Annotated in this window: 58 protein-coding genes and 1 tRNA gene (1 of these 59 only partly in view); 33 read left to right on the forward strand and 26 right to left on the reverse strand. The window is 40.8% G+C overall.

What is annotated here, in order from left to right:
- Window position 1: 1 nt before the first annotated feature.
- Window positions 2-73 (reverse strand) — tRNA-Arg (locus ACR2F3_RS03600).
- Window positions 74-572: 499 nt separating this feature from the next.
- On the opposite strand from ACR2F3_RS03600, the gene mgtE reads away from it, so the two are divergent.
- Complete coding sequence (gene mgtE / locus ACR2F3_RS03605) at window positions 573-1,946, forward strand: magnesium transporter (protein ID WP_432708611.1); 1,374 nt, start codon at window positions 573-575, stop codon at window positions 1,944-1,946.
- Window positions 1,947-2,072: 126 nt separating this feature from the next.
- Here the strand turns inward: mgtE and ychF are convergent, their stop codons facing one another.
- Window positions 2,073-3,167, reverse strand: a complete 1,095-nt coding sequence (gene ychF, locus ACR2F3_RS03610; RefSeq protein ID WP_432708612.1) for a redox-regulated ATPase YchF — start codon at window positions 3,165-3,167, stop codon at window positions 2,073-2,075.
- Between the two features lie 88 nt (window positions 3,168-3,255).
- Between ychF and ACR2F3_RS03615 the strand changes: the two genes are divergently transcribed.
- Entirely contained in the window at window positions 3,256-3,786 is a 531-nt protein-coding gene (locus tag ACR2F3_RS03615) for a DUF5362 family protein (protein WP_432708613.1), read from the forward strand.
- Window positions 3,787-3,860: 74 nt separating this feature from the next.
- Here the strand turns inward: ACR2F3_RS03615 and ACR2F3_RS03620 are convergent, their stop codons facing one another.
- Both ACR2F3_RS03620 and ACR2F3_RS03625 read right to left on the reverse strand, forming a co-directional pair.
- The gene (locus ACR2F3_RS03620) at window positions 3,861-4,556 is read right to left on the reverse strand and encodes an SRPBCC family protein (RefSeq protein WP_432708614.1); all 696 of its coding nucleotides are present in this window, start codon (window positions 4,554-4,556) and stop codon (window positions 3,861-3,863) included.
- Entirely contained in the window at window positions 4,546-4,800 is a 255-nt protein-coding gene (locus tag ACR2F3_RS03625) for a hypothetical protein (RefSeq protein WP_432708615.1), read from the reverse strand. Before ACR2F3_RS03625 ends, ACR2F3_RS03620 begins: the two co-directional genes overlap by 11 nt.
- Window positions 4,801-4,990: 190 nt before the next feature.
- Between ACR2F3_RS03625 and ACR2F3_RS03630 the strand changes: the two genes are divergently transcribed.
- Window positions 4,991-5,437: a KTSC domain-containing protein gene (locus ACR2F3_RS03630; protein WP_432708616.1), complete on the forward strand. Its 447-nt coding sequence runs from the start codon at window positions 4,991-4,993 to the stop codon at window positions 5,435-5,437.
- 44 nt (window positions 5,438-5,481) lie between these two features.
- Here ACR2F3_RS03630 and ACR2F3_RS03635 read toward each other — a convergent pair whose 3' ends face one another.
- Window positions 5,482-6,432 (reverse strand): YihY/virulence factor BrkB family protein, encoded by a 951-nt coding sequence (locus ACR2F3_RS03635; RefSeq protein ID WP_432708617.1) that lies wholly within the window; start codon window positions 6,430-6,432, stop codon window positions 5,482-5,484.
- Window positions 6,433-6,559: 127 nt separating this feature from the next.
- On the opposite strand from ACR2F3_RS03635, the gene ACR2F3_RS03640 reads away from it, so the two are divergent.
- The 6 genes from ACR2F3_RS03640 (at window position 6,560) to ACR2F3_RS03665 (ending at window position 12,831) form a co-directional block, all read left to right on the forward strand.
- Window positions 6,560-6,997, forward strand: coding sequence for a DoxX family protein (locus ACR2F3_RS03640; protein ID WP_432708618.1), 438 nt, complete (start codon window positions 6,560-6,562; stop codon window positions 6,995-6,997).
- A gap of 61 nt (window positions 6,998-7,058) precedes the next feature.
- The gene (locus ACR2F3_RS03645) at window positions 7,059-7,223 is read left to right on the forward strand and encodes a hypothetical protein (protein ID WP_432708619.1); all 165 of its coding nucleotides are present in this window, start codon (window positions 7,059-7,061) and stop codon (window positions 7,221-7,223) included.
- Between the two features lie 28 nt (window positions 7,224-7,251).
- Entirely contained in the window at window positions 7,252-7,851 is a 600-nt protein-coding gene (locus tag ACR2F3_RS03650) for a hypothetical protein (RefSeq protein WP_432708620.1), read from the forward strand.
- Between the two features lie 65 nt (window positions 7,852-7,916).
- Entirely contained in the window at window positions 7,917-10,358 is a 2,442-nt protein-coding gene (locus ACR2F3_RS03655; RefSeq protein ID WP_432708621.1) for a PIG-L family deacetylase, read from the forward strand.
- Window positions 10,359-10,456: 98 nt separating this feature from the next.
- Window positions 10,457-12,166, forward strand: a complete 1,710-nt coding sequence (locus ACR2F3_RS03660) for a sodium:solute symporter (protein WP_432708622.1) — start codon at window positions 10,457-10,459, stop codon at window positions 12,164-12,166.
- Between the two features lie 56 nt (window positions 12,167-12,222).
- Window positions 12,223-12,831, forward strand: coding sequence for a DUF4142 domain-containing protein (locus ACR2F3_RS03665; RefSeq protein WP_432708623.1), 609 nt, complete (start codon window positions 12,223-12,225; stop codon window positions 12,829-12,831).
- Window positions 12,832-12,899: 68 nt separating this feature from the next.
- Here the strand turns inward: ACR2F3_RS03665 and ACR2F3_RS03670 are convergent, their stop codons facing one another.
- Window positions 12,900-15,539: a PAS domain S-box protein gene (locus ACR2F3_RS03670; RefSeq protein WP_432708624.1), complete on the reverse strand. Its 2,640-nt coding sequence runs from the start codon at window positions 15,537-15,539 to the stop codon at window positions 12,900-12,902.
- Between the two features lie 109 nt (window positions 15,540-15,648).
- Here ACR2F3_RS03670 and ACR2F3_RS03675 point away from each other — a divergent pair, with 109 nt between their 5' ends.
- Complete coding sequence (locus tag ACR2F3_RS03675) at window positions 15,649-16,869, forward strand: MFS transporter (protein WP_432708625.1); 1,221 nt, start codon at window positions 15,649-15,651, stop codon at window positions 16,867-16,869.
- Between the two features lie 123 nt (window positions 16,870-16,992).
- On the opposite strand, the gene ACR2F3_RS03680 is transcribed toward ACR2F3_RS03675, so the two are convergent.
- The 3 genes from ACR2F3_RS03680 to ACR2F3_RS03690 form a co-directional block, all read right to left on the reverse strand.
- On the reverse strand, window positions 16,993-17,472 hold the full coding sequence (locus tag ACR2F3_RS03680) for a hypothetical protein (protein ID WP_432708626.1): 480 nt from the start codon (window positions 17,470-17,472) through the stop codon (window positions 16,993-16,995).
- Window positions 17,473-17,494: 22 nt separating this feature from the next.
- Entirely contained in the window at window positions 17,495-17,899 is a 405-nt protein-coding gene (locus tag ACR2F3_RS03685; protein WP_432708627.1) for a hypothetical protein, read from the reverse strand.
- A gap of 124 nt (window positions 17,900-18,023) precedes the next feature.
- Window positions 18,024-19,082 (reverse strand): 2Fe-2S iron-sulfur cluster-binding protein, encoded by a 1,059-nt coding sequence (locus tag ACR2F3_RS03690; protein ID WP_432708628.1) that lies wholly within the window; start codon window positions 19,080-19,082, stop codon window positions 18,024-18,026.
- 179 nt (window positions 19,083-19,261) lie between these two features.
- Between ACR2F3_RS03690 and ACR2F3_RS03695 the strand changes: the two genes are divergently transcribed.
- From ACR2F3_RS03695 to ACR2F3_RS03705, 3 genes are all read left to right on the forward strand, one after another.
- Entirely contained in the window at window positions 19,262-22,051 is a 2,790-nt protein-coding gene (locus ACR2F3_RS03695; RefSeq protein ID WP_432708629.1) for an outer membrane beta-barrel family protein, read from the forward strand.
- A gap of 5 nt (window positions 22,052-22,056) precedes the next feature.
- Window positions 22,057-22,836, forward strand: a complete 780-nt coding sequence (locus ACR2F3_RS03700) for a GLPGLI family protein (protein WP_432708630.1) — start codon at window positions 22,057-22,059, stop codon at window positions 22,834-22,836.
- 167 nt (window positions 22,837-23,003) lie between these two features.
- On the forward strand, window positions 23,004-24,149 hold the full coding sequence (locus ACR2F3_RS03705; RefSeq protein ID WP_432708631.1) for a metallophosphoesterase family protein: 1,146 nt from the start codon (window positions 23,004-23,006) through the stop codon (window positions 24,147-24,149).
- Here ACR2F3_RS03705 and ACR2F3_RS03710 read toward each other — a convergent pair.
- Window positions 24,126-24,407, reverse strand: a complete 282-nt coding sequence (locus ACR2F3_RS03710) for a hypothetical protein (RefSeq protein ID WP_432708632.1) — start codon at window positions 24,405-24,407, stop codon at window positions 24,126-24,128. The two genes, ACR2F3_RS03705 and ACR2F3_RS03710, sit on opposite strands and share 24 nt — an antisense overlap.
- Window positions 24,408-24,479: 72 nt before the next feature.
- Between ACR2F3_RS03710 and ACR2F3_RS03715 the strand changes: the two genes are divergently transcribed.
- The gene (locus tag ACR2F3_RS03715) at window positions 24,480-25,172 is read left to right on the forward strand and encodes a pseudouridine synthase (RefSeq protein ID WP_432708633.1); all 693 of its coding nucleotides are present in this window, start codon (window positions 24,480-24,482) and stop codon (window positions 25,170-25,172) included.
- Here the strand turns inward: ACR2F3_RS03715 and ACR2F3_RS03720 are convergent.
- Window positions 25,162-26,940, reverse strand: a complete 1,779-nt coding sequence (locus tag ACR2F3_RS03720) for a hypothetical protein (RefSeq protein ID WP_432708634.1) — start codon at window positions 26,938-26,940, stop codon at window positions 25,162-25,164. The two genes, ACR2F3_RS03715 and ACR2F3_RS03720, sit on opposite strands and share 11 nt — an antisense overlap.
- Before the next feature lie 343 nt (window positions 26,941-27,283).
- Between ACR2F3_RS03720 and ACR2F3_RS03725 the strand changes: the two genes are divergently transcribed.
- From ACR2F3_RS03725 to hemN, 4 genes are all read left to right on the forward strand, one after another.
- The gene (locus tag ACR2F3_RS03725; protein ID WP_432708635.1) at window positions 27,284-28,468 is read left to right on the forward strand and encodes a PAS domain-containing sensor histidine kinase; all 1,185 of its coding nucleotides are present in this window, start codon (window positions 27,284-27,286) and stop codon (window positions 28,466-28,468) included.
- On the forward strand, window positions 28,469-29,524 hold the full coding sequence (locus ACR2F3_RS03730) for a response regulator (protein ID WP_432708636.1): 1,056 nt from the start codon (window positions 28,469-28,471) through the stop codon (window positions 29,522-29,524). It begins immediately after the preceding gene.
- 81 nt (window positions 29,525-29,605) lie between these two features.
- A complete protein-coding gene (locus tag ACR2F3_RS03735; RefSeq protein ID WP_432708637.1) occupies window positions 29,606-30,058 on the forward strand; it encodes a lactate dehydrogenase in 453 nt (150 codons plus the stop codon).
- Window positions 30,048-31,412 (forward strand): oxygen-independent coproporphyrinogen III oxidase, encoded by a 1,365-nt coding sequence (hemN, locus tag ACR2F3_RS03740; protein WP_432708638.1) that lies wholly within the window; start codon window positions 30,048-30,050, stop codon window positions 31,410-31,412. The genes ACR2F3_RS03735 and hemN overlap by 11 nt, the downstream gene beginning before the upstream one ends.
- A gap of 6 nt (window positions 31,413-31,418) precedes the next feature.
- On the opposite strand, the gene ACR2F3_RS03745 is transcribed toward hemN, so the two are convergent.
- The 10 genes from ACR2F3_RS03745 to ACR2F3_RS03790 form a co-directional block, all read right to left on the reverse strand.
- Window positions 31,419-32,102 (reverse strand): sulfite exporter TauE/SafE family protein, encoded by a 684-nt coding sequence (locus ACR2F3_RS03745; RefSeq protein WP_432708639.1) that lies wholly within the window; start codon window positions 32,100-32,102, stop codon window positions 31,419-31,421.
- A complete protein-coding gene (locus ACR2F3_RS03750; RefSeq protein WP_432708640.1) occupies window positions 32,102-32,524 on the reverse strand; it encodes a FixH family protein in 423 nt (140 codons plus the stop codon). Before ACR2F3_RS03750 ends, ACR2F3_RS03745 begins: the two co-directional genes overlap by 1 nt.
- Before the next feature lie 4 nt (window positions 32,525-32,528).
- Window positions 32,529-33,893, reverse strand: a complete 1,365-nt coding sequence (gene ccoG, locus ACR2F3_RS03755; RefSeq protein WP_432708641.1) for a cytochrome c oxidase accessory protein CcoG — start codon at window positions 33,891-33,893, stop codon at window positions 32,529-32,531.
- 2 nt (window positions 33,894-33,895) lie between these two features.
- A complete protein-coding gene (locus ACR2F3_RS03760) occupies window positions 33,896-34,699 on the reverse strand; it encodes a cbb3-type cytochrome c oxidase N-terminal domain-containing protein (RefSeq protein ID WP_432708642.1) in 804 nt (267 codons plus the stop codon).
- A 3-nt stretch (window positions 34,700-34,702) separates the two neighbouring features.
- Window positions 34,703-34,867, reverse strand: coding sequence for a hypothetical protein (locus tag ACR2F3_RS03765; protein ID WP_432708643.1), 165 nt, complete (start codon window positions 34,865-34,867; stop codon window positions 34,703-34,705).
- A gap of 18 nt (window positions 34,868-34,885) precedes the next feature.
- Complete coding sequence (ccoN, locus tag ACR2F3_RS03770; RefSeq protein ID WP_432708644.1) at window positions 34,886-36,997, reverse strand: cytochrome-c oxidase, cbb3-type subunit I; 2,112 nt, start codon at window positions 36,995-36,997, stop codon at window positions 34,886-34,888.
- A gap of 69 nt (window positions 36,998-37,066) precedes the next feature.
- Entirely contained in the window at window positions 37,067-37,255 is a 189-nt protein-coding gene (ccoS, locus tag ACR2F3_RS03775) for a cbb3-type cytochrome oxidase assembly protein CcoS (RefSeq protein WP_432708645.1), read from the reverse strand.
- On the reverse strand, window positions 37,252-39,648 hold the full coding sequence (locus tag ACR2F3_RS03780; RefSeq protein WP_432708646.1) for a heavy metal translocating P-type ATPase: 2,397 nt from the start codon (window positions 39,646-39,648) through the stop codon (window positions 37,252-37,254). The genes ccoS and ACR2F3_RS03780 overlap by 4 nt, the downstream gene beginning before the upstream one ends.
- A gap of 80 nt (window positions 39,649-39,728) precedes the next feature.
- Window positions 39,729-40,469, reverse strand: a complete 741-nt coding sequence (locus ACR2F3_RS03785; protein WP_432708647.1) for a DNA-formamidopyrimidine glycosylase family protein — start codon at window positions 40,467-40,469, stop codon at window positions 39,729-39,731.
- Between the two features lie 4 nt (window positions 40,470-40,473).
- Complete coding sequence (locus tag ACR2F3_RS03790; protein WP_432708648.1) at window positions 40,474-41,520, reverse strand: NAD(P)-dependent alcohol dehydrogenase; 1,047 nt, start codon at window positions 41,518-41,520, stop codon at window positions 40,474-40,476.
- Window positions 41,521-41,833: 313 nt separating this feature from the next.
- Between ACR2F3_RS03790 and ACR2F3_RS03795 the strand changes: the two genes are divergently transcribed.
- The gene (locus ACR2F3_RS03795) at window positions 41,834-42,322 is read left to right on the forward strand and encodes a CinA family protein (protein ID WP_432708649.1); all 489 of its coding nucleotides are present in this window, start codon (window positions 41,834-41,836) and stop codon (window positions 42,320-42,322) included.
- Window positions 42,323-42,479: 157 nt separating this feature from the next.
- Window positions 42,480-43,085 carry a hypothetical protein gene (locus tag ACR2F3_RS03800; protein ID WP_432708650.1) on the forward strand — a complete coding sequence of 202 codons (606 nt, stop codon included), beginning with the start codon at window positions 42,480-42,482 and terminating at the stop codon, window positions 43,083-43,085.
- A gap of 53 nt (window positions 43,086-43,138) precedes the next feature.
- Here the strand turns inward: ACR2F3_RS03800 and ACR2F3_RS03805 are convergent, their stop codons facing one another.
- Together ACR2F3_RS03805 and ACR2F3_RS03810 are read right to left on the reverse strand one after the other, a co-directional pair.
- The gene (locus tag ACR2F3_RS03805) at window positions 43,139-43,465 is read right to left on the reverse strand and encodes a DUF3276 family protein (protein WP_432708651.1); all 327 of its coding nucleotides are present in this window, start codon (window positions 43,463-43,465) and stop codon (window positions 43,139-43,141) included.
- A 68-nt stretch (window positions 43,466-43,533) separates the two neighbouring features.
- Window positions 43,534-45,324, reverse strand: a complete 1,791-nt coding sequence (locus ACR2F3_RS03810; protein ID WP_432708672.1) for an ABC transporter ATP-binding protein — start codon at window positions 45,322-45,324, stop codon at window positions 43,534-43,536.
- A 112-nt stretch (window positions 45,325-45,436) separates the two neighbouring features.
- On the opposite strand from ACR2F3_RS03810, the gene ACR2F3_RS03815 reads away from it, so the two are divergent.
- The 9 genes from ACR2F3_RS03815 (at window position 45,437) to ACR2F3_RS03855 (ending at window position 51,482) form a co-directional block, all read left to right on the forward strand.
- Window positions 45,437-46,525, forward strand: coding sequence for a Glu/Leu/Phe/Val family dehydrogenase (locus ACR2F3_RS03815; protein ID WP_432708652.1), 1,089 nt, complete (start codon window positions 45,437-45,439; stop codon window positions 46,523-46,525).
- A gap of 102 nt (window positions 46,526-46,627) precedes the next feature.
- Window positions 46,628-47,524 carry a transcription antitermination factor NusB gene (nusB, locus tag ACR2F3_RS03820; RefSeq protein ID WP_432708653.1) on the forward strand — a complete coding sequence of 299 codons (897 nt, stop codon included), beginning with the start codon at window positions 46,628-46,630 and terminating at the stop codon, window positions 47,522-47,524.
- Window positions 47,525-47,527: 3 nt separating this feature from the next.
- Window positions 47,528-47,971: a DUF1573 domain-containing protein gene (locus ACR2F3_RS03825; protein ID WP_432708654.1), complete on the forward strand. Its 444-nt coding sequence runs from the start codon at window positions 47,528-47,530 to the stop codon at window positions 47,969-47,971.
- A 27-nt stretch (window positions 47,972-47,998) separates the two neighbouring features.
- Window positions 47,999-48,313, forward strand: a complete 315-nt coding sequence (gene yajC / locus ACR2F3_RS03830; RefSeq protein WP_432708673.1) for a preprotein translocase subunit YajC — start codon at window positions 47,999-48,001, stop codon at window positions 48,311-48,313.
- Between the two features lie 71 nt (window positions 48,314-48,384).
- Complete coding sequence (locus ACR2F3_RS03835; RefSeq protein WP_432708655.1) at window positions 48,385-49,332, forward strand: CdaR family protein; 948 nt, start codon at window positions 48,385-48,387, stop codon at window positions 49,330-49,332.
- 2 nt (window positions 49,333-49,334) lie between these two features.
- On the forward strand, window positions 49,335-49,922 hold the full coding sequence (coaE, locus tag ACR2F3_RS03840; RefSeq protein WP_432708656.1) for a dephospho-CoA kinase: 588 nt from the start codon (window positions 49,335-49,337) through the stop codon (window positions 49,920-49,922).
- 5 nt (window positions 49,923-49,927) lie between these two features.
- On the forward strand, window positions 49,928-50,869 hold the full coding sequence (locus ACR2F3_RS03845; RefSeq protein ID WP_432708657.1) for an exonuclease: 942 nt from the start codon (window positions 49,928-49,930) through the stop codon (window positions 50,867-50,869).
- Window positions 50,870-50,907: 38 nt separating this feature from the next.
- Entirely contained in the window at window positions 50,908-51,021 is a 114-nt protein-coding gene (locus tag ACR2F3_RS03850) for a DUF5522 domain-containing protein (RefSeq protein ID WP_432708674.1), read from the forward strand.
- Window positions 51,022-51,032: 11 nt separating this feature from the next.
- Complete coding sequence (locus ACR2F3_RS03855; protein ID WP_432708658.1) at window positions 51,033-51,482, forward strand: MarR family winged helix-turn-helix transcriptional regulator; 450 nt, start codon at window positions 51,033-51,035, stop codon at window positions 51,480-51,482.
- Here the strand turns inward: ACR2F3_RS03855 and ACR2F3_RS03860 are convergent.
- From ACR2F3_RS03860 to ACR2F3_RS03870, 3 genes are read right to left on the reverse strand one after another with little or no spacing between them, the layout of a single operon-like run.
- Window positions 51,479-52,198, reverse strand: a complete 720-nt coding sequence (locus ACR2F3_RS03860; RefSeq protein ID WP_432708659.1) for a ZIP family metal transporter — start codon at window positions 52,196-52,198, stop codon at window positions 51,479-51,481. The genes ACR2F3_RS03855 and ACR2F3_RS03860 overlap by 4 nt on opposite strands.
- On the reverse strand, window positions 52,198-52,761 hold the full coding sequence (locus ACR2F3_RS03865) for a phosphatase PAP2 family protein (protein WP_432708660.1): 564 nt from the start codon (window positions 52,759-52,761) through the stop codon (window positions 52,198-52,200). Before ACR2F3_RS03865 ends, ACR2F3_RS03860 begins: the two co-directional genes overlap by 1 nt.
- Complete coding sequence (locus ACR2F3_RS03870; RefSeq protein ID WP_432708661.1) at window positions 52,758-53,489, reverse strand: class I SAM-dependent methyltransferase; 732 nt, start codon at window positions 53,487-53,489, stop codon at window positions 52,758-52,760. The genes ACR2F3_RS03865 and ACR2F3_RS03870 overlap by 4 nt, the downstream gene beginning before the upstream one ends.
- 121 nt (window positions 53,490-53,610) lie before the next feature.
- Here ACR2F3_RS03870 and glmM point away from each other — a divergent pair, with 121 nt between their 5' ends.
- The 4 genes from glmM to ACR2F3_RS03890 all read left to right on the forward strand — a co-directional run.
- A complete protein-coding gene (gene glmM / locus ACR2F3_RS03875; RefSeq protein ID WP_432708662.1) occupies window positions 53,611-54,999 on the forward strand; it encodes a phosphoglucosamine mutase in 1,389 nt (462 codons plus the stop codon).
- A gap of 2 nt (window positions 55,000-55,001) precedes the next feature.
- Window positions 55,002-56,150 (forward strand): cysteine desulfurase family protein, encoded by a 1,149-nt coding sequence (locus ACR2F3_RS03880; RefSeq protein ID WP_432708675.1) that lies wholly within the window; start codon window positions 55,002-55,004, stop codon window positions 56,148-56,150.
- A 63-nt stretch (window positions 56,151-56,213) separates the two neighbouring features.
- Entirely contained in the window at window positions 56,214-56,741 is a 528-nt protein-coding gene (locus ACR2F3_RS03885; RefSeq protein WP_432708663.1) for a GNAT family N-acetyltransferase, read from the forward strand.
- A gap of 64 nt (window positions 56,742-56,805) precedes the next feature.
- Window positions 56,806-56,838 carry the beginning of a hypothetical protein gene (locus tag ACR2F3_RS03890; RefSeq protein WP_432708664.1) on the forward strand. The gene runs 183 nt beyond the window's last position, so only the first 33 of its 216 coding nucleotides appear in the window; the start codon lies at window positions 56,806-56,808; its stop codon lies off the right edge, out of view.

Below are 56,838 nucleotides of genomic sequence, written 5' to 3' on the forward strand. Positions count from 1 at the left end.
GTGTTCCCGAAGGGATTCGAACCCCCATCATTAGAACCGGAATCTAACATTCTATCCATTGAACTACGGGAACAAGGCCGCAAATATATAGAAATCATTGGAATAAAGGGTATATTGAATCCAGAGAAAAAAAACTATTTCTTAGGTCGCCTGGTCTTGTTCAAATATAAACCGCTGGTCTAACTAAACCAATTTAGCGTAAATTATCAACCCCAAAATAACCACAAATTCCCTGAATTACCATTGTAAAAAGAACCATTTTCAAGTTAGGATTAGCTTGTATATAGCCGGTAATCAAGGTACAGCTGGAACACACTTTAGACACCCCTGAAACACTCCTAGTACACCCAAACTGATCTGATCGGTAAGGCAAAGGTGTAAGAAATGTAGTTCACGAAACAACTTGTTATAGGTGCTGGTCAGTGTATAATTCAATTACTTACAAGAAACTGATGGCGTGAATATGCTGCATTCAAATTAACTTGGCTTCAACAACCAGATTCTAAAAATAAAACCCCACTTTTGCAAACCCGAATAAGAAGTATAAACATGTAAGAAAAGCGTAGTATTTTATGGAAGAATTGATTGTTGAAGAAGTGGTTGAACTGGTTGAGAAGGGTGACGATGCACAATTAAAAGTCTTTTTAGATAACCTGAACATCTCTGATGTAGAACATCTGATCAACGAACTTCCCCAATACGCCGTAAAATTTTTAGATACGCTGGCCGGTAAACGTGCCGTTAATGTATTTAGAATTCTTGACTTTCCAACTCAGGAAAGGATAATCAAAAAACTTTCTGGTCCAAAACTGGCCGAATTAATCAACCTACTTCCTCCCGACGACCGTACCTCGCTTTTCAGTGAGCTTAAAGGTGATGCCGTGGCTAAACTGATTCAGTTACTACCGGCAACTGATCGCATAGAAGCCCTGTCGCTTTTGGGTTATGAGGAGAACAGTGTAGGCCGATTGATGACCCCAGATTACGTGGCTGTCAAAAAGGACTGGACGGTAAGCCGGGTACTGGAACACATCAGGCGTTACGGTAAGAACTCAGAAACCATTGATGTAATCTATGTAATTGGTGACAAGGGCGTATTGTTAGACGATATCAGGATTCGCGAGATCCTATTGGCAAGTCCTGATGTACTCATAGGCGACCTCGCCGATAACCGTACCATTGCGTTAAAAGCAAGCGACCCTCAGGAAGAAGCGATTAATGTATTCCGGATGAATAACCGGGTGGCGCTTCCGGTAGTAGATGATCATGATATTTTATTAGGTATTGTTACCGTTGATGATATCCTTTGGGTAGCTAATGAAGAGTACACCGAGGATATGCATAAAATAGGGGGTACCCAGGCACTAGATGAGCCTTACCTCGATATGCCTTTACTTGGCTTGGTTAAAAAGCGGGTGGGCTGGTTAGTTATTCTATTTTTAGGAGAAATGCTGACCGCTACTGCGATGGGTTATTTCGAGGCTGATATTGCAAAGGCAGTTATCTTAGCCATGTTTGTGCCTTTAATTATTTCCAGTGGTGGTAATAGTGGTTCACAAGCATCGACGTTGATTATTCAAGCAATGGCGCTGGGTGAAATTACCATAGGCGACTGGTGGAAAGTAATGAAGCGTGAGATCCTTTCAGGATTAATACTTGGTATTGTGTTAGGTACCATTGGTTTTACCAGAATCTTCGTGTGGACATTGTTTACAGATATGTATGGGCCGCATTGGGTGCTTATTGGTTTAACCGTAGGGGTAGCGTTGGTTGGTGTAGTGTTATGGGGTTCGCTCGCGGGCTCTATGCTTCCTTTATTGCTTAAGAAGCTAGGTGCTGACCCTGCTACGTCTTCTGCGCCATTTGTGGCTACCCTGGTTGATGTAACCGGACTTATTATTTATTTCTCAGTAGCAGTGATGTTTTTAGAAGGTATACTGCTCTGACCTGATCCTTTAAGTGTTTAATTTTGCACTGTCAAATCTGCCTATAACAAAAAATGCAGCTTTTTAGAAGCTGCATTTTTTGTTATTTACAACACCGTTATAAACAAAATATCAATTGGTCACCAATTAAACATTGAAACGGAAGTGCATAATATCACCATCCTCAACTACATATGTTTTACCTTCTACGGCAAGTTTTCCAGCTTCTTTACAAGCATTTTCTGAACCAAGGGTAATAAAGTCATTGTATTTAATTACTTCTGCACGAATAAAACCTTTTTCGAAGTCTGTATGGATCACACCGGCAGCTTGTGGAGCGGTAAATCCTTTAGTAATGGTCCATGCTCTTACTTCTTGTACTCCCGCTGTAAAATAGGTGTATAAGTCTAACAGGCGGTATGCTGCAACGATTAGTTTGTTAACTCCCGATTCGGTTAAACCTAAGTCGGCAAGAAACTCCTGACGTTCTTCGTAACTATCCAGTTCGGCAATTTCCGATTCTATTTTAGCTGAGATTACAAGTACTTCTGCACCTTCGTCTTTTACAGCTTCCTTAACTTTGTCAACATATGCATTTCCATTGATCACAGAATTTTCATCCACGTTGCACACATACATTACAGGTTTTTGAGTTAATAAACCCAGATCCTCAATATAGTCGAAATCATCATCATTCAACGCTGCCGAACGTACGGAATTTCCGCCTTCCAGGTGTGCTTTTACGATGCTCAGGATGTCGAAAGTTCTTTTGGCATCCTTATCGGTTTTAGCCATTTTTTCCACTTTCTGGATGCGTTTGCTCACCGTATCCAAATCTTTTAGCTGAAGTTCTGTATCGATAATTTCTTTATCCCTGATTGGGTCTACAGAACCATCAACGTGGATTACATTTCCGTCGTCAAAGCAACGCAATACGTGAATAATGGCGTTAGTGGCACGGATGTTTCCTAAAAACTGATTACCTAAACCTTCTCCTTTGGATGCACCTTTTACCAATCCGGCGATGTCTACGATTTCTATAGTGTTTGGCACCACCCGGTTTGGTTTAACCAACTCTGCAAGTTTGGTTAGCCTTTCGTCTGGAACAGTAATAACGCCAATATTAGGTTCGATGGTGCAAAAGGGGAAATTTGCTGCCTGCGCCTTTGCGTTAGATAAACAGTTAAACAAGGTAGATTTTCCAACATTAGGTAAACCCACTATACCACATTGTAATGCCATGAATGTATTTGTGTTAATTTTGGCGCAAAGGTATCAAAAAAATTAAAACCCGGGTGTAATAAACTTGCAGGGGGTTTAAAAATTCTTTATGTTTAAAGACACAAAAATAGATCAAACGTCATTACCAATGGACAATTTAGAAGAAACAAAAGGGGAGCTTTCAGAAGAACTTCCTCAACAGCCTTTAATCATTACCGAAGACATCAGGAGTTACCTGTACGATATGGCTAAATGGACAAAATTCTTGTCAATTGTAGGATTCGTCGTTGCTGCACTTGTGGCGATGATGGGCTTTGGAGCCGGGGCTTTTGTGTCAGTACTGGCTAAAATGAGTCCGGGAAACCCACTTGCAGCCATGGGAACGGGTTTTCTAACTGTATACTTTTTAGTAATTGCCCTATTGTATTTTTATCCAAGCTTATTGTTGTTTAAACATGCAAACGCTGCAAATAAAGCAACACTTTATGGCGACCAGGAAAGCCTGGCAGAGTCCATGAACAACCTGAAATCTTTTTTTAAGTTTTGGGGTATCCTAATGATTGTATTAATTTCATTCTATATGCTCACCCTTATACTCGTTATAGTAAGTGGTCTGGGTGCTGCAGTGGGTACTGCTTAATGTTATTAGCTTATTAAAAAAAAGGCCAGGGGGTAAACCTCTGGCCTTTTTTGTATATCAGCTGTACATCGGTATTAGACAAATACTGGTGTTTTGTGCTCAATGGTATATTTAAAGTTCTTAATTTCTTTCCGCAACAGGTGTTCAAAGTAGGGATTGATCATTTTGGACAGTCCCACGCCAATACCGCCGATAATTGGGCGGTAGGAGAGCACAATTTTTAATAGCGTCCCTCGTCCATCAAGAGTTTCCTCAAATTCCACTCGCCCTACATGTTGTACCAGCGGCGCATTGATGGAACGCCAGCCAATTAAGCGTCCTGGTTCGTCTTTCACAATTTCTGCATCCCATTTAATAGCGAAAACATTGCCCAAAACAGCAGTTTTCCAGGTAGACAAATGTTCATCCACCACTTCTACGTTCAGCATGTTGTGTAGGGTGCCAGGCAGGTTTTTTAAGTTCCGCCAGTAAGCATATACCTCAGCCGGAGGAAGGTCTATCTCAAAGTCACCCCTGATGTTAACGGCCTGTGGTCTTTTCGCGTCAATCCCCAGGTAATCGTAAAATATACATTTGCCGGTCACCCCGCGGTAGGCCATGTAAGCACCATAAAGAAAGCGGCCTTTTAATGGATTTTTTAACGACGATCCAATTAAAATGCCACCTAATAGCATAGATGCCAAACGTTCGTTAAGGCCCATATTTTCATAATGTTGCCTCTCGATGGCATAATTTCCAGACCGGGGCTTAAAGTGATTTTCAGTCTTCATAAGTTTGCTTTTTAATTACAGCGCCCAGCGCGTCAATTTGTTGAGGTGAGAGTGTTCCCCAGATTTGTTCCCATTGACCTTTTTCGTTTGGCCTCAGTTGAGTAACTGTTTTTCCACCCTGCTGGCAGCTGTAATAGGTTACTCCATCACTAGTCTCTTCAGGTCTTACCTGGAAAGGCTGCGTGCGACCGTCAAAGTCAACTTCGATCTTAAATTCGGGGTTTTGTGATTCAAATTCTGTCATCTTTAGGGGGTTGTGTTAGATTAAAACAGATAAAGCCACCGAGTGTTTTAAGGAGGCCGAAAAAGATCCGATTAGCGGCGATTTCTGCAGCCTGTAGCAATGCACTTAAAACATCAATAATCAATACGTTATAAATATTTTAAACTAGGTATAAATACCAAAAAAAATGGCGTATCTTTGCGCAAATTTTATGAAGAAAATAGTAGATTACAGAAAATTGTTAGGTGTACAAAAGGATGCCGAGCTTAAAGAATTAAAGACCATTTACAGGAATTTAATGAAAGATTGCCACCCTGATAAGTTCCAGGACAATGAAGAAGCTAAAGTAGAAGCGGAACATAGAAGTAAAGATATCATTGAAGCTTACCACTTTTTAGTGAGTATTGCACCGGAAACGCTTGCCTTATCAAAAGAAGAGTATGACCAAACCACAGGATTTTGCGGCATCGCAGATTTTACCTGGGAAAAAACAGTTTTAAAAGTGCATTTCCTTGACGGTAGTGGTTACGAATTTTTTGAGGTTCCACGTGCCGTTTATGTGAAATTAGTTAATGCAGATTCTCCAGGCCGCTTTGCGCGCAGACACATTTTTAGCGTATTCCCTTACAGGAACATTGCAAAAATGGAAACCGCGTAAGTTACCATCACGATATATTTTTTTAGCCTACTTTAGTCCTGTTTTCAGACTTTAGTAGGCTTTTTTGAGTTTTCCTGGATAGAATCACCTCCTGTTTCTACCTCCACTTCTCTTGTTGTTACCGCATAGGCGCTTGGGTGGATTTGAGTACCATACTTCACTGCATAGGCCTTGGTGAATTCTGCACCAAAGTAAAGAATGATTGATGAGTAATACGTCCATAACAGCAGGATGACCAATGAGCCCGCTGCACCGTAAGTACTACCCACATTACTTTTACTGATGTAAAAAGAGATCCCAAACTTACCAATCATAAATAATACAGCGGTTACAATGGCCCCAAGGGCCACATCTCGCCATTTGATTTCAGCGTCTGGCAGTACTTTGAATATCACGCCAAAAATAGACGAAATTACTACCAGGGTAACGATCTGGTTGATAATATAAAACAACACTACAGATACGTCTGCAAACCTCGCTGCCAGTCTGTTGCTAAAACCATCGATAATTGCTGTAACACCTAATGATACCAACAGCAGGAAACCTAAACTGATGATAACCGAGAATGATAACAGCCTGTTTTGTATTAATTTTAACCAACCTTTTTTTGGTTTGGGTTTTAATCCCCAAATGGTGTTAATGGAATCCTGAATCTCCGCAAAAACTGTGGTTGCCCCCACCAGCAGGGTAGCACCACCAATCATAATGGCGACCAGACTTTTACCACTAATGGCTGCTTTTTTTATCATGTCTTGCAACTGACTTGCAGTGTCTGGCCCCAGAAAACCTGCCAGCTGTTGATAAATTTGCCCTTCTATGGCTTCCCTTCCAAGAAAAAAGCTACATATTGCAATGATCACGATCATTAACGGCCCCATAGAGAAGACCGTATAATAGGCTAAGGATCCGCTTAGTTTCGTTACTTTATGATCCGAAAAGCCACCAAATGCATCTTTTAGAACTTCCCAGGACCCTTTTAATGTAATTTTTTTCATAATATCGGATTTAATTTAGCGTATATTTAAGAACAAAGTTCTAGTCAAAGTAGTTTTTAAAGAATGTTTGTTAATTAATGATTAATAAAAAATAATACATTTACTTCTGTCTCTTAACAACAAAAAGATGAAAAGAATATTTAATACAAATTATAACCACCAAAGTTTAGATTTTGGATTGTTAATTTTTCGAGTTGGATTTGCTTCCATTATGTTAATGCAGCACGGCTGGAAAAAGCTGGGTGTTGTATTGGGTGGTGGGGAAATACAGTTTGGTGATCCGGTAGGCTTAGGTATGACCGCATCTTTTTACCTGGTTATTTTTGCAGAAGTTTTCTGTTCTTTACTTGTCATATTAGGCCTTTTTACGCGACTTGCAGTGATTCCACTTATTATTGCGATGTCTGTAGCTTGTTTTATTGCTCATAGTGCCGATCCCTTTTCAAGACAGGAACCGAGTTTAATGTTCTTGATTGCCTTTATATTCCTGTTGTTTTCCGGACCTGGAAGATATAGCATAGACAGTATCATTTCCCGTAATACCAATAAACGCAGAACTTTTTAACAAACTTCATGTTAAATTAAGTTAAAGTTCACCTTGTAAATGTAGGTTAGCTCAAAATATTATGATGGAAGACGTAAATTTCAAAATTGTTATCGGTGTTGTATTTGTTTTGTTAGCCATATGGCTCATCATCAGGCGGCAGAATCATAAGGATAAAGAAGACTTGGAAGAACATATCAAAAACTCAGACCTGAAGAATGATAAACATGATAACCCTCATGTATAGAATTTAATATTTCGTCGTTATAGCTCATATGAACAAAGTTTTTTCAATTTGCTTGCTAGCGGTAACGCTATGGGGCTGCGGAATTAATAAACAAACACAACAGATCAAAGCCCTTGAGAAATGTACTTATAGAATTGCATCTGCAAATCAAATCTCCATTGCTGGTACGGATGTAAGAAGTATTCTTGAAAAAGATAACATTAACCTGGGCAGCTTACCAGGTTTAGCTTTAGGCGTTTTAAGGAAAGACATTCCGATGCGGGCGAAAATAAACCTTGAAATTTCCAATCCAACGGCAAACCTTGCTTCCGTAAATGAGTTTGAATATAAAATTCTAATTAACCAGGCTGAGATTGCAACGGGTTTTGTAAACCAACAAGTTGTGGTAAAACCGGGACAAAGCACCATAGTGCCGATAGATATTAACGCCAATGTTTTTCCTTTTCTAAATAACAAAAAAGTGATGGATGAACTGTCCAGATTTTTCAAAGCGGGTAAAGGTGGTCCTGAACAAAAAGGAATTGTTACTTTAAAGATCAAACCTAGTTTTATGATTGGAAAAACCCTGGTTAAATACCCTGGTTTTATCACCGTAGATAAAGAGGTAAGCAGCAAAATCCTCTTGTAAAATCTTTATAGCAGCTCTTGGGTCTTTCTAATTTTTAATTAAATTGGGAACATCAAATATATACAATGAGTTTCAGGTCCTGTAGAGCGTTTTTACTTCTTTTAATTGCCCCATATTGCCTTCATGCACAAGATGTGTCTATGGATGCCGCCACCATCAAACAAGGTTTAGAGGCCTTAAATGTAAGTGGGAGCGTATTGTATCTTGCTGCCCATCCAGATGATGAAAACACCCGTTTGCTGGCTTATCTTGCTAAGGAAAAGAAGGTACGCACAGGGTATTTGTCGCTCACTAGGGGCGATGGCGGACAAAACCTCATCGGTACAGAACAGGCAGATTATTTAGGTTTATTGCGAACACAGGAACTTTTAGCCGCAAGAAGGGTGGATGGCGCCGAACAATTTTTCACCCGTGCCAACGACTTCGGCTTCTCTACTAACCCAGAAGAAAGTTTCAAGATCTGGGATAAACAAAAAATATTAAGCGATGTGGTTTGGGTGATCCGTAAATTCCAGCCCGATATTATTATCACACGTTTCCCACCTGACTCCAGAGCCGGTCATGGTCACCATACGGCATCGGCCATGTTAGCCCAGGAAGCCTTTAAAGCAGCTGCCGACCCTCGTCAGTTTCCTGAACAGTTGAAGTTGGTTAAACCCTGGCAGGTTACCCGGGTGGTATGGAACACTTTCAATTTTGGCGGTAATAACACCACTTCCGAAGAGCAGTTGAAAATAGATGTAGGGGGGTATAATGTACTATTGGGTAAAAGTTATGGCGAACTTGCAGCCGCCAGTCGCTCCAAGCACCGGAGCCAGGGGTTTGGGTCTGCTGCCCAGCGTGGCACTGCTCACGAGTATTTTTATCCTCTTGCTGGCAAAATTGCAAAAGCTGATCTATTTGAAGGGATAGACTTAAGCCTTAATCGCCATGCGGGCATGGCTAAAGTACAGCAACTGCTTGACCAGGTTATTAAAGATTACCGGGTTTCGAATCCTGCAGCTTCTCTGTCCTCGCTTTTAGCCTTACGACAGGCTGCAAAGGCACTTCCTTTTAAACACGAATTATTAGATGAGCTTATTCTAGCCTGTGCAGGTATTTGGATAGAAGCCAATGTAGGCGCTGGAGTATACGCAGTTACAGCGCCTATACCCATGCAGTTACAGGTGGTGAACCGCGTTCCTGTAAAGCTGCCACTTCGTTTGCGTTTTACCAGTGGTAGTTTTAACCAGGAGCTTGTTTTGCAAGCTAACGAAATGCAGTCGGTTAAGTTCAATATTCCTCCGTCAACTTTAGAAACAACACAGCCATACTGGCTGGCACAGAAACACCCTCTTGGAAACTATATTGTTGATTCTTTGGCCTTGCGGGGTCTGCCGGAGAATCCTGATCCTGGCGTTTTTCAGCTATCGGTTTTCTTTGGCGATGAAGAAATTAAGGTGCAACGGCCACTGGTTTATAAGTTTACAGACCCTGCCAGGGGCGAGATATATCAGCCACTTGTGGTTGCTCCACCGGTAACGGCAAACCTGTCGGAAACTGCAGCCTTATTTTCAGGCACCGAACCTAAAACCTTTAGTGTGCGCTTACGCAGCTTTAAGGATAACGTTAACGGTGTTTTAAAACCTGTAGTACCGGAAGGCTGGACCGTATCGCCTGCTCAAATCGACTTTAGCATCGCAAAGAAAGGTGCAGAAAGAAATTTCGACATCACCGTTCGTGCTGGTGGAACACAACAAACCGGTGTGTTGTCTTTACAACTCAATGTGGATGGTAAGACCTATCAGCAGGGGCTGGAAAGGATAGACTTTGAGCACATTCCCCTGCAAACCGTATTTCCGGAAGCAGAGATAAAACTGGCACAAGCTAATCTGAAAATTTTGCATAAGCGCATTGGTTATATATCAGGGGCGGGTGATTTGGTGCCGCAAGCTTTAAAGCAGGTGGGGTACGAGGTTACTCCGTTGAGCGTAAATGAAGTGCTTTATACCAATTTATCGCGTTTTGATGCTATTGTTACTGGGGTGCGCCTTTATAACGTGAATAACCAAGTTAGCGCCATGCAGCCACGTTTAATGAAATATGTAGAGGAGGGTGGTACCCTGCTGGTACAATACAATGTTAATAACCCTCTTAAGATAGATGAATTAGGTCCATACCCTTTTCAGTTGAGCCGTAACCGGGTAACTGATGAACAATCGCCCGTAATTTTTTTAGCGCCCGATCATCAGGTGTTAAACTATCCGAATAAAATTACGGTGAAGGATTTTGAAGGTTGGGTGCAGGAGCGGGGGCTTTATTTTACGACGGCCGCCGACCCTAAATATACTTCTATATTAGCAATGAACGATCCCGGGCAAGCCCCTCAAAATGGCTCGTTGATCGTTGCCAATTATGGTAAAGGAAAATATGTCTATACCGGCTTGTCATTTTTTAGAGAACTGCCAGCAGGAGTTCCTGGTGCTTTCCGTTTGTTTGTGAACCTGATTGCTAAACGGGAAAACTAAATGGGAAATGAAAGAAACTGGAATAGAATATACTGGCTGCTCATCATCTGGTTGGGTCTAATTGTTTTAATGTTGTACTTTTTTACCCATTACTTTGCATGAGTAACCTGGATTGGGCAGTACTGATTTGTACCCTTTTATTTATCGTGGTATATGGTATTTATAAGAGTCGGGGTGCGGAAAATATTCAGGGGTACTTGTTAGGCAACCAAACCATGCCATGGTACAGCGTATGTTTGTCGGTAATGGCTACCCAGGCCAGTGCAATCACCTTTTTATCTGCACCAGGGTTGGGGTATTCGGCGGGAATGAGTTTCGTTCAATTTTACCTTGGTTTGCCACTGGCCATGATTGTGCTCTGCGTAACTTTTGTGCCTATCTTTCATCGGCTAAAAGTCTATACGGCCTATGAATACCTCGAACAGCGCTTTGATTTAAAGACACGGGCATTAACTGCTTTCCTGTTTTTAATTCAACGGGGTTTGTCTACAGGTATCACCATCTATGCACCATCCATTATTTTATCTATAATTCTGAATATCAACCCTGTATACACCACCATTTTCATCGGCAGTATAGTGGTGTTATATACTGTTTATGGGGGTACAAAGGCAGTATCCTATACACAAATGTTGCAAATGGCCATTATATTTTGTGGGTTGTTTGCCGCTGGTGTCATCGTTGTTCAACTGTTACCCTCCAGTGTTGGCTTCGGCAAGGCAATTAGCATTGCCGGCAAAATGGGGCGTACGGAAGCTATTAATTTTGATTTCGACTGGAATAATCGTTACACTCTGTGGAGCGGTTTAATCGGAGGTTTTTTCCTGCAATTATCTTATTTCGGTACCGACCAGAGCCAGGTAGGAAGATACCTCACCGGATCGTCGGTAGGGCAGAGCCGCATGGGATTACTCATGAACGGACTAGTTAAAATACCGATGCAGTTTTTGATCCTGCTCATCGGGGTGCTTGTTTTTACGTTTTACCAATACACCAAACCTCCCGTGTTTTTTAACCGCTTTGAGCTTAATAAACTGGAGAAAAGTGCTTATGCACCCGAGTTGGATGCTATTAAGGCCGAGCACCAACAGGTGTTCCAGGTGAAACAGCAGGAGCTGGATAAACTCGGACTTGCTATTGACCAGGGGAATGAGCGTCACATTGATGCACAAAGAACCCTGCTTGCAGCTGCAGATGCAAAAGAGAAAGAAGTGCGTAAGAAAGCTACCGACCTGATGTTGAAGAATGATCCCAACGCCGATGTTAACGATAACAATTATATCTTTCTGAGCTTTGTTACCGAATACCTTCCTAAAGGATTAATAGGTTTATTAATTGCCATAATCTTTCTAGCTTCCATGGGGTCTACTGCAAGTGCTTTAAATTCACTTGCTTCCACCAGTGTGATTGATATTTATAAACGACTGATTATAAAGGAAGGATCAGATGAGCATTACCTGAAAGCATCGCGCTGGCTTACATTTTTCTGGGGTGTTGTGTGTATTTTGATGGCACTTTATGCCAGTAAAATTGGTAATCTGATTGAAGCGGTGAATGTATTGGGCTCTTATATCTACGGAACAATCCTCGGTGTGTTTCTGGTCGCTTTTTATATAAAACATGTAAACGGCCGGGCAGTATTTTTGGCTGCAGTGCTATCCGAAATCACAGTGTGCATTTTCGGTTACCTGGAGGTGGTGGCTTACCTGTGGCTTAACATTATCGGCTGTTTATTAGTGGTGGTTTTATCGCTGCTGATGCAGGGGCTGTTGAAAAAGCCTGCTCCAATTGTAGAAAAAAGCGTCTAAACTATTTTTAATAACCGCTGTTTTAACAGGAAGTTTAACCTGAAAAAATATAACTTATGAAAAAAATTAGTTTAGCTGTATTGGCCCTTGCCTTGTGTGCCACCCAAGCATGCCAGAGTCCGGAGAACAGATCCGCAGAAGCGCATGAGTCGGATTCTATGATTGTAAATGAAAATAAAAACGAAAAAAAAGCCGGTACCGAGAATCATGCTGGTAATATTACCAACAAAACCAACGCCGACGACGATAGCGCCGGTTTTATGAAAGACGCTGCTGGAGCTGGAATGATGGAGGTTGTTTTCGGTGAGATGGCGGTTAAAAAAGCCAGTAACCCTAAGGTAAAGGCTTTTGCAGAGCAGATGGTGAAGGATCATAGCAAAGCCAACAAAGAGTTAGCAATAATTGCTGAGAAGGCTAGTGTCTTACTACCTGCAGACTTACACCCTGACCATAAGAAACATTATCAACAGATGTCGAAGTTATCGGGTGCTGCGTTTGATAAGGAGTATATGCAAATGATGGTGAATGACCATCAAAAAGCAGTTGAACTTTTTAAGTATGGTCAGGATGTAAATAAACATGACCTTGTAGCCTTTGCCAAAGAAACGTTGCCAGTAATTCAACAACATCATGCACAGGCAAAAACGATATTAGGAAGTTTATAAAAATAAGTCCTTTTTTATGGCACAAGGCTAACACCATTTTTAGGGTTAGCCTTTGTCATTTATAGCGTTTATGGTTTATGAATAGGTAGCGAAAAATAAAAGCAGGAACCTTTATTTTCTTCACTCGTTACCCAGATCCTGCCACCCGTACGTTTAATTATCTCCGCTGATATGTACAGGCCTAAACCTACACCTGGGAAAGTATGTTGTTTTTCTGTGCTTACGCGGTAAAACTGCTCAAATACTTTAAACTGATTTGATTTGGAGATGCCGACACCGAAATCTTGTATACTCACCACAATTTCTTCGTCTATTTGTTCGCAGCGGATGATCACTTGGTCGCTTTCTGGAGAATATTTAATTGCATTGGTAATCAGGTTAATAACTACTTGTTCAATTCGGTCCTTGTCGGCGTATACAGTTCCCGTAGGCTTATAAATTTCTTTCAGGTGGTGTTTGCTGCTGGTGCGCTGAAGGTCTTCTACCAGCTCTGATAACATGGGCTGTAGTTCAAATTCCTGGCTGTTGTATTGTAATTTACCTGAGTTGATTTTAGTAACATCAAGCAGGTCGTTAATTAAACTTGTTAAGCGATTGAGCTGCGCATCCATTTTTTGCATCATGCTCACTTCCATATCCAGACCCTTTTTATTAAGCACACGTGCCATCACCTGCGTGTAGCCTTTTAAGCTGGTTACAGGGGTTTTTAATTCATGACTCGCAATGCCAATAAAGTTATCTTTTTGGTTTTGTAATTCTTTATGTTCCGTGATATCGGTGCATGAACCTATGAGACCTGTAAATACACCATGTTCCCTATATTGGGGGTCGCCGATGGCCACACACCAGTGAAGTTTTCCTACTCGATCTATAATTCTAAACTCAACTTCAAATTGTATGCGTTCCACGATGGAGGTTTCAAAGCGCGATTTTACCAGTGCACGATCTTCTCCATGTATGGCGTCGATCCATCCATCGCCTAAATTGTCTTCGAAAGTATTGTTGCACCAGTCTGTCCAGGTTTCATTTACATAAATCATGTTTCCCTGTTCGTCCGACATCCATAAGGCTGTTGGTGATGCGGAAGTGATGTTTCTTAACAGTTCTTCGCTGTCGGCAAGTGCTTGTTTAGCCATCATTTCAGGTCTGAGATCCCGCATCACAATACCTACGCCAATAGGTTTTGCAGTATTACTATCCGAAATGCGTATGCAAGTAGTCGACACAGGAAACACTTCGCCGGAGGCATTGTGGATAACTTTCATATTGCCTGTCCACATTCCCTTCCGTAGTACGGCAGGAAGCACTTCACGTTTAATCAGGTCATAATCTTCAGCGCTGTAAAACTCAGAGATCGGTGTATTGATGGCCTGGGTTAGCGATGTAAAGCCTAACATCTTAATTCCCGCTGCATTAATATATGAATTTGACCCATCGAGATTCAGGATAGACATCAGGTCCACCCCGTTTTCCACCAGGGTAATCAATTTCTTTTGTTGCTCTTTATCTCTTTTTTGCGTGGTAATGTCAAGTAAGGTCCCTATTATTCGAATTGGGTTTACTTTTTTGTCGTAAATCACTTTCCCTTCCACCCGAATCCAGTGGATAGATTTATCGTTCCAGATTATCCGCGCTTCATAATTCATGCTGCCATTTTCGATAGCATATTCATGTGCTTTCCTTCTGATTAACAAGTCGTCAGGATGGAAAGCTTTTACATACTCTTCACGGCTAACCGGGTGATCGAAACCAAATATCGCTGCAAAGCGTTGAGAGGTAATCATTTCTCCATTTAGGATGTTAAGGTCGAAAATACCAAGGTCAACCACATCGGCAGCAAGTCGGGCACGTTCTTCTGCCTCCTCCAGTTTATGCATGAAATGCACTTGTTCCGTTACTTCTATAGCTACGGCGATGACTCCAGAAATCGTGTTATGATCGTTATAAAATGGATGATAAGCAAAATCTACATAGACTTTCTCCAATATACCGTTTCTGATCAGTGGGATTTCGACATTTTTACCTTCATAATGTTCTCCGGTTTTTCGTACATGGTCTAAGGCTTCTTCAAAACCTAATCCTTTCGCTTGTACCAACACGTCAAAAATAGGTTTACCGTGAAGTTCATCGATCGATTTTCCATAAATGGCACTCAGCGCAGGATTAACCATATCTACAACGAAATCAGGTCCTAAAAAAATGCCGATACCTACTGGCGCCTGTGTAAAAACTGAATACAGTTGTTTTCTCTGTTTTTTAAGGGCATCGATTCCAGCTTTAGCTTTTATTTCCAGGTAGTAGTGTGCGGTAACGTCTTGTGGAGAATGTATAAAATATGCCACTTCGCCATTGTCATTCAAGATCGGTGTGTTTGTTGATGTCCAGTAACGCTCTTCAAATTCAGCGTTCCCTGAAATTGGAATGTCGTACCGATAATTACGCAGTGTGTGCGGTTTCTTGGTTTTAATCATCTCTTCAAAAGAAAGAACTGTTCGTTCGATGCTCCTGGAGGTGCTGTCTGTAGGGTTCTGAGGGAAAACAGTGAATACCGGCTGGCCAATTAAAGCTTCACGTGTGCTGTTAGTAGAGGCAAGGTACGCATCATTAACATCTAAAATGGTATAATGCGGAGCATCAGCGCATAGAATTAATTTTGCTACGTTGCTTTTATAAAATATGGCTTTATATCCTTCTTCCGGAATATTCATTGGATCGACTTATAATGAAAATGCAGTTACAAAGCTAAATTAGAGTTTTATTTACTTTTTCGTGTAATATTGCAATCTGATTTAATGAAATTTATGGAACCAAGGTGCAATGAGAATTAGTGCTATTCTCCAAATTTATGAAGAGGCGTTTACCGGCCTGAGCAGGGAAACTTGGTTGTTGAGCATCGTAATGCTCATTAACCGTAGTAGTTACATGGCAGTGCCCTTTATGAGCCTGTATGTTACCCAGTTTTTACACCGGCCGGCCTCTGATGCCGGGTTGATCATTACCTTGTTTGGTGCAGGCTCTATCCTAGGTGCCATGGCAGGAGGCAAGTTTACAGACATGTTTGGCTTCCGTGCTGTACAAATTTTTAGCACCATAGCCGGCGGTGCCCTTTTCATTTTTTTCTCCACTATTCGACATTTCGAGACCTTGTGTTTTCTGACCCTAGTGATTAGCTTCTTTTCTGAAGCCTTCCGGCCAGCAAACTTTGCTGCTATTGCCAGTTATGCCGCACCAGGAACCGAAACTAGATCTTACTCCCTCAACCGACTGTCAGTAAACTTGGGTTGGGCAGTTGGAAGCAGTATCGGAGGTATCATAGCTTCCTTTAATTACCAACTGTTATTTATTGTAGATGGTTCAGTAGGTATCTTTTCCGGCCTGGCCATTATGTATTGGTTGCCAGTAGTTAAAGGTTATAGAAAAACGATTAAAGAAAAATTAAAAGGAATTGTAGTGCGTATGCCCTGGCAAGATTCCCTATTCATCAAGTTTATCCTGCTTAATACCTTTTTCACGACCTGCTTTTTTCTTATGTTCCGGGTAGTGCCACTTTTTTTTAAGGAGGTGTGGCACCTCAATGAAGCCCTCATTGGTCTTGTATTAGGACTTAACGGATTAATCATCGCGGCCTTTGAAATGGTGTTAATCAACAAAATTGAAAATAAACGGTCACCAATGTATTATATCATTTTGGGTGTATTACTGGTTGCCGCTTCTTACCTGTTATTATTGGTTCCGAAAAGTGCACCTCTTATTCTTGCATTGCTCTGTACCGTCATCTTTACTTTCGGTGAAATGCTTTCCTTGCCCTTTATCAATACTTTTGTCATCAGTCGCAGTAATGAATTCAATCGGGGTCAATACGCTGCAGGCTATACTTTAAGCTGGTCGGCAGCCCAACTTATTGGTCCAACTGCCGGTTTTTTTCTTGCAGAAAAAAGTGGGTATGGCGTATTATGGGTGGTTTTGGCTGGGCTGCTGGTATTATGTGCCTTAGGCTTCAGCAGGTTAGTGATGCCGAAAACTTATGTGCACGCTTAAAGTGCCGGTCTGAAATTTCTGTAAAAGAAAACGGGGATATTCCGTCCGAAATACCCCCGCTTAAATTAACGCTCTCGGTATTAAAAACGCAGGCATATTGCTCTTATTGTGTACACATGAAAATTATTTTGGATCGTTTCTTTCTTTCCTCAAAAAGAAGTATTCTGCTTGGTGGTCCAGGTAGTGCTGGAAATCTGCTGAGGCCTGAAGGTCAGGGGGAGATTTCTTAAATTCTTCCGGACTAATAAATTCCCAGGTCAACTCATCTTCATTTTCAACTTTGTGTAAGCGTATTGGAAAATGCATTACATGTTGTTCCAGGAATGATCTTTTGCTTTCTGCCCAGGCATTACTGTCTCCCAGGTTTACCGGCCAGGTGTATAGTTTATGAGCTTCCCTGCTATTTACCCCATCATAAACAAAATGCGACATTTTAGAGATCAGATCTGTTATTTTAAGTGTTTCGATTGAACCGGTAGTGTGGTCATCATCTTCTGCAATAACCAGTGCCCTAGCTGTAAAGTAAGGGACGTTGGTTTCCGGGTCTTTTTTTTGTTGCAGGCTGTCGGTAAAGACTAGTTTACCTTTTTTGAACAAAGTCATCTGGTAGTGAATTTAAATTAAATTAGGATATCAATCTTTCTTTTTCTTCCTCCTCTATCGCGAGTTCTTCCTTTTTTACAATTATCTTCTCTTTTTTTAGGTCGATGCGGATAATGTTATATAAGCTCATGTAAATGTTCGCAATCCACACCAACGAAAACCCTGCAATCAGGTAACCACGCCAGTCGGTGAGGTATAATTGGTAACCTGTAATCAGCAACATGAAGAGGGTTACATAGTGGCTAAAACAATATTCACAGGTGAGCATGTAGAAGAATTTTCTTTTAATCAGTTTTCTTTCTTCCCTCGAACGTTTTACACAATAGGTTCGAGGTTCACGGAAAACTTCTTCATGTGTCACCGTCCACGAAATACAGGCAATCGGGATGGCGAGGATAAACAGCCAGTATATTGGTTCTTCTTGCATTTGGTTATTACAACCTTTATCCGTGTTTTGTTTTTTAAACAGCAGATGTTATGCATGATATCCCTGCCGTGTGGCCTTCCGTAATATATGTATTCGAGGAGAAATAAATAGAACATTCGTCGCACTAGCCAACAACAATGTGTGTATTATTAGCTGTGGGATGTCCGGTGCAGGTTAATACCCTTCCGTTTTTTATTTCTTCATCCGTTAACACCTCATTATATTCCATTCTCACACCTCCAGAAATACAAGTAGAAGTACAGGTACTGCACATGCCGGCCCTGCAGCTATAAGGCAGATTAATATTTTGCTCCAAAGCCACATCTAGGATCCTTTTATGGTAAGGGACATCCAAATGGTAGGTTTTATTCTGGTAGTCGATAATTACTGTATAAGTATTGGTGTCCTTTGGCGCCTTTTCTGTCATGTCATCCTCATCCACTTCATCTTCCGGGATAAAATAAGTCTCCCGTTTAATCTGGTCCTGAGGGAAACCAAGTGCGCGCAGGGTAATTCGGCATAGCACCATATAATTAATTGGCCCGCAAGTGTAAAACAAGGCATGTGTTTTATCGAACTCCATATAGGTGTTTACAATATGTTCAATGCGCACATTGTTTAATCGCGCTTTAAGGAGGTTCTTGGTGTCACTAAAGATGTAAATTACTTTCAGGCGGTCGGGATATTCTTCTTCCCATGTTTTTAGTTCATCATAAAACAGTGTGTTGCTTACAGTTTTATTGCTGTAAACTAATACAATTTTTGATTGTTCCTCTGCCACTAAGGCTGTTTTTAATATGGAATATATGGGAGTGATGCCAATGCCTGCGGCAAATAAAAACACCGTTCGTTTTAAAGCTGGCTGAGGCGAATAGGTGAAAATACCACTGGGGTGTAAGGCATGGAGCACATCGCCTACACCAATTTTATGGTGTAGGAATTTGGTGATTTCACCATTCTCTACCAGTTTAACGCCGATCGCAAGTGGTTCGTCAAGGAAAGGGGAGCTGCAAATGGAATAGGAGCGACGAATTTCTTTACCGTTTATATTAAATGAAAAGACTAAAAACTGTCCGGGTAGATAAGTAATCCGCTCACCGTTTTCTGCTTCAAATTTTATGACGACGTTCTCACCAGGCATTAGCTGGTGGTCGATGATTTTAAGTGCGGTGGTCTTTGTCATACTTTATTCTCTTTACACGCTAGCGTATCACATCAATGCAAAGATCGTGATCACAATCAAATAATCGAAACGTTTTAATACCAAGAAACATATAATCTAAAAATTAATTTTGTTAAATGTTGTTAAAATTGTTTAAGCGATGAAATTTAATAATACCTTAGGTCTAAGATCTATTTTCTATGAAAACGCTTCTCCTCCTGTTACTTGCAAGCTCCTGCTATTGCTCAATTTATGCTCAAAACTCCAGTATCGTTAAAGGATATGTGGTCGATACAGCTTACACTACCAGACTAGTCAACGCTTCAGTATCCGTATTAAATGCGAAAGACTCCACCTTAGTGAATTTTTCAAGGGTTAATAGTGCGGGTTCATTTCAAATTGGCGACCTGAAACCGGGCAAGTTTATTTTAATGGTTACCTATCCATCTTATGCTGATTATGTAGACCGCTTTCAGATAGACTCGACGACTAAGGAAAAAGATTTCGGTAAAATAAATCTTACGTTAAAAGCAAAACTTCTACATGATGTAATCATCCGCGGTACCGCTGGGGCTATTAAAATTAAAGGCGACACTACCGAATTTAACGCAGCAGCTTTTACTATCCAACCTAACTCAAAAGTAGAAGACCTGTTAAAACAGCTTCCTGGAATACAGGTGGATAAGGATGGCAAGATTACCGCCCAAGGTCAAACCGTGAGTAAGGTTTTGGTAGATGGAGAAGAATTTTTTGGCGATGATCCCACGTTGGTGACAAAAAATATCCGTGGCGACATGGTGGATAAAGTACAGCTATTTGATAAAAAAAGTGATCAGGCCACCTTCACCGGCATCGATGATGGCGTTCAAAACAAAACATTGAACATTAAGTTGAAGGAGGATAAAAAGCAAGGCTATTTCGGAAAGGTAGATTTAGGGGTAGGAACAGATGACATGTACGCCGGACAGGGCATGTTCAACTATTTTAAAGGGAAAAAGAAGTTTTCTGGTTATGGTACCCTTGGCAACACTGGTGTAATGGGCCTTGGTTGGGAAGATGGCAATAAATATGGGGCCGCTTCGGGCATGCAATTTAACGATGATGGCATGATTTATATCAACAATAGTCAAGATGCGCTGGAATCCTTCAGTGGCAGATACAATGGCGAAGGTATTCCCGTGGCTAGAACGGGGGGGCTACATTATGATGCCAAATGGAACGATGAGAAAGAATCTATCAATACCAACTATAAAATTGGTTCACTTGATGTAACCGGCGAAAAGAATACCAGGACTCAGAATAACCTGCCCTCAGGATTAATCAGAAGCACTTCTGACCAAGTGTTCGACAACTTTGCTTTTCGTCAGAAACTCGACGGGATCTACGAGATTAAACTCGATACAACCTCTTCCCTGAAAGTAAGTGTTGAGGGAACTTTGCGAAACAATGAGGCCATTAGCAACTACCAGTCCAGCAGTTCCAGGGGCAACGATGTACTGCTTAATACCGGTAACCGGGAAGTAAGTAATGATACAGATGAAAAAATCTTTAGGGCAACTGCTTTCTGGAACAAAAGGTTTAAAAAAAAGGGCCGGAGTATTTCTCTAAATGTGAGTGGTAACCTCAACGAATCTGATGCCAATGGTTTCCTGAAGTCAGAAAATGGTTTCTATAATCAAAATGGATTATTAGATAGCACCAATGTAATCGATCAATATAAAGTAAATAATATATCCAGTAAAGTTTTCACCTCCAACCTTACCTATTCAGAACCGTTAAGCACAAATTTTTCTGTGGTGCTTAATTACGGACTGGGGATCAATAATGCCGATCAGGACAGGCGTTCTTACAATGCAGTTAGTCCTGGCCGATATACCCAGTTGGATAGCGCATTTAGTAACAATTACAAATTAGAGCAATTGTCTAATCAGGTTGGTGCCATTTTTAACTATAAAGGGGATAAAACCATCATCAATTTTGGTACTAAGGTAAGTGCCGTTAATTTCGATCAGCTTGATGTTTACAGCGGTCAGCGAATGGAACGAAACTTTGCCAACTGGAACCCACAGGCCTGGTACCAATATAAGTTCTCGCAACAAAAATCCTTTCGTTTAAACTATTATGGGAGAACGAACCAACCTACCATAGACCAGATCCAACCAGTAAGGGTGAATACCGATCCGTTGAACGTTTTCATAGGAAACCCAGACCTGAGGCCCTCCTTTACCAACCAGGTTAGTGCAACCTTTAGTTCTTATAAGGTGTTAAGCCAGCGCAATATATGGTTAAGTGTTAATTATAGCACGACTAGTAACCCTATTGTGAGCAATACCCTAACTGATTCTGCTGGTAAAAACACCTATCAATCGATAAATTTAAGTGGCAAGCAAACGTCTAATATAAACGCTTACATGGATTATGGCTTAAAGATTAAACCACTGGATATGTATTTGGGTTTTAATGCAAGTGCAAACGGCAATACTTATTACAACTATGTAAACAATGAACTGAATGAAACCAATACTTATTCATTAAATGGCGGTGTTTATATTTCAAAGAATAAGGTAAAAAAGTACAGCTTTTACTTGAGATGGAGTCCTAATTATCAGATAAGTGAGTCTTCCTTGCAGAGAAACCTAAACAACAATGGCTGGGGTTATAATGCAACAGGTTCGATTCAGGTCTTTTTACCGGGTAAAATGGAGCTCGGCACTGATGGTCAGTATCAATATAACGCGGCAACAGAGTCATTTAATGACGAATTTAAAAGGTTTATCTGGAATGCCGCCTTAACAAAGAAGTTCTTAAAAGCCGAGAATCTTCGCTTATCCTTATCAGGAAGAGACCTGCTTAACCAGAACAAGGGATTTAGCCGTTTTGCCTACGAAAACAGGTTTACAGAAACAAACACCACAACCATTAAGCGATATTTTATGGTTTCGTTAATATGGGATTTTAACAAAATGGGCGGAAGCGCTCCACAAAAATAGACATCATGAAATCTAAATATATCCTTAGCACTTTACTTTTTTTCAGCACTTTTCATACTTGTTTTGCGCAAAACGTACGTTTCCCTACGGAGGGCGTAATTGAGTATACAAAAACAGTGAATATGCATGCCCTGATTAAAAAGAACATTGCAAGCTTAAATAATAGCATGTATCAACAGGCGTATGAAGCTTACAAGAAGTCGCAGCCGCAATTTAAGACATTGAAGAGTACCTTAACGTTTGGAAGGAACAAGACGCTGTTTTCACCGCTGGCTGAAAAGCAAACAGCCTCAAATGGTTTTTTTGGCGACGAGCCTGCTGCTAAGCAGATCAATACCATTTTTAATGACCTGGGGGCAGGATTGACTACCAGTCAGAAGTTGGTTTACGAAGATACCTTCCTGGTTAAGGATTCAACGAGGAAAATTACCTGGAAAATCACAGATGAAATGCGTGAAATAGCTGGTTACAATTGCCGTAGGGCCAATGCCATTATTTTGGATTCTATTTATGTGGTGGCCTTTTACACCGATCAGATTCCCGTATCGGGTGGTCCAGAATCCTTTTCTGGTTTACCGGGAATGATTTTGGGGGTGGCCCTGCCACATGAGAACACCACCTGGTTTGCCAGCAAGGTAACAGATGCTGCTGTACCGGCAAATATCCTGGTGGCTCCCACAAAAGGGAAAGCCATGGACGTTAAAGGCTTCAGAATATTTGTTACTGATGCACTGAAAAGTTGGGGTGATTATGCTAAATCAGCTTTAAAAGCTTTTATGCTTTAATAGGGGCGGTTAAAACGAATACCTGGTTGGCATTATACTTGCACATTTTTTTATGTATAGCATCTGTGGTAATTAAAATAGGACTTTGCCGTTTCATGAAGTGAACAATGTTCAAATTTAACATAGAGATGCTTTTTGAATAAATTGTGTTGCCTATTTTTGAGAATATGTTAACTGTTAAAAATTTTACCTCCAAACCAGTTTTAAAAAAAGGCGTTCCTGATGATAATTTTAAGATCCAATCCTTGCCAGCCCCGGCAGGGAACTATCCTTATCACCTTAATCTCCCAATGCCCGAAACAGAACAAGAAGGTAACCGATTAGTGTTTAATATGGTAGGTGATACTGGTGGCATCAAGTCTCCTGCCTTCCAAAAGCAAATAGCTGAAGCAATGGGGAAACAGGTAACTGAAGGTGATTATCCAAGCCAGTTCCTCTACCACCTGGGAGATATTGTGTATCACTTCGGCGAGAAGGAACAATATGAGGTGCAGTTTTTTGAGCCTTACAAAACTTATCCCGCGCCAATTTATGCCATTGCGGGAAACCATGATGCTGATGTAAATCCGAACAACCCCATCCCTTACCATAGTCTGGATGCTTTTACTTCTGTTTTCTGTGAAAAACGTGAAGGAGATCATTACTTTTCAGGCAATGTACAACGCAAAAACCAGCACCAGCCTAATATTTACTGGACACTCAATACTGAACTCGCAACGATTATAGGCCTATACAGTAATGTTCCCAAATTTGGTTACATCTGTGCTGAACAACGGGATTGGTTTATCAAAGAACTCATACGTGCGGGAGAAATGAATGAGGAGAAGGCAGTCATTGTATGTTTACACCATTCGCCGTACTCGGCCGATACCAACCATGGTTCCAGTATGGCCATGATTGCTTTTTTAGATGGTGCTTTTGAGGAAGCCGGTGTATGGCCCGACATCGTGTTCAGCGGTCATGTGCATAACTACCAGCATTTTCTAAAAACCTATAAAAACAATAGAACTGTTCCATTTATTGTGGCCGGTGCCGGTGGGTTTGATGAATTACATAACCTGGCTACGGTAGAAGATAGTAACTTCATTTCAGAGAACCCGCTGTTTGATGATGTAGAGCTCCTTAAGTACAGTTTGAGCCAGCATGGCTTTTTGAAGGTGATCCTTGAAAAAACGGAACAGTCATTTTTATTGACCTGTGAGTATTATACCATGGCCCATGTGGTAACGGACGAACCTACTGTAACTTTGCACGACCAGTTTAGTGTCGATCTGCGTTCAGCAAACCGCTTAAGTCATCAATTGCATGCCTAACTTAGTCATCTCTTTGGTGATAAAAAGACTAATTTCTTCACTAACATCGTTGGCAATGTGCCAGCGTAATTGATTTTTGTTGTTATAGCTGAGGTAAATCACCACATCCTCAAAAATAGGTTCTACATATTCTAAATGACGCAGACTGAAATGCTGAAGCTCTGCAGCTTTTTCCAATAGCTTCTGGTTCAGTATCTTAAAGAACAAGTGGTTGTCCGCATTTTCTTTAAGCAGTGTGGTCTGTACGGTAATGATCAAGATTCGCGGTTTTTAATGCTCATGTAAATATAGGTTAAGTTTACAAATGTTATCTTCGGCAAAAAAATATTTATGCTTGAAATTGTTTACCAGGACGAACATTTAATTGCTATCAATAAACCACACGGCTTATTGGTGCACCGATCGGTGATTGCTAACGATGCAAAGGAGTTTGCTTTGCAGCTGTTAAGGGATCAGATCAACCGTCGGGTGAGTCCGGTACATCGTTTGGATAGAAAAACCAGCGGATTGCTGCTGTTTGCTTTTGAAAAAGATGTGGAAATTGCCATGCACAAACAATTTCAGGAAGGCCTGGTGCAAAAACGCTATAAAGCGGTTTTAAGGGGGTATTCGCCAGATAGCCTGGATATTGACTATCCCTTAACAAATGATAATGGGGTAGTGCAGGAGTCTTTTACTTCTTTTAGAACACTTGCCCGCGCAGAGCTTAAGGTAGCATTTGGTAAACACGAAACCAGCCGTTATTCTTTTGTGGAAGCTGCCCCAACAACTGGCCGTATGCACCAGTTGAGAAAACACTTTGCCCATATATTTTATCCCATCATCGGCGATCGCAAACATGGTTGTAATAAACAGAACAAGTTTTTTAAAGAGCAGTGGGATATGACCACGATGTTGCTTCACGCATCAGAGCTGGAGTTCCTGCACCCGGTAACAGGGGAGGAAATCCAGCTCCAAGCCCCGCTACATGATGAATTTAAGCGGGTAATGACGTTAATGAGTTGGGAAGCGTTTAGCGCATAACTAATTTATTTAAGGTCAGTTCTGCTTCTGCCAGTTGCTGTTGTATTTCCTCCACAGCATGCTGGGTCTGTAATTTTAACGCCGGAACAAGTGTTTTATAATAATTGATGCCTTCTTGTAATTGCTGACTAAACTTGTTAAAGTATTTGGCTTTTTTGTCGTTCAGGTTGTCCATGTGTAAAGCCATGTCTTTCTTTAAATAGTCCAGGTACAAGTTTAATTCATTAATAAAAAGGTTTGGCCTGTTTACTTCAGCCAGTAAGTTTACGCGTCCATAAATGTGGTTAATCATTTCCGGTAATGTGTATTTGCCTGAGAAATAAGCAAGGTTAGGTCCCGGACAGATGCTTACCGCTTCGCTTTCTTTCGGTTTCAACATGTGGTTCTTTAAATAAGTAGAAGCACATAAACCTTCGCATAAACACACTTTTTCCAATACGGAATTAACTTGTCGCTGGTATTCCGCTTCCGGAAGATCCAAAGATTTTAATTGTTCGGTTTTTAAATGTTGGTATTCGCGGGAAGCTGTACAGATGGGTTCTGCTGTAAACTCAGTATTGCTCACTAAAAGCTTTTTTTTACACGGGCTTCCCGGCCTTCCTTTGGCTATACGTTCCAAACGCAGGGTTTCGGCAGTGCTTTTAGAGAAATTGTTAAACAATACGCCTAATGGGGAGGAATTGCTCAGGTAAAAGTCTTTTTCTTCTGCCGTAATTAAGGCATCTAAGGTTTGATCATCGACGTTTGTAGCTTCAGGAACCAGTAAAAACGGACTTCCCCAGCCTGCAGCATCCAATTGGTAGTGGTTAAGCAAGAAGTTATGTTCTTCAGCTGTTCCTATGCCACCCTGAACTGTAATGTGTTGTGTGCGTTTTGATGCTGCTTTCAAACCTTTGTTTTCAAGTGCTACTGTATAAAGTTTCCAAAGCTCTTCAGCAAGCTCCGTTCTTTTCTGTTTAAATTCTTCCAGTATCGGACCCATTAAAAAACCATCCGTTGCGAAGGCATGCCCGCCACAGTTTAATCCTGATTCCACTCTGAATTCGGAAATCCACAAACCTCTTTTCGCCAGCATCTTTGCCTGAATATAAGCAGAGCGGTAATCACTCACTTTCAGGATGATCTTTTTAGCAGGCTCCCCATCTTCAGCATAAAATGCAGGACAACGCTCCATATAAGCAAACAAGCGTGGATTAAGTCCTGCAGAGATGATGATGGATGCCGCCAGATTACTTTCTGTAAAGCCACGCATCGCAGCCAGTGCATCTGAGTAATCGTCGCCTAAGGGTTCGTTTTGCTTGTTGAAATTATTTTTGTCAACCTTAGACATGATGTTCACGTCGATAGAACCTGCGGTAATTTGAATTTTTAGTGCTTCTAAAGCTAATAAACATTCATCTTCAGGTAAAAGCATTGCCGCGTGGTACTGTTGTTTTAAAATAGCATTTTCGGGCAATAACTGGAAATAGCGGGTTAATTCGCTATCAGGTGTAAATGCTTGCTGCTTGATGTCGGCAATCTGCCGGTTCACCAACACGTGTAATAAATTAAGGTAGGTGGTAATTCTCTTCGCGCGACTGTCTTCTTCTTTTACGGTAATTGGTGTATAAGGTATATCGTTGTGCACCGCATGGTATTTCCGCATCCGCTCTGTCAGTTCGTCATCAACGATAGAGACGACAGAAGAGATGCCATATTTAGCAACTTTTAAAGGTGTATCAATGGAATAACCTAAACCGAGAACAGGGATGTGAAAAGTATGTGTCATGTTGAAAATTGTCATTAATAATCACAAAGAAGCATACAAAATTTACTTAAAAACATGACCGGCATCACATCATTTTATGTCATTCGCTACAGTTTGAGTAGGACTAATATTTTGGATGATGAAAAATAATATACTCGTCAATTGAATTTACCATTGGTCTTTTACACGAGTATAAGCAACGAGAAAGGGATTTTGAAATGCTGATGCAAACAGAATGAGAAAAATGAACTTCCTTACTGCCGTAAGGCGTAAAAATGCATAAAAATCTACTTTTCGCAAATAGTACTTCAGTATGCCAATTAATTAAGCCCGATAAAAGCTTTATATTTGTAAAAATCTAAGTATGGAACAAGGAAGGCTTTTAAACGCAATTATAGATAATGCTATTGATGGCATTCTTACAATTGATAATAAAGGCGTCATAGAAAGTATCAATCCAGCGGCTTTAAAGCTTTTTGGCTACAAACAGGAGGAAGTGCTAGGGAGGAACATTAGTGTATTAATGCCAGAACCCGATAAAAGTGCACACGATGGTTACCTGCATCGTTATCAGCGTACAGGCGAAAAACGCATTATCGGGATTGGCCGTGAAGTTCGTGGACTGCGAAAGGACGGTTCTACTTTTCCTTTTCGTTTGGCCGTTAGTGAAGTCCAATACTTAGATCGAATTATTTACACCGGATTTATTCACGATTTATCTAAAGAAAAGGAAGCAGAGGAACGTTTACGCGAATATGCCGCAGAACTGGAAGAACTTGTGGAGGAAAGGACCCGTTCGTTAAAGAAAACGGTTGTTGCCCTAAAGGAAGCGAAAGAGGAAGTGAGTTTATCGCTTGTTAAGGAAAAGGAACTTAACCAAATGAAAAGCCGTTTTGTGTCTATGGCTTCGCACGAATTCCGCACACCACTCAGTTCCGTGCAGCTTTCTGCATCTCTCATTGAAAAATATGCCCAACCTTTTCAGAATCCCAACATCAGTAAACATGTTGGAAAAATTAAAAATGCTGTGGGCAACCTAACCACTATCCTAAACGACTTCCTGTCATTGGAGCGCCTGGAAGCAGGCAACGTAGAACCTACCTTCAGCACCTTTGATGTGGTTAAGTTTTCGGAGGAGGTTACCGAAGAAATGCAGATGATTGCTAAGCAGGATCAAAATATCATCTACCAGCATACCGGTATTCAAAGTATGGTAGAGCTGGATCAGAATTTATTAAGAAACTGCATGATCAACCTGATTAGTAATGCCATTAAATATTCAGGAGAAAATACTTTTATAGAATTTAATACTGAGATTACTGACAGCGAGTATTTTTTTATGATCAAAGACAATGGCATTGGCATTCCCCTAACAGACCAGGTACATTTGTTTGAACCATTTTTCAGGGCCAATAATACAGGTAGCATTCCAGGTACAGGCCTTGGTTTAAACATTGTTTTGCGTTATGCCACCCTGATGAACGGTAAAGTTCATTTTGAAAGCACCATTAATAAAGGAACAACATTTATACTTTCTTTTCCAAAATAGATGAGTAAAATAAGGATACTGATAATAGAAGACAATAACGACATCAGGGAAAGCACAGCTGAGATTTTGATGCTTGCAGACTATGAAGTGATGGAAGCTAAAAATGGTAAGATTGGTGTAGAACTGGCGACAACTCATCTACCGGACGTTATTTTATGTGATATCATGATGCCCGAACTGGATGGGTACGGGGTGTTGTACCTGCTTAATAAAAACCCGCAGACGTCCTCCATCCCTTTTATTTTCCTGACGGCAAAAGCTGAACGCATCGATATGCGTAAGGGTATGGAAATGGGTGCAGATGATTACCTCACCAAACCTTTTGACGATGTTGAATTACTCAACGCCATAGAAAGTCGCCTTGCTAAGAAAAACAAGCAGAAAGCATTTTACAGTAAATCACTTGAACAGTTAAGCGGACTGATTGGAACCACTTCTGGTTTACATGCCCTTCAGAAATTAGTGGCGGAGCGTAAAGTGCGTCACATTAAAAAGAAACAGGTCATTTATTATGAGGGTGATAGTGTAACCGGTATATTCCTGGTGATCCAGGGCAAAGTGAAAACTGTGAAACTCAATGAAGATGGCAGACAGTTGATGACGGGAATTTACGGAAATGAGGAATACTTTGGAATCACCAGCCTATTACTTCAAGAACCTTATGCAGAAACCGCGGAGGCGCTGGAAGATACCACCATTTGTTTATTACCCAAAGACATGATGGAAGACCTGTTAAACCAGTTTCCTGACCTTGGGCGTAAATTTATTAAAATACTTTCCAACCAACTGCTCGATAAGGAAGAACAACTGATGCAGCTGGCTTATCACTCGGTAAGAAAACGTTTATCCGAAGTTTTGATTCGCCTTGCAAAACAGGAAAAATCAGGGAATCCTGTGTTAAAGGTGTCGCGCGATAACCTGGCGGCATTGGCGGGCATGGCTACAGAAACGGTAAGCCGTATTTTAAGCGACTTTAAAGAGGAGAGCATTATTGAAAGAAAAGGAAGCCAGATTCATATTATAGACTTTCATAGGTTGGAGCATATGAAAAACTGACCAGCATCATATTTCAAACTGATGTAACGCATTCCCTCGTTGTTGCGGTCTCTTTATTTTTGATCTATTAAAAGATCAAGTATGAGAGTAGTAGCCTATAGTATAAAATCTTCTGAAAAAGAGCCACTGGCCATCGCCAACCGAAAGAAGCATGAAATTACTTTAATTTCTAATGCATTAAGCGAGGACACAGCCATTTACGCGCAAGGAAAAGAAGCCGTTATTGTTTATGAAGGCGATGTTGTAAATGCCAGTGTGATTAATATCCTCGCTGATCTTGGCATTAAATACATCACAACCAGATCAAATTCAACTGCCCATATTGATGAACGTGCTGCAGAAAGCAGGCAGATCAAACTGGCCTATGTGCATTCTGACAGTATCGACCAGCTTTCCAACGAAACCTTATTAAACGTGTTAGCAGCCGAAACAATTAGTAACCTTGACAAATGGCAAGGTAAACGCTGTTTAGGATCTGCATGTATCTGTTCTGCAACGTGTCGCGGACCTTTAAAAACAGAACATGAACACTAAAGCATTAATACAAAAATATAATGTAGCGGCACCACGCTACACCAGTTATCCTACCGTTCCGTTCTGGGATCAGGCTACATTTAATCAAGAAAACTGGGCCAAGGCTGTTGTACAAACCTTTAATGACAGTAATACCAGTGATGGTATCAGTGTATATATTCACCTTCCTTTTTGTGAAAGTTTGTGTACCTATTGTGGATGCAACACCCGGATTACCGTAAATCATAAAGTCGAAGAACCTTATATCGCTACAGTACTGAAAGAATGGTCATATTATGTGGCATTATTTAAAGACAGGCCTCAGATCAAAGAATTGCACCTTGGCGGTGGTACACCAACATTTTTCAGTGCAGAAAACTTAAAGCAGTTAATTGCCGGAATTTTCGCGTTAGCAGACCGTCATCCTGATGCTGAATTTAGCTTTGAGGGTCATCCGGGCAATACCCGGAAAGAGCACCTTGCTACTTTATTTGATTTAGGATTCAAACGCCTGAGTCTGGGTATACAGGATTTTGACCCAAGGGTACAATTGATTATCAATCGTATTCAAAGTTACGAGGAAGTGCAACTGGCTACCCAGCAAGCACGGGATGCCGGTTATACCTCTGTGAATTATGATTTGATTTATGGTTTGCCTTTGCAAACCCTGGAAGGTTTGCAGGAAACCATAAATTACGTTTTGCAACTTAAACCAGACCGTATTGCTTATTACAGCTATGCACATGTGCCGTGGATAAAACCGGGTCAACGACGTTATACCGAAAAAGACCTTCCATCGTCGGCTTTAAAGCAACAACTTTATGAGGTAGGGCGGGAGATGCTGAAAGCAGGTGGTTATACCGAGGTGGGCATGGATCATTTTACCCTGACCAGCGATACCTTGTATGCTGCTGCAGAAGATGGCGGTTTACACCGTAACTTTATGGGCTACACCCACCAGTACAGTCGTTTGATGATCGGTTTGGGGGTTTCATCGATAAGTGATACCTGGACCGGTTTTGCGCAAAATGTTAAAAAAGTTGAAGACTACACAGCCTTGGTAGAAGCCGGGGAAATTCCAGTGTTTAAAGGCCATATTTTGGATGAAGCCGATGTGTTGTTACGCCAGCATATATTGAATATCATGTGTAAAGGTGAAACATCATGGGCGCTGAAAACGGAGCAACATCCTGACTTTTATGAAGGACTGGAGCGAATGGAATTATTGGCTCTGGATGGATTGGTAACCCTAAATGATCAGCACTTAAAGGTTACGGAGGAAGGAAAGCGTTTTTTAAGAAATATCTGCATGGCTCTTGATGCCCGTTTATGGCGAAACCAGCCTACAACACCATTATTTAGTATGGCCGACTAATTGTAGTTATTTACACTCGGCCACACTAGTGGTTTGTTTAGCCGGACTCACAAAAGGAATATCTAAATTCATTCCCCTTAATAAAAACCAGCAACCCAGAAAAAGCAACATAAAGGGAATTACCTTGTTGATGCGCTGGCGTACCAAGTTACCTGTAAAACCCATGCCAATGGTGGCTATTAACATGAGGGGAGTGGTACCTACACCAAACCAGAACATATAACTAACAGCAAGGGACATGTTTCCTGTGTTTAATGCACCGGCCAGCGCCAGGTAAACAAAGCCACAAGGCAATAAGCCGTTAATCATACCTATGATGAGGTGATTTGCTTTATGTTTTAAGGCATAACCAAACAGTTTGTTAAAGGGTTTAAGCAGGATACTACTGCTGTTGGCGATTGTTAATTTAAAAATTCTGGAACAAGCTGCGGCAATAATTAGGATACCTGTAAAAATACTGATTCCCTGTTGCAGGCCAGATAACCAGATTTGGCGGCCTATTAATCCAATTACTATGCCTAATACACAATAGGAAAGGATTCGGCCGGCTTGGTACAATACCTTGTCGAGCACGACATAACCTATGCCAGATTTTAAAGAAGGTACAGCAAATGCCAAAGGGCCACACATACCAATGCAATGTACGCTACCCAACAGGCCAATCATGAAAGCCAGGTATTGATCGCTCATTATAACATTACCTCCTTTTCATATAAATAATCTACCCCTTCACTGGTCCAGTCGATTCTTAGTTTCCACAATCCTGTGGCAATACCACTTATTGGGATATTGAACTGGTTAAGGCTATCTGTTTTCAGGGTCATTGATTTATCCATTGTCTTATCAGCAGTTCTGATTAGTTTGACATTGCCAGTGGCCTGCTGGTTAAATAACAGGTTTAGTTGCTGGTCATGGATCATCACTTTAGGCGCCGCCTGATCACGCAGTACCTGGGTTTTTTTCTGGTACTCTACGTTGTAGCTAATGCCTTTTTCATAATAGTCGGCATCAACTAGGTCATCATTTTTACTGGTCATCATTAAATAGGCCAGTACCATGATGAATGTCATAAATACGCCTAATCCTAATGCTATTTTTAATCCCCAATTCATGTTGTTATTCGTTAGGTGGTGCAATAAAGGTGGTATTGAAACGGTCAATTATTTTTCCGCCCGAAACAAGCCTGAAGCTAATTTCTGTTTTATATTTTTTGATGTGTTGTTGTGGCATAATCACGAAGAAGGTAAGCTTCGCCTGTCCGCCATAACGGAGTTTGTCTTCTTTTTGAATGTATTGAATACTGGCTTTATCATCATCAGGAACGATTTCAAAAGACAGGTCGCCGCTGGTTTTATTAATCAACTCTGCATTGTAGAGATTGGTAACGGTATTTTCCTTTTCGCGCAACTGGTAGAGCGTTCCACTTGCCCTGAGTACGGTGGTTTTTACATCACTTCGGCTTATTAGGAGGTAGCTTAACACACTAACAAGTACCAGTAATACGGCACTGTAACCATAAATACGTTTGTTGAGTTTAATAGGCTGGTGATTTTTAATTTCTTCTTCAGATTTGAACCCAATTAAGCGCCTTGGCCTGTTAATCTTTTCCATTACCATGTCGCACGCATCGATACAGGCAGTACAATTAACGCATTCCATTTGAGTGCCGTTTCTGATATCAATTCCCGTAGGACACACGTGCACACATAACTTACAGTCGATGCAATCACCTAGCTGGTTGTTCTCTTCTTTCAACTTTTTACCTCTGGGTTCACCACGCAGATAATCATATGCCACGATCATACTTTGGTTATCGAGCAATACACCTTGCAACCTGCCATACGGACAAGCTACGGTACATACCAGCTCCCGCATTCTGGAGAAAACAAGGTAAAATAAGATGGTGAAGATACAAATGGATAGAAAGCCAGTGAGGTGGAGGCTCACCGGTTCTGTAACGATTTTAAGTAAAGCCGTAGTACCAATGATGTAAGCGAGAAAGATGTTGGCAATAAAGAACGAAAGGCAGAAAAAGATCCCGTGTTTTAAGGTTTTTTTGAAGAATTTATTCCAGGTGAGTGGCGATTCATCCATTTTTTTTTGTTTCAGGTAATCGCCTTCAATCCAGTTTTCGATTTTACGGAACACCATTTCCAGAAATATGGTTTGGGGGCAGGCCCATCCACAGAAAACGCGGCCAAAGACTACCGTGAAAAGCACAATAAAAACAATAAAAGTAAGCAAGCCCAAAACAAATAAGTAGAAATCCTGTGGCCAGAAAATGATGCCGAAGAACACAAATTTACGTTCAAGGACATTCAAGAGGATAAGTTGTTGGCCATTTACTTTAATGAAGGGTGCTGCAAAGAGCAGCGCCAAGAAAAAGTAACTGACTACAGAGCGGTATTTATAGAGTTTACCCTTTATAATACGGGGATAGATCCATTTTCTAGCTGAGGAATAGTTTGGGCTTGCTAACATAATTACAGTTGCTTATCGCCCTGAGGCGCTTTAGCACCTTCAGGATTTGTGCCTTGAAGAGACATTACATAATTGGTGATGTCGGATAATTGGGCGGCGCTCAGTGATTTTTCCCAAGCCACCATTCCTTTTTCCGGCACACCATATTTAATGGTTTTAAAAACATCGCTAATGGTACCACCGTGTAACCAGTATTCGTCGGTTAAGTTGGGACCTACAGAGCCTTCTCCTTTTTCACCATGACAAGGTGTACAACGGGAGGTGTAAAGTGCAAGGCCACTGTTAATTACTGCAGCATCTGTACTTTGTACAATGTTGTTCTCATTCACTGCATTTTTTGAGTTACCCGGTTTGGATAAAAAGGCTATTTTAGCTTCTTCGGCCTGTGCAAGTTCGGTCAGGTATTCCTCTTCCTGGTCTTGTCCGAAGCCAAATACCTCGTAATTAAATAAGTAGATGACGGCGAAGATCACGGTACCATAAAACAATACCATAAACCAACCTGGTGTAGGATTGTCTAACTCGGCAATGCCATCGAACTCATGTTCCATCATCTGGTCTTTTTCTTCTGCCAATGGCCTTAGGCCCATTAATTTTTCAATTAAAGTAGGGCGCTTAGGTTGTGCAGCTTTTGCTGCGGCCATGGCCTGAAGCTTTAATGCTTTCTCGGCTGGAGTGGCAAAAGGTATTGGGTTTTTAGTTTCCTCCACATAAAATTTAATCACTTTTAGCAGGAGGATTGACACCCCAAGGATCATAACGGCGGTGATGCCTAAAGCAATCACCATAATTTCTGCGTAGCTCATAATCTATTCTTCGTCGTTTAATGGCAGTTGGCTCATGTAGTTTACTTCCTCTTTTTTCATCAGGAGGAGCATAATGCCCACCATGATGAAAAAGAAAAAGAATATGCCTAATGAGATCATTAAATACACCTGCTTGTCGTCTACCTGATTTAAAAATTGCCTAAACATGTTTTTGTATTTTAAGTGTTATTTTGCTTTAATGTCTGTTCCTAATCGTTGGAGGTAAGCAATAAGTGCAACAATCTCCTTGTCGCTTTTTACCTTTACGTTGTTTTGCTTCAAATCTGCAGCGATGGCTTTGGCTTGAATATCAAGGTCTTTGTTGGCCTGGTGTTCATAACCTTCAGCGTAAGGCACCCCTAAGGTTCTCATGGCGTTAATTTTAGCAATCGTTGTGGTGGTATCCAGCACTTGGTTGGCTAACCATTCGTAAGGAGGCATAATACTTCCCGGCGACATGGTTTGTGGATCTACCATGTGGTTGTAATGCCATGCATTGGTGTACTTCTGACCCAGACGTTGTAAATCAGGACCTGTACGTTTAGAACCCCATAAAAAAGGATGGTCGTACACAAATTCACCTGCTTTACTGTATTCGCCAAAGCGCTCCGTTTCTGATCGGAAAGGACGGATCATTTGCGAGTGGCAGTTTACACAGCCTTCTTTAATATAAACATCTCTTCCATGTAATTCCAGCGGAGTATAAGGTTTTACGCTTGAAATGGTTGGGATATTAGATTTAATGGTAAAGGTTGGCATCATTTCTACCATACCACCAATCAGGATAACGATCAGTGACAATACCAGGAATACCATTGGTTTGCGTTCAAGCACACGGTGCCATTTTTTATCAGAGCCTTCAGCTACATAAGTAGCAGGAAGTGGTAGTGACTCTGCAGCTTCATCTGCAACCAATTTGCCGGCAAGTGCTGTTTTGATCAGGTTATAAGTCATCACAATTACTCCGATTAAGTAAAGGGCGCCGCCGATGGCTCTCAATACATACATTGGAATAATCTGAATAACGGTTTCAAGGAAGTTAGGATATCTTAATACACCTTCTTCGGTGAATTCTTTCCACATTAAACCTTGGGTGAAACCTGCAAAATATAAAGGTACGGCATAGAAAATGATCCCTAAGGTGCCAATCCAGAAGTGGAAGGATGCTAATTTTTTAGAGAATAACTGGGTGTTGTAAATTCTTGGGATTAACCAGTACAGGATACCGAAGGTTAAGAATCCATTCCAGCCTAAGGCGCCTACGTGAACGTGTGCTACTATCCAGTCGGTATAGTGGGCAATGGCATTAATCTGTTTGAAAGCAAGCATAGGGCCTTCGAAAGTAGCCATACCATAGGCGGTTAAACCTACTACCATGAACTTCAGTTTTGGATCCTCACGCACCTTATCCCAGGCGCCACGCAGCGTAAGCAAACCGTTGATCATACCACCCCAACTTGGTGCAATTAACATCACGGAGAAAGCAACACCTAAAGATTGTGCCCAGCCAGGTAGTGAAGTATATAATAAATGGTGAGGGCCTGCCCAGATATAAATAAAGATTAACGACCAGAAGTGGAGGATACTAAGTTTATAGGAATAGATAGGCCGCTGTGCCATTTTAGGAAGGAAGTAATACATCATTCCTAAATAAGGGGTAGTTAAAAAGAACGCTACTGCATTGTGGCCGTACCACCATTGTACTAGTGCATCCTGCACGCCCGCAAAAAGGTAATAGCTTTTAAATGCTGAAATTGGTAACTGGAAAGAGTTAACAATGTGTAATACAGCAACCGTAACGAAAGTGGCAATGTAAAACCAGATGGCTACATACATGTGCTTTTCACGGCGTTTAAAAATGGTACCGAACATATTGATTCCGAATACTACCCATATTAAGGTGATGGCGATATCAATTGGCCATTCCATTTCTGCATATTCATGCGAAGTGGTTAATCCGAGTGGAAGTGTAATGGCAGTGGCGACAATAATGAGTTGCCAACCCCAGAAATGGATTTTGCTTAACACATCGCTAAACATTCTAGCCTTGAGTAGTCGTTGGAGAGAGTAATAAACCCCCATAAAAATGGCGTTCCCCACGAAAGCGAAAATAACTGCATTAGTGTGTAGTGGCCTGATGCGGCCGAAGGTGGTGTATTGACTTCCCATGTTCAATGACGGCTTAAACAGCTGCATAGCGATGAGGAGGCCAACTGACATGCCAACAATGCCCCAGACGATGGTGGCAATGGCAAAGTTTCTGACGATCTTGTTGTCGTAGTAGAATTTCTCAGTCATACTTAAATAATGGATGGTTTTGATGGGGGTAAAATTACAAGGGCATTAGCCGGAGGAGTATGATGGTTGTTAATGTGAAGTGTGATCTTCATCATTTTTCTTCAATGGCTGATCAGTCAGCTCATCGTCAAATAATATCCTGATGCCAGGCGTATAGGTGTCGTCATTCTGACCGGTTCTGGATGCCCAAAAAAAGGCGGTTAAAAATACCAGCGCCAGCAGAATGCTGATGCCGATAAGCATATAGATCATGTTCATAATAGATGGTTTTTTCTGGCATACAACCTTGCGGCGATGCTGGTAAATAAGATGATGGTTACCGTGCTGATGGGCATGAGTATAGCCGCAAAGAGGGGAGACATTAAGCCTTGAACAGCAAAGTACAAGCCTATGAAGTTATAGGTTAGGGAAATGACAAAGCTCATGTGGATGACTTTCACGCCATCTTTTGCCTGTTGTATAAACTGGGGAATTTTATTGAAGTTAGCACCATCCAGGATGGCGTCGCATCCTGGCGTAAAGTTATTGATGTCGTCTGTTACGGCTACACCAAGGTCGCTTTGTTTCAGTGCACCTGCATCATTTAAGCCATCGCCAAACATTAATACTTTTCTGCCTTTATGCTGCAGGGCGAGTACATAATCGAGTTTGTTTTGTGGTGACTGCTGGAAATGCATTTGCTGTATCCTTGGGAAAAAGGGACTAAGGCTTATACGGTCATGGTCCTGGTCGCCAGACAGTAAATGAAGGTCGGCACGTTTACTCAGGCATGTAATTAATTCTTTAAAGCCTGTACGCCATTGCTGCCCCGAAAGGAAGTAGCCTTTGTAATCATTGTTGATCACCACATGTACCTGACTTCCCTGAGGTAGATCTTGCTTGTCGAGGCCAAGAAAAGCAGCGCTGCCCAGTTTAATGTCCTGTCCGTTGACTGTTCCCATTACACCACGGCCAACTTTTTCCCGGTAATCTGATACCTGGTATTGTGTCGGTAGGTCAAGCCATTTAACCAGCTCACGGCTTAAAGGATGGCCCGAATTCCTGGCCAAGTCACTGATTGCCTGTTTTTCCTGAGAATTTAAATCACCTTTAAAATTAAAACCAGAGGCCTTTGGGTTGGTGATGGTGCCGGTTTTGTCGAAGATAAAGGTGTCTATTCGCGCCAGCTCTTCTATAACAGAGGTGTTTTTTAAATAAAACTTATTCCTGTCAAAAACACTTAGCACGGCTGCCAGTGTAAATGGGGAACTTAAAGCAAGTGCACAAGGGCAGGCAATTATAAGCACTGCCGTGAAAGATGCCCATGCTTTTGACGGATCAAAAATCAACCAGTAGATAGCCGACAGCGTAGCTACCAACACCAATACAATGCTGAAATATTTACTGGCTGTGCCGCTAAAAGTTTTAATTCGGTCCTTATCGGCAGTGAAGGTTTCATTATTCCATAACCTTGTGAGGTAACTCTGAGAAACCGGTTTAACCACTTCCAGTTCAATGGCGCCACCTAATTGTCGCCCACCTGCATAGACCACTTCGCCCAAAATTTTCTCTACCGGTTTCGATTCTCCGGTTACAAAGCTGAAGTCAAGTTTTGCAGTACCGTAAAGTAAAATGGCATCTGCAGGAATAATTTCATTGCTGCGGATCAAAATGCGGTGTCCCTTTTTTAAATCGCCTAAAGGCAAGGGTTTATCCTTTCCATTTTCAATGATGGTTACGGCAACAGGAAAGTAGGATCGGTAGTCTCTTTCGAAAGAAAGATGATGATAGGTATGTTGCTGCATCCATTTGCCCACAAGCAGGAAGAATACCAGCCCACAAAGGGTGTCGATAAAACCTGCGCCGGTGTAAGTGGCAATTTCTATCAGGGAGCGGATAAACATCACTGCTATACCGAGGGCCAGTGGAAAATCAAGGTTGAGCACCCCATTTTTTAAATTGAGCCAGGCAGATTTGAAATATTCTGTTGCACTATAGAATACCACCGGAAGGGCAAAGGCGATATTGAGCCAGCCAAAGAAGTTCTTGAACTCTGTTTCCAATGTGGATAGGCCAAAATATTCAGGAAAGCTGAGTAACATGGTGTTACCGAAGCAGAAACCAGCGACGGCGATTTTAGTAATCAAAGTGCGGTTATCATCGTTGTTTTGTTTTTCTTTAACAACATCCTGCAGACTGATCAGTGGTTCGTAGCCAATATTGGCAAGTGTTTCTACAACGGTTCTTAACGTTGCTTTATCATTTTTGAACGTAATGGCGACTTGTTTCTTTAAGAAATCGATCCTCGACTGTGTAATGGCGGGGTTGATTTTGTATAGGTTTTCCAATAACCAGATGCAGGAACTGCAGTGTATATTAGGAATATAAAAGGTTACCACCGTTACCTCTGCGTCGCAGTAATCAACCAGGCCAGCGGCAATGGCGGGTTCATCGAGATAGTCGAAATGTTGCTTAGGTTGCTGTTGTGTTTGTCCGGGCACATCATTGTATGCATAGTAGTTGCATAAATTATGGCTGGATAAAATCTGGTATACGCCCTTGCATCCCAAACAACAAAATTGTCTGTCGTCTAGTGTATAAGGACTAGTGGGTAAGTCTTCGCCGCAGTGATAACAATGCGTTTCTACAGAAATGGTGTTGGTGTTTGACATAGCTAAACGGTATGTTGCAAAGTTGTAACACCGGGCGCTATGCTAAAATGACAAGCCTACTTACTAAAATGTGACAGGGATCACTTATTGTAAAGCTGCTGGCAATTATTGCAGAAGAAAGTTCGGCGGTTTGTTTTGCCGAGATACTCCTTAATCATGGGTAGGTTGCACCTAAGGCAGGTGCGCTTGGTATGGGCCAGCCAATGTTTTTTAAGGGTAAATTCTTTTTTCCAGCGCAGGAAGTCGTAGCTGTAAATGCGTGCCTCACGTACCATCTGCAATAGTAGATCTGGAGGTAAGGCACCTACCTGGCTGCTAGGGTGTACATATATCCGGTAAAGGACTTCGTTTTTGATGATGTTTCCTACGCCGGCAAAGATGTCCTGATCAAGAAGGGCATCGCAGACTAAAGTTTTGGGTTGCTTCTTTAGTTTGTTGATGGCGGCATGTTCATCCCACGTGGGCGACAATACATCGGCCGACCAGTCGTAAACCAGATCAGGATCACCTTCTATAATTTTGAGGGAACAACCATAAAAGTTAAGTTCAGCATTTTCAAAGTGTAAACTTAAGCGGACAGGTGTTTCCTTGCGCTCGTTAATCCGATAGGTACCAAACAATAGAAAGTGAACCCTAAGGCTAAAGTCGGGGAAGCAGAGCAGAAAGTGCTTGCCCCAACTTTTAATGGCAGTTATAGGTTCACCAGACATTCGATCTTTTTCAATCGAGGTATTTCCTGCTACCGCGATTACTTTTTGCCCTTTCAGTTTTAATGGCTCTAACAGTTCTTTAAGGATTACAATTGATGGACCTTCGGGCATATGTTTAATTTAGGGAAGCCATGTCGATAACAAAACGGTAATGCACATCGCCGGCCAGGGTACGCTCGTACGCTTCATTAATCTGGTCGATGGAAATCATTTCAACATCGGAGGTGATGCCATGTTCGGCACAGTAGTCGAGCATTTCCTGGGTTTCTTTTATTCCGCCAACCAGAGAGCCCACCAGGCTCCGGCGTCCGCCGATCAAAAGAAATGCCTCTACAGTAGACGGCTCAGGAGGAGCGCCTACTACAATCATCACCCCATTTGTATTTAACAAAGGCAGGTAAGCGTTATAGTCGTGTTTTGCCGAAACCGTGTCGATGATGAAATCAAAATGATTCGCCAGTTTCTCCTTCGTTTCTTTTTTTGTTGTGATCTCGAAGTGATGTGCACCTAATCTTTCAGCATCTTTTTGTTTCGAAGCCGAGCGGCTTAATACAGTAACGATCGCACCCATGGAAGCAGCAAGTTTAACGGCCATATGGCCTAAACCGCCTAAGCCTACCACAGCCAGTTTATCACCTGCTTTTACGTTCCAGTGTTTTAAAGGAGAATAGGTAGTAATTCCTGCGCAAAGTAATGGTGCTACCTTCTCAAGTGGTAATTTATCTGAAACACTGAGTACGAATTTCTCCGTAACTACGATGTGACTGGAATAACCGCCATAAGTGATTGTTTTTTTGTCCTGCAACAGGGAATTGTAGGTTTGGGAATTGCCATTTTCGCAATATTGTTCCTGGTGATTATTGCAGTTTTTGCAGTGGCCACAAGAATCTACGAAGCAACCTACACCTACTGTATCACCCACTTTAAAACGGCTTACTTGTTGGCCAACACGTGTAACAGTACCCACTATTTCATGCCCGGGAACTACGGGGTACATGGTGCCGCCCCACTCATTTCTTGCTGTATGGATGTCGGAGTGACAAACACCACAATATAATATTTTAATTTCCACATCGTCAGCTAATGGCTCTCTGCGGTTTAACTGGTAAGGTTCTAGAGGTTTGTCTGCACTTTTGGCAGCATATGATTTAATACCATTCATTCGTAGCTATTTAGGGTATAGTATTTTCGGTTATAAGAACAAAAATAGGTGCGCATTGTTCTGCCTAAATTTAAGGATGGGTAAACAATTCCGCCTTCCTTCGGTTAAGTTTGAAGCATGAGCAATTATCCAATGATACGTTATTATGACAGTATAGCCGTATGCGCTCATAATGAAATAACGGATTTAACGTTCTATAACCGTTCATTGATAATTTTCTTTAATTTAGCGCTATTGTGAATTAAATTGAAAAATTCATTCACTGAACATAAAAAGTTGAACTTATAGCGTAATAACATAAATTATTTTTTAAATGCCATCAAATATTCTAATTAAATGCGGCAAAACACTACAGGAAAAAAACTTAACCGTAGTATTCGCCGAAAGTGTGACTGCAGGTAGACTATGTGCCGAGTTTTCTTTATTGGAAAACGCGGGAAAATTTCTAAAAGGAAGTTTAGTGACCTATGATGCTGGATTGAAACAAGACAATCTTAATGTGCCAAGATCGCTGATCGACGATTATACGCCGGAATCAGCCGAAGTAACTGAAGCCATGACTATGGGCTTAAGAGACCTTGTTCCTGCCGATATTTATTTATCCATTACAGGTTTAAATAGTGAAGGGGGGAGTGAGACTAAAACTAAACCAGTGGGTACTATTTTTATTCATGGTTTATATGGTAACATTGAAATAAAGGATCGTAGTGTTTTCAAAGGCTCACCGAAAAAAATTGTGATGCAGGCCATTGAACGCGTGGCATTTTTAATTCACGAGGCAATAACGTTGGATGAGCAATAAAAGGAGAAAAATAACGTCTTAACTAGTAGAGCGTTAATTAGATGGCGGGGACTCGGTTATAATAACTGTGTCCCCGTTTTTTTTCCTTTACCAACTTAAAATCTAATGATTTAAGGCATTCTTTTAAACGTGAAAATTCCCTAGCTTTAATAAATATATGAGTGAGGATAGGAATAATGAAGAATTAATACTCGGAGTGGTTTCTCATGTTCTGAGTTTTGCAGTTGGTGAATTATGTAAGTATGGTTTTCTTCTTGCTTTTGAAAAAGAGCTTTCTGATTTGAAGGGGTTGGTGAAAGCCGATTCTGTTTTCGAAAAAGATATGGAATTACTGGCAGACATCAAGGATCCAGCTGTGCAGTTATTGCTAAGTTCAATTAATAAAGTTGTGGATCATATTCAGATCCATATTATCATCAATGGATTGGATGAATACGCAGTGATGACCGATGAGGTCTGCCATCAGCATGCGTCGAATAATTACCATTATTATGTTGACGAAGGGATAGGGCAAGATTACGAATCCCTTATTTTGGAGGCACTTGATCTTTATTTTTCCTTAATGCACCTGATTTTTCACACCGCTTTCCAACTGCGCCTTAAAGATATAGACCTGCCAGACAATGTACTGGAGAATTTCTATTTTGACTTTCTGGATGTGTTAGATAACAATATGCCTGCAGAAGATAAAAACGTGCAATTGCTATACGGTTTGATTGTTACTTTAAACGAAGATGCGTCGGCATTAGCTCAATTGACGTAGAATTTCCAGCAAAAAAAAAGCCCCACATGGAGCTTTAAAGAATGTTGGTAATATTAAAAGGAGAAATCATCGTTTGTTTTTGTGCCGTTATGCTCTGAATTCTCTGAGTACTCATAACGCTTTTCTACCACTTCCTGGTGGTTCTTGATGTAATCAACGGTTTCGTTCAATCCTTCGGCAAATTTTTCAAAATCTTCTTTGTACAAAAAGATTTTATGCTTTACAAAAAGGCCATCTTCCAGTCTTTTTTTGCTTTCCGTTAAGGTTAAGTAGTAGTCACCTGATCGTGTTGCTTTTACATCGAAAAAATAAGTTCTTTTACCTGCCCTTACTTTTTTAGAAAACACCTCTTCTCTCTCTTTGTTGTCAAATTCTCCCATGGTTGGTATTGATCTTAGTTTTGGTTCGGGTAAATATAAAGCAATAATTTTCAAAGTTCAAAATAGAATTACACAGAATTATTCTCTTCTTCCAGTAATTGATGTTGATACATCTCCTTGTAGATTCCGTTCAGTTCTAACAGCTCCTGGTGGGTTCCACGTTCGGCAATTTTCCCATGTTCAAGCACAATGATAATGTCTGCGTTTTTTATCGTAGAGATACGGTGTGCGATGAGTATGCTGGTTTTTTCACTTCTGGTTCTGCCAAGATTACGCAATATTTCCTCTTCCGTTTTGGTGTCCACGGCAGAAAGGCAGTCGTCAAAAATGAGCAGTTTAGGATCCTTAATTATCGCTCTTGCAATGGACACGCGCTGTTTCTGCCCTCCCGAGAGGGTAATCCCTCTTTCACCGAGCATGGTTTCAAACTTCTTATCAAAGTCCATGATGTTGTTGTAAACTGCAGCATTTTTAGCGGCATTGGCCACTTCCTCATCTACAGCCTGATCCAGGCCAAAAGCGATATTGTTTTTAATGGTATCAGAAAAAAGGAAAACCTCTTGTGGAACAAAGCCTATCTGGTTACGGTACACGCTCAGGTCAAGATCTTTAATGTCATGATTATCGATTAAAATTTCACCCTTATCCACATCGTACATACGCATAATCAGGTTAACCAGAGTTGATTTACCAGAACCTGTGCGCCCGATAATGGCGGCCAATTGTCCTTTTTTGATATCGAAACTTACGTTTTGTATGGCCTGTATCCCTGTATCAGGGTAAGTGAAACTCACATCTTTGAAGCTGATGTTACCCTGCAGGTCTGCTAGTTTAACGGGGCCCGAGGAGATATCTGTTTTTAAGTTTAAGAACTCATTTATTCTTTTTTGGGAGGCGGCGGCCCGCTGTATAAGTGTAGTTACCCAACCCAGCATAGTAACCGGGAAGGTCAATTGATTTACATAGACAATGAATTCAGCAATGTTTCCTGCGGTTATTGATCCGTTAATCACTTGTTTTCCACCTATAAACACTGTAAGAATGATACTTAAGCCAATTAACAACAACATGGTCGGATAAAAGAAGGCCTGAACTTTTACCAGGCTCATTGAATTGCGTTTGTAGGTTTCACTTTCCTGCGCAAATATTTTCCTGGTATCTTCTTCCCGCACATAGGATTTGATCACCCGGATACCTGAAAAACGTTCCTGTACAAAGCTGGATAAGGTAGAAAGCTGTTCCTGAATCCTTTCACTTTTTTTGTTAATTAGAGTGTTTACAAAGTAGATGATCACCACAAGGATGGGCAGTGGCAGTAAACAGTAGGTTGCCAGTGTGGCATTAACCGAATACATGTAAGAGATGATCAGTAAAAAAAGAACTACCGTGTTGATGGTATACATTATTGCCGGACCGACATACATGCGCACACGGTTAACATCTTCGGTTGCGCGGTTCATCAAATCGCCAGTATTGTTTTTTCGGTAAAAGCCCAGGCTCAGCTCCTGGTAATGTGCATAGATCTCGTTCTTCATGTCGAATTCGATATGCCTGGACATGAGAATAATGGTTTGGCGCATGAAAAACAGGAACAATCCGCGGACCATGTACAGTAGGATAACCAAAACACCAAAGTAGAGTAAACTATAGCTGAAAATATCATATATAATGGCCTGTCTTTCGAAACCGGAAAACAATCTGTAGATCTGAATATTTTCGGTAATCAGGTTAAAGGCATGCCCGATTACCTGGGCAGGAATAACAGCAAAGATATTAGAGATAATTACGAAAAAAATGCCTGGAATAATCCACCATTTGTATTTATAAAAGTATTTATTTAAAAAACGAAGGTGCTTCATCAAGAGGTAAAGTTATACAAATAGCCCCGATTATTTTATACACTTTAGTTTTAAGAAGTGAAATAACGTTTTTTTATGCTAATTTTGCGACGTATCTGGTAATTCTAAATCTATGTCTGGTAAGAGTCCCGTTGAAACTTCAATATTAGAGCAATTAACTGCGTTAGGTCATAAAAAAGTAGTCTTTTGTAATGACCCAGATTCCGGCTTAAAAGCTATTATTGCGGTGCACGACACCACACTTGGACCGGCGATAGGTGGAACAAGAATGTGGAATTACAGCTCAGAAGCAGAGGCGCTTGAAGATGTCTTGCGTTTATCTAGAGGAATGACTTACAAGGCTGCTATCACGGGAATAAACCTTGGCGGAGGTAAAGCGGTTATTATCGGAGATTCCCGTAAAGGGAAATCCGAAGCCATGATGCGCAGTTACGGACGTTTCATTAACAATCTTAATGGCGAATTCATTACCGCAGAGGATGTAGGTACCACCACCAAGGATATGGAGTATATCCGTATGGAAACCAAACATGTTACTGGCGTTCCTGAATCTATTGGTGGGGCAGGTGATCCATCACCTTATACTGCGAAAGGAGTTTACTTAGGCATTAAGGCTTGTGTGAAAGAAGTGTTTGGCACAGACATGCTTGCTGGTAAATCAGTTGTGGTGCAAGGTATCGGAAGTGTAGGTGAACATTTAGTTGAATTGCTGCGAAATGAAAATGTAGAAGTTTTTATCAGTGATATTGATGACGAGCGCCTGCAATACGTGGCCAGTAAATATAAAGCCAGACCAGTTGATGCGGACAAAATATTTTCTATCGATGCGGATATCTATGCACCATGTGCTTTAGGTGCCACGGTAAATGACAGAACAATTCCTAATATGAAGTTTTCTATTATCGCTGGTTCTGCAAACAATCCCTTAGCCGACGAGCAAAAACATGGACAGATGCTGATGGAAAAGAACATCCTTTTTGCACCTGATTACCTGATCAATGCAGGTGGTTTGATCAATTGTTATTCGGAATTAACCGGTTTTGGTAAGAAACGTACCATGCAGCTAACCGAAAACATATATGATGCAACAAGAAACGTTATCCAGTTGTCAAAGAAAGAAAATATCTCCACTATTATAGCTGCTAACCGGATTGCTGAACAAAGGATTGCGGATATAAAAAAAATTAAAACATCATATTAATAATTAATAAATAATCAGGTAAATTTACCACTCGTTCTTACATTCATGTTAAATAGAAGGCACTTAAGAATTAAAGCTTTGCAAAATATTTTTGCTTGGCAAATGACAGATAAAAAAGATCTGGAATCATCGAAAAAAGCTTTGATGAAAAGCATTGACGATGTATACGAAATGTATGCACGTATGCTTGCACTGCTTTCAGAGATCACTGAATACGTAGCTATCGACACTATTGAAAGGGCAAATAAGCACTTTCCTACTGAGGAGGATCTTAATCCGAATGAAAAGCTGCTTAACAACAAGTTTATCGTATTGTTAAAACAGAATCCTGCATTTCAGGCTGCTGTTAATAAATACCAGATTAACTGGCATGCCGATCCTGAATTCGTAAAAGAAATCTATAATAAGCTAAAAGCCACTCCGGAATACGCAGCTTATTTAGCGGCGGAAGACAACGAGGGACTGGAAGAATCCAAAGAAATCATTAAGTTCATTTTTAGAAAAATTATCCTTAAAAGTCAGAATGTAATACAGGCTTTTGAAGATAAATTCATCAACTGGTCGGTTGATAAAGAAGTGATGCAGGGTATGGTTGCCAAAACTATTAAAAACTTTACCTCAGAAGATCCTTTAGCAAACAAGTTAACGCCTATTAGTCCGGATTGGGCAGAGGACAGTAAATTTGTACAGGATTTATTTGTGCAAACATTAAAAAACAACAACAAATACCAGGAGTTAATTGCAGAGCGCACTAAAAACTGGGAATCTGAGCGTATTGCACTTATGGATACCATTTTAATGAAAATGGCGATATGTGAACTGTTGAATTTCCCATCTATACCGGTTAAAGTAACTATCAATGAATACCTTGATCTTTCAAAAGATTACAGTACTCCGAAAAGTAATTCTTTTATAAACGGTATATTGGATAAAATTTTAGGCGATTTAAAACGTACCGACAGCATTAAAAAGATTGGTAGGGGTTTAATAGAAGAATAAAACATGAAAAAATATTATTTTATTTTAGGCTTGGCAGGAGTGATTTTTACTTCATGCCAGCAGAATACAGCAAAAGAGACTGATCAATCGGCCTCTACAGAAATCACTTCGTCTGCAACGCCATCGGCAGATGCCCCTGTAATGGTTTTTGAAAAGGACAGTTATGATTTCGGTAAGATTAAACAAGGGGAGAGTATTCAGTATGCCTTTAAGTTTAAGAACACAGGAAAAACACCATTAATTATTAAAAACGCTACTGCTACTTGTGGTTGTACTGTTCCTGAACCACCTAAAGATCCTATTCTACCAGGTGCAGAAGGTACGATTAATGTGGTTTTTAACAGCGCTGGAAAGATTGGCGTTCAAGATAAGATCATTACCATTACTTCTAATGGCAATCCCGCAATAAATGAGGTTCATTTAATAGGGGAAATTACACAACCATAAATTAACATAAAATAAACAGAACAAATGATGACATCAGTAGTAATTTTACAAGCAGGAGGAACCGGTGGAATGTTAGGAACCCTAGTTCCTATGGTATTAATCATGGTCGTGTTTTACTTTTTCATGATCAGACCACAGGTTAAAAAAGCAAAAGACCATAAAAAATTAATCACTGAATTACAAAAAGGCGATAAAGTTGTGACTACAGCAGGTATTCATGGTAAAATTGTCGATATGAACGAAACTACTTTCCTTATTGAAGTTGAAGGTGGAACAAAAATCAGATTTGATAAGACAGCAATTTCATTAGATGCAACAAAAGCTGCTGCACCTAAGGCATAATACAAATAATAGAATTGAGCCGCGCCAGTAACTGGCGCGGCTTTTTTTGTTAAATTTGTTTACATTACATTATGCCGATCATCAAATTAACGAATATCGAAAGGAAACGTTTTCTTGCTTTAGTTGTCTGCCTGCTCTTAGCCATAGGGGGGTGGCTTTTTCTTGCCTTGAACAACAAATACATTTATACGGCAAAAACAGTACTGGTCTACACCAATTTTCCTCAGAAAAAGGCCTTTCATCCTTTACAATCCGATACTGTTGATCTGCAGGTGGAAGGGTCCGGCTGGCAATTACTCTTCTCCAGGTTAAGGATCAAACCTCAGTCTATTGCTATCAGTCTGGAAAAGCTAAACAACCGCAACTATATCCTTTTCTCCGAACAATTGTATAATGTAAACAATCAGTTAGAAACATCACAGAAAATTATATCGGTGCGGCCGGACACGCTCTATTTCGATTTTTCGCAACGATCAGTTAAAAAAGTGCCTGTGGAACTCGTTTCACATATTGAATTTACTAAACAGTATGGGATATCCTCCGTTATCGACATTAACCCCAGTCATGTCACCGTATCAGGCCCATTTAAGGAGCTGGAGAAAATCACATCCTGGAAAACTGATACACTCAAACTGACGAAAATTCAACATGCAGTGAAAACAAGGGTGGCGATGGCGCACAGTGACTTAAAAAATGTCAACATTTTTCCAGCCTCAGTAGAAGTAAGGATTCCGGTAGATGAATTTACTGAGAAAACCCTTGAGGTTCCATTAAAGGTTATAAATAACAAGTCTTACCACAATGTTAAACTCTATCCTAAAAAGGTAAAACTTACTTTTCTTGTGGCACTGTCAAGTTATAAACAGGTAAACGAAGATTTCATTGAAGCTGTGGTGGATTTAAATGAATGGAAACAGTTAAATCACCACCAGTTGATGGTTACGCTAACCCGTTTTCCGGAATACTGTAAGTTAATTAAGATTGAACCCTCAAAGGTTGATTTTATTATAGATAAATAAACATGTTAAAAATAGGAATAACCGGTGGCATAGGAAGTGGGAAAACTACGGTTTGCCGGGTTTTTGAAACACTGGGTATACCTGTGTTTTACGCAGATGATGTTGCCAAAGACATTATGGTAACAGATTCTTTGCTAATAGAAGGTGTAAAGAATGCTTTTGGTGAGGAGAGTTACCTGGAACATCAGGTATTAAATAGAGGGCATATTGCACAAATTGTATTTAATAACGACACTGAATTAGCCAAATTAAATGCACTAGTTCATCCCGCAGTATTCCGTGCTTTTGATCAATGGGTTGCTGAAGTTCCGGCACACACACCTTATATTTTAAAAGAAGCGGCCCTGTTGTTTGAAAGTGATTCCTATAAAATGTGCGATAAAACCATCGTCGTGATAGCACCGCTTTCCTTAAAAAAGAAACGCGTGATGTTACGCGATCAGGTTACGGAGGCCCAAGTGCAAGCACGTATAGACAAACAGTTCAGTGACGAACAGAAAATTAAAATGGCCGATTTTTTAATTCATAACGAGGAATCATCTTCCATCATTCTACAGGTGCTTACCTTGCATGAACGGTTTATAAAATAGAATACATGATATTAGATGATTTTATAGTACAGACAAAAAAAGGTTTGTATTGTGTGTATGGCGATTTCTATTTAGACCCCAAAGAACCCGTTAAAGAAGCTGTTATTTCTCATGCCCATGGCGATCATGCTTATCCGGGAAATACTAATGTGTACTGTACCGCATCAACTTCCTTGTTTATGAAACATCGTTACAGGGAAAATGCTGCCAATCAGTTTTTTATTAAAGGCTATCAGGAAAATTTCAGGATTAATGACGTGGACATTAATTTTATACCTGCGGGGCATATCCTTGGCTCTGCGCAGGTTTTAATAACTTATAAAGGCATCCGTTACCTGTACACCGGTGATTTCAAGCTGCAGCCCGACCCTACCTGTGAGCCCTTTATATTTGCTCAGGCGGATGTGCTGATCACCGAAACTACTTTTGCACACCCTGAAACGCAGCATCCCGATCCGGAAACAGAAATATTAAAGCTAAATACAACCAGCAACAACATTATGCTCGGCGCTTACGTGTTGGGGAAGAGCCAGCGTCTGATTGAGCTGATTAATCGCTATTGTGTTGAAAAAAGGATACTCGTGCACCACAGCCTGCTTCCTTTCCTACGGATATATGAACAACAAGGTATCGTAATGGGTACGTATCAACTTTTTGACAAACGCCTGCTTAAAAACAACAATAACATCATTTATGTTGTACCACCCATGGTCTACAACAGCAACATCAAAACATTTAACGTTGTAAAAGTATTTGCCAGTGGCTGGAAAGACTTACAGCGCAACAACCAGATTCAGCTTTATGTGTCTGATCACGCTGATTGGAACGATATCATTTACACCATTGACCAGGTAAAACCAACAGAGGTTTGGACCACACATGGAAGCGGTTCACATCTGATTTCACATTTTGGAAAAAGTTTGGTCGTGAAATTGCTTAATGGATGATAGAAGGAGTAGACTTTTATTTTAACGATGCCGGTTTAATGGTTTTTACCGCGCACTACCACCTGAAACGCGGGAAATGCTGCAAAAATAAATGCTTGCATTGCCCATGGAAATACGGACAAAGAGAAAAGGATAACCAGAAGAAGCGATAAGGTCGAACCCCATGCAAGTACAAGAAGATATAAATACTGTGAAATATGAAAATATTTTCCAGCAAGGTGCCCTGAAAATTACAACCATCCATCATTGGCTCAACAACCAGATGCGCGATAAATTGTCGCCATTTGATCTCACTGTGCAACAATATCATGTATTACGCATCTTGCAACGTGACTTTCCAAAGCCGGCTACCATTAACCTGATCAAAACAAGGATGCTCGATAAAATGAGTGATGCTTCCAGAATTGTAGAACGGTTAATTCAAAAGCACCTGGTGATTAAATCCAATAACTTAAACGACCGTCGTGCTACAGATATTAACCTTTCTCCAGCAGGACTTGAACTGCTTGCCGATATCGATAAATTGTCAATCGTCGAGCAGCTGCTCACCGACAAATTAACAGCAACTGAGGCAGAACAGCTAAACCTCCTGCTCGATAAAATCCGTGCTTAATGTCCGGTAACGAAGAAACCGAGTAACCCAATAGCCGTTCCAGTTAACACTGCAATCATCTTTTTCTTGTTGATTTTATGGTCTACACTAGACTCAAATAAGATGGTTGTTGAGATGTGCAGGAATATCCCGATAACAACGCCCATCATTTTATTGAAATAAGCTTCTACACCACCAATTGTTCCATTACTCAACCCTGTACTTACATAAAAACCCAGTGGGGCCATTACCGCGAAAACAGCGATGTAGAACAAGATGGTGGCCGGTTTAAAATGACTTTGCAATAGAATGCTGGCGAGGGCAAATGCTGCCGGAATATGGTGCAATGCTATACCAAAAATTAGCTCGTTATGCTGGTCTTTAGCCAAAGGCATACCTTCTACAAAGGCGTGTAAACACAAACTGATCATAATGCCATAAGGAAAAACATTATTGTGTTCGTGTTTATGGATATGCCCATGTTCTACCCCCTCAGAAAACTTTTCCAGGAATACCTGTAAAAGGAAACCAATCAAGATAAAAATTCCAATTTCATGGGCATCTGTTCCACTATACGCTTCAGGAATGAGGTAGAGTACGGTGATTGCAAAAAGATAGGCACCACTAAAAGAGAGGATAAGTTTTAATGATTCCGACTTGTCACTTTTTACCAGGAAGATCGCAGATCCGCCGAAAAAAGCACTAAAGAATAAAACAAGCAATTTCCAGATTTCCATTATAATTGTTGTTGTGTTTTTTTATAGAGTTTGGAAGTGAAAAATCCAATCATCGTACCTAAAATTGCCCCGCACATCACATCTACAGGATAATGTACACCCACATAGATCTGTGAAAAGCTGATGATAACGGCCCAAAAAATGCCGATGGGTAATATCGGTTTCCAGCGGCCATAAAAAACCATAATCAGGAAAACAGCGATCGCAAAATGATTGGTTGCATGTGCCGAAGGGAAGCTGTAACCACTACCACAGCCCACGCGATGGATAATATCCTCTGCGAGGCTTAAGTCGTTACATGGCCGTAACCTGCCCGCAAGTGGTTTAATTATTCGGGAGGCTGTCAGATCGCCAATTGCAAAAGTTAACAGGAGGAAACCGACAATATAAACACCTTGTTTTTTATACTCTCTTATACAGAAAATGATGATAAACAGGTATAATGGCGCCCAAAAATATCTGTTGCGCATTAAAGGCATCAACCAATCAAAAAAGTTGTTGGCCAATCCCCTGTGTATCGATAAAAACAGGTCCGTGTCAAATTCCAATAAACCGCCTATCATGTCTTTTTACAGATGAGAATTAGTCTGTCCGACTTATTTTCCTCGAAAGGATTCAAGGCATAATCACCAAAAGTCTCCACTAATTTTAAACCGCTTAAAGCAAACATTCTTTCGAAATCCTCCAATGTAAAGGCTTTTACGCGTTCTTCGAAAGCGTAGTCTTTCCCTTTATGTTCAAAATTGATATGCTTAATGATCTTGCCGTCAGACACGAATTTCTTAATCTGAAATTCTATCCCATCTACGGTTTTTATTTCCTGGTGGGTTAAGTTTCTTAGAATTTTCAGCGTATTGAAGTAATCAATAACAACCGTTCCGTCTTCTTTAATTGCTTTTCTGAATGATTTTAACGCGTCGACATGATCTTTTTCCGTTTCGAAGTAGCCAAAACTTGTAAACAGGTTTAAAGCAAGGTCAAAATAATTGATATAAAGTAATTTGCGCATATCATGCACAAAAAAGCGTAAGTGTTTTTGTTCAAACTGCTGTGCATATTTAATGCTCTGTTCCGAAAGATCGATCCCAGTTACATCATAACCTTTTTTGTTAAGGTAAATTGCATGACGGCCACGGCCACAAGCGATATCAAGGATTTTTGCATGGGCAGATGGTTTTAGGTATGCAGAAAGGTTGTCAATTAAAAATTCCGCTTCTTCATCATTGCGTTGACTGTAAAGTATGTGATAATAAGGCGAATTAAACCAATATTGAAACCATTTTCGCTGCATTGCGCTGTATATTTATATTTTAAACAAAAAGCAAAGATAGTATTTTGAATAGCATGCAAAGGGATTAATTATGATGGCCCTTAAATTTTTGCTATTTTTGGGCGATCTAAAACAACTCATTTTGACACTTATAAAATCTATTTCCGGAATCCGGGGAACCATCGGCGGAATCGCTGGAAACGGCTTAACGCCAATTGATATCGTAAAATTTACTGCCGCTTACGGCACCTGGGTACTCAACAAAACCAACATCAGGAAAATTGTTTTAGGGCGCGATGCCCGCATATCAGGGGAAATGGTTAATAACCTGGTAACCGGTACCTTGCAAGGACTTGGGATAGAGGTGATTGACCTTGGTCTTTCTACAACCCCAACGGTAGAAATTGCCGTGCCAATGGAAAAAGCTGGCGGTGGAATTATTTTAACAGCGAGCCACAACCCGAAGCAATGGAATGCGCTGAAATTATTAAACGATAAGGGCGAATTTATCAGTGATGTGGAAGGGAAAGAATTACTAGAACTTGCCGAAAGTTCAAGTTTCAATTTTGCAGAAGTAAACAATTTAGGTCGCGTAGTTTTAAACGATACCTACCTGCAGAAACATATCGAGGCAGTATTAGCCTTGCCACTAGTAGATGTTGATGCAATTAAAGCAGCCAACTTTAAAATTGTTATCGATTGTGTAAACTCTACAGGTGGAATTTTTGTCCCTGCGCTTTTAAAGGCTTTAGGAGTAGAAACAGTTTATGAATTGTATTGCACACCTGATGGTAACTTTCCCCACAATCCGGAGCCTTTGCCAGAAAATTTAACAGAAATTGCCAAAGTTGTACAGCAGAAGAATGCCGACCTGGGTATCGTTGTTGATCCTGATGTAGATCGTCTTGCTTTTGTATGTGAAGATGGAACTATGTTTGGTGAAGAGTATACGTTAGTAGCTGTTGCCGACTATGTTATTCAAAACACGCCAGGAAATACCGTTTCAAATTTATCTTCTACTCGTGCTTTAAGAGATGTGACGGAGAAAGCCGGCGCTGAATACAACGCTGCGGCAGTAGGAGAGGTGAATGTAGTAAATAAAATGAAAGAAACCAATGCCGTAATTGGCGGGGAGGGTAATGGTGGAATTATTTATCCGGAATCACATTATGGCAGAGATGCTCTAGTGGGAATTGGTTTGTTCTTAACACACCTGGCTAAATTCGGTAAATCGATCTCCTTATTGCGCAGCAGTTATCCAAATTATCATATCTCTAAAAATAAAATTACCCTCACACCTGAAATGGACATAGATGCGTTGCTATTAAAGGTGCAGGAAAAGTATAAAGCCCAGCCTCATAGCACCATTGACGGTTTGAAAATTGAATTTGAACACCAGTGGGTTCATTTACGACGTTCTAATACAGAGCCGATCATCAGAATCTATAGCGAAGCGGAAAATGAAAACATAGCAGAGGCTTTAGCAACTAAAATTATTACTGATATCAAAGAAATATTAAAATTGAACTAATGATGAACAGAATCTATTTAGATAATGCGGCCACTACTCCTCTTGATAAAGAGGTGCTTTCCGAGATGGTCAATGTAATGGATAACTATTATGGTAATCCATCCTCTATTCATGCCCAGGGGCGTGAAGTGAGAACATTGATTGAGAAAGCGCGTAAAACGGTAGCCGGTTTATTAAATGCTGTTCCTGCAGAGATATTCTTTACCTCAGGTGGTACTGAAGCTGATAATACCGCTATTAGGTGTGGTATTGCTGCTTTTGGATTAAAACATGCCATAACCTCCAAATTAGAACACCATGCGGTAGAACACACGTTAGATAGTTTGTTGAAAACTGGCGTGATTGACAAAATCAGTTATGTGAATACCGATACCAAGGGTAATATCGATTATGATCATCTTGAGCAACTGTTAAAAGAAAACGAACGTTCTTTTGTCTCATTGATGCATGCCAACAACGAACTGGGCACCCTTACGGACATTGTGCGTGTCGGGGAAATCTGTGAAACGTATGATGCCATTTATCATTGTGATACCGTACAGACCATGGGTCATTACAAACACGATGTGAGAGCACTTAAAGCACATTTTATCGTTTGTGCCGCGCATAAATTGCACGGGCCAAAAGGGGTGGGGTTCTTATATGTTAACCACAACATCAAAATCAGTCCGATGATTTTTGGTGGTGCGCAGGAAAGAAACATGCGTGGTGGAACAGAAAATATCTATGGTATTGTTGGCCTGGCCAAAGCTCTTGAAATGGCCTATGCATCCATGGAACAACACCAGAAACATATACAGGGTCTAAAAACTTATTTAAAGGAACAGCTGCTGGCAGAAATACCAGGTATAGCCTTTAATGGCGAGCATGACCCTGAGACCAGCTTATACACTGTGCTTAACGTATCTTTCCCAGAAATGGACATGGGCGATATGCTATTGTTTAACCTCGACATTAACGGAATTTCTGCTTCTGGTGGTAGTGCCTGTTCTTCGGGGTCAAATATTGGTTCACATGTGTTAACTGCCATTGGTGCAGATCCGGGCAGGCCATCTGTACGTTTTTCTTTCAGTAAATTGAATACGAAAGAAGAACTGGATTATGTGGTTCAGAAAGTAAAATATATTGTTGAGCAAAATGTAAATGTTTAGCATATTTAAATACTTATCAAAAAGCCTTGGCAAAACGCCAAGGCTTTTTTTATACCTTTAAACATGCCGCTACATTACCATCGGATTCAGCACGACGACGATCCAGCGCTTGCTCTTATCAGGGACTTGTATGAAAGTGCTTTTCCTGAGCATGAGCGTCGCGACTGGGCATCATTCCTAACGCTGATTAATGACCCACGCATGCATGTTGATGTGATTCTTGATGCGGAGCAAGCCCTTGGTTTTTTAATTTGGTGGAAGTTGAATGATTATTGCTTTATCGAGCACTTTGCAATTTCTGAACGGGTAAGAGGTGCAGGTTACGGCTCCGAAGTCATTAAACATTTCCTGAAAGAGTCTAAGGGTAAAGTTCTGCTGGAAGTAGAGCCTCCTGGAACGCCAGATGCCGACCGAAGAATTACCTTTTATGAAAGGTTAGGTTTTGTGATCGTTAATATCGATTACAGACAACCCTCATACGTTGAAAAAGGTCTTTCTTACCCCATGTATCTCCTTCAAAGTGGTGCAGAAAGTGAAACTGAAATAGCGAAGCTTATCCCCGTAATTCATTCAGCAGTATATTTTATATAAACAAAGCGCCGCTATAGATGTTATTATAGTAATCAATTGTATTTTTTTACTAAAAACTATCCTTATGATTACTCCAGAAAACCATAACGAAGAAAAC

It is taken from the genome of Pedobacter sp. (assembly GCF_045627485.1).
In the GTDB taxonomy this organism is placed as follows: Bacteria; Bacteroidota; Bacteroidia; order Sphingobacteriales; family Sphingobacteriaceae; genus Pedobacter.

Excerpts from the sequence above, each read along its gene's own strand:
- ACR2F3_RS03750 (WP_432708640.1), bottom strand. The coding sequence starts at position 32,524 with ATGAATTGGGGATTAAAAATAGCATTAGGATTAGGCGTATTTATGACA.
- ACR2F3_RS03660 (WP_432708622.1), top strand. The coding sequence starts at position 10,457 with ATGAGTAACCTGGATTGGGCAGTACTGATTTGTACCCTTTTATTTATC.
- ACR2F3_RS03650 (WP_432708620.1), top strand. The coding sequence starts at position 7,252 with ATGAACAAAGTTTTTTCAATTTGCTTGCTAGCGGTAACGCTATGGGGC.
- ACR2F3_RS03805 (WP_432708651.1), bottom strand. The coding sequence starts at position 43,465 with ATGGGAGAATTTGACAACAAAGAGAGAGAAGAGGTGTTTTCTAAAAAA.
- ACR2F3_RS03670 (WP_432708624.1), bottom strand. The coding sequence starts at position 15,539 with ATGAATATTCCGGAAGAAGGATATAAAGCCATATTTTATAAAAGCAAC.
- ACR2F3_RS03720 (WP_432708634.1), bottom strand. The coding sequence starts at position 26,940 with ATGACACATACTTTTCACATCCCTGTTCTCGGTTTAGGTTATTCCATT.
- ACR2F3_RS03885 (WP_432708663.1), top strand. The coding sequence starts at position 56,214 with ATGCCGCTACATTACCATCGGATTCAGCACGACGACGATCCAGCGCTT.
- ACR2F3_RS03800 (WP_432708650.1), top strand. The coding sequence starts at position 42,480 with ATGAGTGAGGATAGGAATAATGAAGAATTAATACTCGGAGTGGTTTCT.
- ccoG (WP_432708641.1), bottom strand. The coding sequence starts at position 33,893 with ATGTTAGCAAGCCCAAACTATTCCTCAGCTAGAAAATGGATCTATCCC.
- ACR2F3_RS03745 (WP_432708639.1), bottom strand. The coding sequence starts at position 32,102 with ATGAGCGATCAATACCTGGCTTTCATGATTGGCCTGTTGGGTAGCGTA.
- ACR2F3_RS03795 (WP_432708649.1), top strand. The coding sequence starts at position 41,834 with ATGCCATCAAATATTCTAATTAAATGCGGCAAAACACTACAGGAAAAA.
- ACR2F3_RS03630 (WP_432708616.1), top strand. The coding sequence starts at position 4,991 with ATGAAGAAAATAGTAGATTACAGAAAATTGTTAGGTGTACAAAAGGAT.
- ACR2F3_RS03790 (WP_432708648.1), bottom strand. The coding sequence starts at position 41,520 with ATGAATGGTATTAAATCATATGCTGCCAAAAGTGCAGACAAACCTCTA.
- ACR2F3_RS03685 (WP_432708627.1), bottom strand. The coding sequence starts at position 17,899 with ATGCAAGAAGAACCAATATACTGGCTGTTTATCCTCGCCATCCCGATT.
- ACR2F3_RS03665 (WP_432708623.1), top strand. The coding sequence starts at position 12,223 with ATGAAAAAAATTAGTTTAGCTGTATTGGCCCTTGCCTTGTGTGCCACC.
- ACR2F3_RS03760 (WP_432708642.1), bottom strand. The coding sequence starts at position 34,699 with ATGAGCTACGCAGAAATTATGGTGATTGCTTTAGGCATCACCGCCGTT.
- ACR2F3_RS03725 (WP_432708635.1), top strand. The coding sequence starts at position 27,284 with ATGGAACAAGGAAGGCTTTTAAACGCAATTATAGATAATGCTATTGAT.
- ACR2F3_RS03835 (WP_432708655.1), top strand. The coding sequence starts at position 48,385 with ATGCCGATCATCAAATTAACGAATATCGAAAGGAAACGTTTTCTTGCT.
- ACR2F3_RS03695 (WP_432708629.1), top strand. The coding sequence starts at position 19,262 with ATGAAAACGCTTCTCCTCCTGTTACTTGCAAGCTCCTGCTATTGCTCA.
- ACR2F3_RS03690 (WP_432708628.1), bottom strand. The coding sequence starts at position 19,082 with ATGACAAAGACCACCGCACTTAAAATCATCGACCACCAGCTAATGCCT.
- ACR2F3_RS03865 (WP_432708660.1), bottom strand. The coding sequence starts at position 52,761 with ATGATAGGCGGTTTATTGGAATTTGACACGGACCTGTTTTTATCGATA.
- ccoS (WP_432708645.1), bottom strand. The coding sequence starts at position 37,255 with ATGAACATGATCTATATGCTTATCGGCATCAGCATTCTGCTGGCGCTG.
- ACR2F3_RS03845 (WP_432708657.1), top strand. The coding sequence starts at position 49,928 with ATGATATTAGATGATTTTATAGTACAGACAAAAAAAGGTTTGTATTGT.
- mgtE (WP_432708611.1), top strand. The coding sequence starts at position 573 with ATGGAAGAATTGATTGTTGAAGAAGTGGTTGAACTGGTTGAGAAGGGT.
- ACR2F3_RS03655 (WP_432708621.1), top strand. The coding sequence starts at position 7,917 with ATGAGTTTCAGGTCCTGTAGAGCGTTTTTACTTCTTTTAATTGCCCCA.
- ACR2F3_RS03730 (WP_432708636.1), top strand. The coding sequence starts at position 28,469 with ATGAGTAAAATAAGGATACTGATAATAGAAGACAATAACGACATCAGG.
- ACR2F3_RS03615 (WP_432708613.1), top strand. The coding sequence starts at position 3,256 with ATGTTTAAAGACACAAAAATAGATCAAACGTCATTACCAATGGACAAT.
- hemN (WP_432708638.1), top strand. The coding sequence starts at position 30,048 with ATGAACACTAAAGCATTAATACAAAAATATAATGTAGCGGCACCACGC.
- ACR2F3_RS03765 (WP_432708643.1), bottom strand. The coding sequence starts at position 34,867 with ATGTTTAGGCAATTTTTAAATCAGGTAGACGACAAGCAGGTGTATTTA.
- ACR2F3_RS03850 (WP_432708674.1), top strand. The coding sequence starts at position 50,908 with ATGGTTTTTACCGCGCACTACCACCTGAAACGCGGGAAATGCTGCAAA.
- ACR2F3_RS03625 (WP_432708615.1), bottom strand. The coding sequence starts at position 4,800 with ATGACAGAATTTGAATCACAAAACCCCGAATTTAAGATCGAAGTTGAC.
- ACR2F3_RS03870 (WP_432708661.1), bottom strand. The coding sequence starts at position 53,489 with ATGCAGCGAAAATGGTTTCAATATTGGTTTAATTCGCCTTATTATCAC.
- ACR2F3_RS03680 (WP_432708626.1), bottom strand. The coding sequence starts at position 17,472 with ATGACTTTGTTCAAAAAAGGTAAACTAGTCTTTACCGACAGCCTGCAA.
- ACR2F3_RS03700 (WP_432708630.1), top strand. The coding sequence starts at position 22,057 with ATGAAATCTAAATATATCCTTAGCACTTTACTTTTTTTCAGCACTTTT.
- ACR2F3_RS03675 (WP_432708625.1), top strand. The coding sequence starts at position 15,649 with ATGAGAATTAGTGCTATTCTCCAAATTTATGAAGAGGCGTTTACCGGC.
- ACR2F3_RS03815 (WP_432708652.1), top strand. The coding sequence starts at position 45,437 with ATGTCTGGTAAGAGTCCCGTTGAAACTTCAATATTAGAGCAATTAACT.
- ACR2F3_RS03640 (WP_432708618.1), top strand. The coding sequence starts at position 6,560 with ATGAAAAGAATATTTAATACAAATTATAACCACCAAAGTTTAGATTTT.
- ACR2F3_RS03705 (WP_432708631.1), top strand. The coding sequence starts at position 23,004 with ATGTTAACTGTTAAAAATTTTACCTCCAAACCAGTTTTAAAAAAAGGC.
- ychF (WP_432708612.1), bottom strand. The coding sequence starts at position 3,167 with ATGGCATTACAATGTGGTATAGTGGGTTTACCTAATGTTGGAAAATCT.
- ACR2F3_RS03735 (WP_432708637.1), top strand. The coding sequence starts at position 29,606 with ATGAGAGTAGTAGCCTATAGTATAAAATCTTCTGAAAAAGAGCCACTG.
- ACR2F3_RS03780 (WP_432708646.1), bottom strand. The coding sequence starts at position 39,648 with ATGTCAAACACCAACACCATTTCTGTAGAAACGCATTGTTATCACTGC.
- yajC (WP_432708673.1), top strand. The coding sequence starts at position 47,999 with ATGACATCAGTAGTAATTTTACAAGCAGGAGGAACCGGTGGAATGTTA.
- ACR2F3_RS03810 (WP_432708672.1), bottom strand. The coding sequence starts at position 45,324 with ATGAAGCACCTTCGTTTTTTAAATAAATACTTTTATAAATACAAATGG.
- ACR2F3_RS03715 (WP_432708633.1), top strand. The coding sequence starts at position 24,480 with ATGCTTGAAATTGTTTACCAGGACGAACATTTAATTGCTATCAATAAA.
- ACR2F3_RS03620 (WP_432708614.1), bottom strand. The coding sequence starts at position 4,556 with ATGAAGACTGAAAATCACTTTAAGCCCCGGTCTGGAAATTATGCCATC.
- ACR2F3_RS03860 (WP_432708659.1), bottom strand. The coding sequence starts at position 52,198 with ATGGAAATCTGGAAATTGCTTGTTTTATTCTTTAGTGCTTTTTTCGGC.
- nusB (WP_432708653.1), top strand. The coding sequence starts at position 46,628 with ATGACAGATAAAAAAGATCTGGAATCATCGAAAAAAGCTTTGATGAAA.
- ACR2F3_RS03825 (WP_432708654.1), top strand. The coding sequence starts at position 47,528 with ATGAAAAAATATTATTTTATTTTAGGCTTGGCAGGAGTGATTTTTACT.
- ACR2F3_RS03785 (WP_432708647.1), bottom strand. The coding sequence starts at position 40,469 with ATGCCCGAAGGTCCATCAATTGTAATCCTTAAAGAACTGTTAGAGCCA.
- ccoN (WP_432708644.1), bottom strand. The coding sequence starts at position 36,997 with ATGACTGAGAAATTCTACTACGACAACAAGATCGTCAGAAACTTTGCC.
- coaE (WP_432708656.1), top strand. The coding sequence starts at position 49,335 with ATGTTAAAAATAGGAATAACCGGTGGCATAGGAAGTGGGAAAACTACG.
- ACR2F3_RS03880 (WP_432708675.1), top strand. The coding sequence starts at position 55,002 with ATGAACAGAATCTATTTAGATAATGCGGCCACTACTCCTCTTGATAAA.
- ACR2F3_RS03855 (WP_432708658.1), top strand. The coding sequence starts at position 51,033 with ATGCAAGTACAAGAAGATATAAATACTGTGAAATATGAAAATATTTTC.
- ACR2F3_RS03645 (WP_432708619.1), top strand. The coding sequence starts at position 7,059 with ATGATGGAAGACGTAAATTTCAAAATTGTTATCGGTGTTGTATTTGTT.
- ACR2F3_RS03635 (WP_432708617.1), bottom strand. The coding sequence starts at position 6,432 with ATGAAAAAAATTACATTAAAAGGGTCCTGGGAAGTTCTAAAAGATGCA.